Annotated in this window: 44 protein-coding genes and 1 pseudogene (1 of these 45 running past the window's edge); 18 read left to right on the top strand and 27 right to left on the bottom strand. The window is 74.7% G+C overall.

Annotated elements, in window-relative coordinates:
• The 3 genes from ACFXDE_RS06735 to ACFXDE_RS06725 all read left to right on the top strand — a co-directional run.
• Positions 1-2,051 carry part of the coding region annotated (locus ACFXDE_RS06735) for an SDR family NAD(P)-dependent oxidoreductase (RefSeq protein ID WP_380491533.1) on the top strand (this coding region is incomplete at its 5' end). Its footprint begins 14,053 nt before the window's first position, so 2,051 of the 16,104 annotated nt are shown.
• A 307-nt stretch (positions 2,052-2,358) separates the two neighbouring features.
• The gene (locus ACFXDE_RS06730) at positions 2,359-3,231 is read left to right on the top strand and encodes a N5-glutamine methyltransferase family protein (RefSeq protein WP_380491531.1); all 873 of its coding nucleotides are present in this window, start codon (positions 2,359-2,361) and stop codon (positions 3,229-3,231) included.
• Positions 3,232-3,430: 199 nt separating this feature from the next.
• The gene (locus tag ACFXDE_RS06725; protein ID WP_380491529.1) at positions 3,431-4,777 is read left to right on the top strand and encodes an MFS transporter; all 1,347 of its coding nucleotides are present in this window, start codon (positions 3,431-3,433) and stop codon (positions 4,775-4,777) included.
• Positions 4,778-4,903: 126 nt separating this feature from the next.
• On the opposite strand, the gene ACFXDE_RS06720 is transcribed toward ACFXDE_RS06725, so the two are convergent.
• From ACFXDE_RS06720 to ACFXDE_RS06660, 13 genes are all read right to left on the bottom strand, one after another.
• Complete coding sequence (locus ACFXDE_RS06720) at positions 4,904-6,391, bottom strand: SPFH domain-containing protein (RefSeq protein WP_380491527.1); 1,488 nt, start codon at positions 6,389-6,391, stop codon at positions 4,904-4,906.
• A 152-nt stretch (positions 6,392-6,543) separates the two neighbouring features.
• Entirely contained in the window at positions 6,544-7,032 is a 489-nt protein-coding gene (locus ACFXDE_RS06715) for an integrase (RefSeq protein ID WP_380491525.1), read from the bottom strand.
• Between the two features lie 109 nt (positions 7,033-7,141).
• Positions 7,142-7,687: a YciI family protein gene (locus tag ACFXDE_RS06710; RefSeq protein ID WP_380491523.1), complete on the bottom strand. Its 546-nt coding sequence runs from the start codon at positions 7,685-7,687 to the stop codon at positions 7,142-7,144.
• Positions 7,688-7,765: 78 nt separating this feature from the next.
• A complete protein-coding gene (locus ACFXDE_RS06705; protein WP_380491521.1) occupies positions 7,766-8,227 on the bottom strand; it encodes a MarR family winged helix-turn-helix transcriptional regulator in 462 nt (153 codons plus the stop codon).
• A 539-nt stretch (positions 8,228-8,766) separates the two neighbouring features.
• Positions 8,767-9,615 (bottom strand): ABC transporter permease, encoded by an 849-nt coding sequence (locus ACFXDE_RS06700; protein WP_380491519.1) that lies wholly within the window; start codon positions 9,613-9,615, stop codon positions 8,767-8,769.
• Entirely contained in the window at positions 9,612-10,670 is a 1,059-nt protein-coding gene (locus ACFXDE_RS06695) for an ATP-binding cassette domain-containing protein (RefSeq protein ID WP_380491517.1), read from the bottom strand. The genes ACFXDE_RS06700 and ACFXDE_RS06695 overlap by 4 nt, the downstream gene beginning before the upstream one ends.
• 60 nt (positions 10,671-10,730) lie before the next feature.
• Positions 10,731-16,148, bottom strand: a complete 5,418-nt coding sequence (locus ACFXDE_RS06690) for a beta-ketoacyl synthase N-terminal-like domain-containing protein (protein WP_380491515.1) — start codon at positions 16,146-16,148, stop codon at positions 10,731-10,733.
• Between the two features lie 68 nt (positions 16,149-16,216).
• Positions 16,217-18,379 carry an aminodeoxychorismate synthase component I gene (gene pabB / locus ACFXDE_RS06685; protein ID WP_380491513.1) on the bottom strand — a complete coding sequence of 721 codons (2,163 nt, stop codon included), beginning with the start codon at positions 18,377-18,379 and terminating at the stop codon, positions 16,217-16,219.
• Between the two features lie 29 nt (positions 18,380-18,408).
• Positions 18,409-19,167 carry a thioesterase II family protein gene (locus tag ACFXDE_RS06680; protein WP_380491511.1) on the bottom strand — a complete coding sequence of 253 codons (759 nt, stop codon included), beginning with the start codon at positions 19,165-19,167 and terminating at the stop codon, positions 18,409-18,411.
• Between the two features lie 51 nt (positions 19,168-19,218).
• Complete coding sequence (locus ACFXDE_RS06675) at positions 19,219-19,413, bottom strand: ferredoxin (RefSeq protein WP_380446397.1); 195 nt, start codon at positions 19,411-19,413, stop codon at positions 19,219-19,221.
• A 37-nt stretch (positions 19,414-19,450) separates the two neighbouring features.
• The gene (locus ACFXDE_RS06670) at positions 19,451-20,704 is read right to left on the bottom strand and encodes a cytochrome P450 (RefSeq protein ID WP_380491509.1); all 1,254 of its coding nucleotides are present in this window, start codon (positions 20,702-20,704) and stop codon (positions 19,451-19,453) included.
• A gap of 28 nt (positions 20,705-20,732) precedes the next feature.
• Positions 20,733-21,791, bottom strand: coding sequence for a DegT/DnrJ/EryC1/StrS family aminotransferase (locus tag ACFXDE_RS06665; protein ID WP_380491507.1), 1,059 nt, complete (start codon positions 21,789-21,791; stop codon positions 20,733-20,735).
• A 55-nt stretch (positions 21,792-21,846) separates the two neighbouring features.
• The gene (locus ACFXDE_RS06660; RefSeq protein ID WP_380446394.1) at positions 21,847-23,232 is read right to left on the bottom strand and encodes a glycosyltransferase; all 1,386 of its coding nucleotides are present in this window, start codon (positions 23,230-23,232) and stop codon (positions 21,847-21,849) included.
• 420 nt (positions 23,233-23,652) lie between these two features.
• Between ACFXDE_RS06660 and ACFXDE_RS06655 the strand changes: the two genes are divergently transcribed.
• From ACFXDE_RS06655 to ACFXDE_RS06630, 6 genes are all read left to right on the top strand, one after another.
• Complete coding sequence (locus ACFXDE_RS06655; protein ID WP_380491504.1) at positions 23,653-26,526, top strand: AAA family ATPase; 2,874 nt, start codon at positions 23,653-23,655, stop codon at positions 26,524-26,526.
• 332 nt (positions 26,527-26,858) lie between these two features.
• Positions 26,859-29,852 (top strand): LuxR C-terminal-related transcriptional regulator, encoded by a 2,994-nt coding sequence (locus ACFXDE_RS06650; RefSeq protein WP_380491502.1) that lies wholly within the window; start codon positions 26,859-26,861, stop codon positions 29,850-29,852.
• 3 nt (positions 29,853-29,855) lie between these two features.
• The gene (locus ACFXDE_RS06645; protein ID WP_380491500.1) at positions 29,856-32,795 is read left to right on the top strand and encodes an ATP-binding protein; all 2,940 of its coding nucleotides are present in this window, start codon (positions 29,856-29,858) and stop codon (positions 32,793-32,795) included.
• A 390-nt stretch (positions 32,796-33,185) separates the two neighbouring features.
• Complete coding sequence (locus ACFXDE_RS06640) at positions 33,186-33,839, top strand: LuxR C-terminal-related transcriptional regulator (protein ID WP_380491591.1); 654 nt, start codon at positions 33,186-33,188, stop codon at positions 33,837-33,839.
• Positions 33,840-34,162: 323 nt separating this feature from the next.
• A complete protein-coding gene (locus ACFXDE_RS06635; RefSeq protein WP_380491499.1) occupies positions 34,163-35,056 on the top strand; it encodes an NmrA family transcriptional regulator in 894 nt (297 codons plus the stop codon).
• Positions 35,057-35,193: 137 nt separating this feature from the next.
• Positions 35,194-35,769 (top strand): DUF1772 domain-containing protein, encoded by a 576-nt coding sequence (locus tag ACFXDE_RS06630; protein ID WP_380491497.1) that lies wholly within the window; start codon positions 35,194-35,196, stop codon positions 35,767-35,769.
• Between the two features lie 89 nt (positions 35,770-35,858).
• Here ACFXDE_RS06630 and ACFXDE_RS06625 read toward each other — a convergent pair whose 3' ends face one another.
• Positions 35,859-36,242 (bottom strand): hypothetical protein, encoded by a 384-nt coding sequence (locus ACFXDE_RS06625; RefSeq protein WP_380491495.1) that lies wholly within the window; start codon positions 36,240-36,242, stop codon positions 35,859-35,861.
• A complete protein-coding gene (locus ACFXDE_RS06620) occupies positions 36,230-36,457 on the bottom strand; it encodes a hypothetical protein (protein WP_380447170.1) in 228 nt (75 codons plus the stop codon). The genes ACFXDE_RS06625 and ACFXDE_RS06620 overlap by 13 nt, the downstream gene beginning before the upstream one ends.
• Positions 36,458-36,639: 182 nt before the next feature.
• Between ACFXDE_RS06620 and ACFXDE_RS06615 the strand changes: the two genes are divergently transcribed.
• Positions 36,640-39,075 (top strand): helix-turn-helix domain-containing protein, encoded by a 2,436-nt coding sequence (locus tag ACFXDE_RS06615; RefSeq protein ID WP_380491493.1) that lies wholly within the window; start codon positions 36,640-36,642, stop codon positions 39,073-39,075.
• A gap of 6 nt (positions 39,076-39,081) precedes the next feature.
• Here ACFXDE_RS06615 and ACFXDE_RS06610 read toward each other — a convergent pair whose 3' ends face one another.
• Positions 39,082-40,317 carry a pyridoxal-phosphate dependent enzyme gene (locus ACFXDE_RS06610; RefSeq protein WP_380491491.1) on the bottom strand — a complete coding sequence of 412 codons (1,236 nt, stop codon included), beginning with the start codon at positions 40,315-40,317 and terminating at the stop codon, positions 39,082-39,084.
• Positions 40,318-40,361: 44 nt separating this feature from the next.
• On the bottom strand, positions 40,362-41,273 hold the full coding sequence (locus ACFXDE_RS06605) for a glutaminase (RefSeq protein ID WP_380491589.1): 912 nt from the start codon (positions 41,271-41,273) through the stop codon (positions 40,362-40,364).
• Between the two features lie 260 nt (positions 41,274-41,533).
• On the opposite strand from ACFXDE_RS06605, the gene ACFXDE_RS06600 reads away from it, so the two are divergent.
• The 3 genes from ACFXDE_RS06600 to ACFXDE_RS06590 all read left to right on the top strand — a co-directional run bounded on the left by ACFXDE_RS06600 (position 41,534) and on the right by ACFXDE_RS06590 (position 44,906).
• Positions 41,534-42,973, top strand: coding sequence for a hypothetical protein (locus ACFXDE_RS06600; RefSeq protein WP_380491489.1), 1,440 nt, complete (start codon positions 41,534-41,536; stop codon positions 42,971-42,973).
• Positions 42,970-44,130, top strand: a complete 1,161-nt coding sequence (locus ACFXDE_RS06595; RefSeq protein ID WP_380491487.1) for a hypothetical protein — start codon at positions 42,970-42,972, stop codon at positions 44,128-44,130. The genes ACFXDE_RS06600 and ACFXDE_RS06595 overlap by 4 nt, the downstream gene beginning before the upstream one ends.
• An 86-nt stretch (positions 44,131-44,216) precedes the next feature.
• A complete protein-coding gene (locus tag ACFXDE_RS06590; RefSeq protein WP_380491485.1) occupies positions 44,217-44,906 on the top strand; it encodes a TetR-like C-terminal domain-containing protein in 690 nt (229 codons plus the stop codon).
• Positions 44,907-44,917: 11 nt separating this feature from the next.
• Here ACFXDE_RS06590 and tsaA read toward each other — a convergent pair whose 3' ends face one another.
• Both tsaA and ACFXDE_RS06580 read right to left on the bottom strand, forming a co-directional pair.
• Positions 44,918-45,334 carry a tRNA (N6-threonylcarbamoyladenosine(37)-N6)-methyltransferase TrmO gene (gene tsaA, locus ACFXDE_RS06585; RefSeq protein ID WP_380491483.1) on the bottom strand — a complete coding sequence of 139 codons (417 nt, stop codon included), beginning with the start codon at positions 45,332-45,334 and terminating at the stop codon, positions 44,918-44,920.
• Between the two features lie 70 nt (positions 45,335-45,404).
• Positions 45,405-46,160 (bottom strand): alpha/beta fold hydrolase, encoded by a 756-nt coding sequence (locus tag ACFXDE_RS06580; protein ID WP_380491481.1) that lies wholly within the window; start codon positions 46,158-46,160, stop codon positions 45,405-45,407.
• 315 nt (positions 46,161-46,475) lie between these two features.
• Between ACFXDE_RS06580 and ACFXDE_RS06575 the strand changes: the two genes are divergently transcribed.
• Entirely contained in the window at positions 46,476-46,802 is a 327-nt protein-coding gene (locus ACFXDE_RS06575; RefSeq protein WP_380447154.1) for a putative quinol monooxygenase, read from the top strand.
• A gap of 39 nt (positions 46,803-46,841) precedes the next feature.
• On the opposite strand, the gene ACFXDE_RS06570 is transcribed toward ACFXDE_RS06575, so the two are convergent.
• The 3 genes from ACFXDE_RS06570 to ACFXDE_RS06560 all read right to left on the bottom strand — a co-directional run bounded on the left by ACFXDE_RS06570 (position 46,842) and on the right by ACFXDE_RS06560 (position 49,439).
• Complete coding sequence (locus ACFXDE_RS06570; RefSeq protein WP_380491479.1) at positions 46,842-47,189, bottom strand: VOC family protein; 348 nt, start codon at positions 47,187-47,189, stop codon at positions 46,842-46,844.
• A 26-nt stretch (positions 47,190-47,215) separates the two neighbouring features.
• On the bottom strand, positions 47,216-48,835 hold the full coding sequence (locus ACFXDE_RS06565; RefSeq protein ID WP_380491477.1) for a serine/threonine-protein kinase: 1,620 nt from the start codon (positions 48,833-48,835) through the stop codon (positions 47,216-47,218).
• A gap of 109 nt (positions 48,836-48,944) precedes the next feature.
• Positions 48,945-49,439, bottom strand: coding sequence for a DUF1772 domain-containing protein (locus tag ACFXDE_RS06560; RefSeq protein WP_380447148.1), 495 nt, complete (start codon positions 49,437-49,439; stop codon positions 48,945-48,947).
• A gap of 187 nt (positions 49,440-49,626) precedes the next feature.
• Here ACFXDE_RS06560 and ACFXDE_RS06555 point away from each other — a divergent pair, with 187 nt between their 5' ends.
• The 4 genes from ACFXDE_RS06555 to ACFXDE_RS06540 all read left to right on the top strand — a co-directional run bounded on the left by ACFXDE_RS06555 (position 49,627) and on the right by ACFXDE_RS06540 (position 53,707).
• Complete coding sequence (locus tag ACFXDE_RS06555; protein WP_380447146.1) at positions 49,627-50,634, top strand: AraC family transcriptional regulator; 1,008 nt, start codon at positions 49,627-49,629, stop codon at positions 50,632-50,634.
• A gap of 154 nt (positions 50,635-50,788) precedes the next feature.
• Positions 50,789-51,196 carry a YciI family protein gene (locus tag ACFXDE_RS06550; RefSeq protein ID WP_359974921.1) on the top strand — a complete coding sequence of 136 codons (408 nt, stop codon included), beginning with the start codon at positions 50,789-50,791 and terminating at the stop codon, positions 51,194-51,196.
• Positions 51,197-51,219: 23 nt separating this feature from the next.
• Positions 51,220-52,365 (top strand): RNA polymerase sigma factor, encoded by a 1,146-nt coding sequence (locus ACFXDE_RS06545; protein WP_380491587.1) that lies wholly within the window; start codon positions 51,220-51,222, stop codon positions 52,363-52,365.
• 127 nt (positions 52,366-52,492) lie between these two features.
• A complete protein-coding gene (locus ACFXDE_RS06540) occupies positions 52,493-53,707 on the top strand; it encodes a GNAT family N-acetyltransferase (RefSeq protein ID WP_380491474.1) in 1,215 nt (404 codons plus the stop codon).
• A gap of 18 nt (positions 53,708-53,725) precedes the next feature.
• Here the strand turns inward: ACFXDE_RS06540 and ACFXDE_RS06535 are convergent, their stop codons facing one another.
• From ACFXDE_RS06535 to ACFXDE_RS06515, 5 genes and pseudogenes are all read right to left on the bottom strand, one after another.
• The gene (locus ACFXDE_RS06535; RefSeq protein WP_380447140.1) at positions 53,726-54,286 is read right to left on the bottom strand and encodes a histidine phosphatase family protein; all 561 of its coding nucleotides are present in this window, start codon (positions 54,284-54,286) and stop codon (positions 53,726-53,728) included.
• Positions 54,287-54,292: 6 nt separating this feature from the next.
• Entirely contained in the window at positions 54,293-54,742 is a 450-nt protein-coding gene (locus ACFXDE_RS06530; protein ID WP_380447138.1) for a helix-turn-helix transcriptional regulator, read from the bottom strand.
• Positions 54,743-54,772: 30 nt separating this feature from the next.
• Positions 54,773-55,639 carry an alpha/beta fold hydrolase gene (locus tag ACFXDE_RS06525; protein WP_380491471.1) on the bottom strand — a complete coding sequence of 289 codons (867 nt, stop codon included), beginning with the start codon at positions 55,637-55,639 and terminating at the stop codon, positions 54,773-54,775.
• A 175-nt stretch (positions 55,640-55,814) separates the two neighbouring features.
• Positions 55,815-57,305 (bottom strand): FAD-binding protein, encoded by a 1,491-nt coding sequence (locus ACFXDE_RS06520; RefSeq protein ID WP_380491469.1) that lies wholly within the window; start codon positions 57,303-57,305, stop codon positions 55,815-55,817.
• Between the two features lie 60 nt (positions 57,306-57,365).
• A pseudogene (locus ACFXDE_RS06515) lies at positions 57,366-57,671 on the bottom strand (4-hydroxyacetophenone monooxygenase); the annotation flags it as partial.

The following is a 57,671-nucleotide window of genomic DNA, read 5'->3' as shown; positions in this document are numbered from 1 at the left end:
TTGGGCAGAGTGGTGCCGGGCAAGGCGGCGCCGGGGTGCCGTTCGCGTGGGAGGAGGTCGCGCTGCACGCCTCCGGGGCGTCCGTGCTCCGGGTCCGGCTGACGCCGTCGGCGTCCGGCGGGCTGGCGCTCGCCGCGGCCGACACGGAAGGCCGGCCGGTGGCGTCGGTCGGCTCGCTCACCGTCCGGCCGATCGCCGCCGAACAGCTCGGCGCGGCAGCCCGCCCGGCGGGCCACGACGCGCTGTTCCGCCTCGACTGGGTGCCGGTGCAGATGCCCGCCGACGCGGACGTGGCGTTCGTAGCCGTCGAGCCGACCGCGCAGGCGCTGACCGAACTCGCCGCGACGTCCGACGTGCCGCCGGTGGTCCTGGCCGAACTCCCCTCCGGCGGCGCCGAGTCGGTGCACCTCACGGTGACCGCCGTCCTGGAGCTGGTCCAGACGTGGCTCGCGCAGGACGCGTTCGCCGCCTCGCGGCTGGTGTTCGTCACGCGGGGCGCGGTGTCCGGCACCGACCTCGCCGGTGCGGCGGCCTGGGGCCTCGTCCGCTCGGCGGCCTCGGAGGAGCCCGGCCGGTTCGGCCTGCTCGACCTGGCCACCGCCGAGACGCGGCTCCTGTCCGCCGCCCTCGCCGTCGACGAACCGCAACTCCTGCTGCGCGACCGAGAATTGTCCGCGGCCCGCCTCGCACCGGCGGAGCTCGCGGCCGAGGCCCCGAGCTGGCCCACCGAGGGCGCGGTGTTGATCACCGGTGGCACCGGCGGCCTGGGCCGCCTGGTGGCCCGGCACCTGGTCGCCGAGCACGGCGTGCGCAGCCTGCTCCTCGTCAGCCGCAGCGGCGCCGCGGCCGACGGCGTGGCCGAACTGGTCGCCGAACTGGCCGACCTCGGCGCCGAGACGGCCGTCGAGGCCTGCGACGTCGCCGACGGGCCCGCCGTCACCGGCCTGTTCGCCCGCCACGACGTCCGCGCGGTGGTGCACACCGCCGGCGTCCTGGACGACGGGACGATCGGCTCGCTCACGCCCGAGCGCATCGGCGCCGTCCTGCGCCCGAAGGCGGACGCCGCGTGGAACCTCCACCGGGCCGCCGAGGGCGTCGAGGCCTTCGTCCTGTTCTCCTCGGCGGCGGGAACGCTCGGCAACCCCGGCCAGGGCAACTACGCGGCCGCCAACGCGTTCCTGGACGCCCTCGCCCGCCACCGCCACTCCCTCGGCCTGCCCGCCGTCTCCCTGGCGTGGGGCCCGTGGACCGGAACCGGCGGCATGACCGGCACCCTCACCGAGGCCGAGGCCGAACGACTGGCCCGGGCCGGCATGCCGCCGCTCACGCCGGACCTCGGCCTCGCCCTGTTCGACGCGACCACGGCCGGCACGGCACCCGCCGTCCTGCCGCTGCGCCTCGACCCGGCCGCCCTGAGCCGGCGCGGCGAGGTTCCGCCGCTCCTGCGGGGCCTGGTACGGGTGCCGGTGCGGCGCGGCGCGGCCGCGGGCGCGGACGGCGGGACGGGCGGCGGCGCCGAGTTCGTGCGGCGGCTGTCCGAACTGCCGGGCGCCGAACGGCGCGAGGCGCTGCTGGAGGCGGTCCGCCGCCAGGTGGCCGCGGTCCTCGGCCACACCGACGCCTCCGGGGTGGACCCGCAGCGGGCCTTCCAGGACCTCGGCCTCGACTCCCTGACGGCGGTCGAACTGCGCAACCGCCTGGGCGCGTTGGTGGCCCTGCGGCTGCCTGCCACCCTGGTCTTCGACCACCCGACGGTGGCGGAACTGGCCGACCACCTCTTCGACCGCCTCGGCCTGCGGCCCGAACCCACCGAGGGCCCGGCCGCCCTGCTGGCCGAACTCGACCGCCTGGAGCAGGCGTTCGGCACGACGGAGGTCGACGTCTCCGACGACGAGCTGTTCGCCCAGGTCACCGCCCGCCTGGAGGTCCTGCGCACGAAGTGGCTCGCCTCCCGTACCGCCGCTTCCGAAGCCGACGCCTTCGACTTCGACTCGGCGTCGGACGACGAGATGTTCGACCTCCTGGACAACGAACTGGGCCTCTCCGACTGACCCCGGCCCGCCCGCACCCACCCCCGCGACGTCGCGGGTGGGTGCGGTCCGCGCGCTTCGCCGACCGCAAGCCGACCACTACGCGAGCCGTGAGGCTCTGATCGAGCTCATGCGAGTGAGCCCGAGGGCACGCAGATGATGTTTCGGAGGCAGGCGAACGGCCGGTACTCCAGACCGACCGTCGGTTCCCGAGCGTCCAACCACCGTGCCGGACAAGAGATTTGAACGCTCACCTAGCCACCGCGGCCCCACAGTTGGCGGTAGCGTGCGGCGGTGGGTGCCGTGCGGTGGGGCCGGGAGGCTACGGATGGGGACGACGATGCTCGGGGATCTGCTCGACGAGGCCGTGCTGATACTTGAGAAGGGCGCGGTGGGGCCGGACGCGCGGCGGGAGGCGGAGGAGCTGGCCGCGCGGGTGCTCGGGGTGGAGCCGGGCGGGCTGGATCCGCGGCGGGAGCTCGACGGGAGATCGGTGCGGCGGTTGCGGGATCTGGTCGGCCGGAGAGCCGACGGCGTGCCGCTCGGCCACCTGACCGGGCGGGCCGTGTTCGGGGGGCTGGAACTCCTCGTCGGGCCGGGGGTGTTCGTGCCGCGGGTGCACAGCGAGCTCGTGCTCGCGGCGGGCCTGGAGGCCGTCGCGGGGACGCAGGCGCCGACGGTGGTCGACCTGTGCGCCGGCTCCGGCGCGATCGGGCTGGCCCTCGCCCACGCGCGGCCGGACGCCCGGGTGCACGCGGTCGAGTTCGATCCGGTCGCCGCGGACTTCGCCCGCCGCAACGCGGCCCGTCGGGCCGCGCTCGGGGACACCGGGGTGACCGTCCACGAGGGCCCGGCGGACCGGGCGGGCGCGCTCACCGGCCTGGCGGCCGGGGCCGACCTGGTGCTCGCGAACCCGCCGTTCATGCCGGACACGGCCGACGTGCCGGACGAATTCGGCCGCTACCAGCCCCGCCAGGCCGTGTTCGGCGGCGCCGACGGCCTGCGGGTCGTGCGGCAGGTGGTGGAGGCGGCGGCCGGGATGCTGCGGCCGGGCGGCGCGCTGGTGGTCGAGCACGGGCACCTGCACGGCGCGACGGTGCCGGCGCTGCTGCGGGAGTCCGGCCGCTTCGCCGAGGTGACGTGCCGCCCGGACCAGGACGGCTGGCCGCTGTACTCCTCGGCCGTCCGCACCGAGGCCTGAGAACGCCAACGGCCGTTCCCCTCCCGCACTGTGCGCGCACAGTGCGGGAGGCGCCCCGGTCTCTTTCGGCTGCAAGATCTGATACGTTCGCAGGCATGTTCCTCCTCTGTGCGTAGAAGCCGCCGTCGCTGCGTCCCGTCCGGGCGCGGCCTTTTGCTGCCCACGCACACGTCTTCGCGCATTCCCGAGGAACACGTTCATGTCTTCGCCTCTCACGGCACGGTCGTACGCGGCCGTGCTGCGGATCCCCTACGCCCGCCGCACGTTCGGCGCGGCGCTGCTGGGCCGCCTTTCGTACGGAATGGTCTCTCTCGCACTGGTCCTGGCGGTCCGACGGGCCACCGACTCCTACGCCGCGGCCGGCGGCGTCATGGCCGTGTTCGGCCTCACCAGTGTCTTTCTCTCTCCAGCCCGCGCTGCCCTGGTGGACCGGTACGGACCGCGCCGCGTGCTGCCGGTCATGGCCGCCGGCTACGCGGCGCTGTTGACCGCGCTGGCGCTGGCGACCGCGTGCTCGGGCGCGTCGGCGGTCGTGCTGGGCGTCCTCGCCGGCGCCGCGGGCGCCGCCACACCGCCGCTCGGGCCGGTGATGCGGTCGCTGTGGAGCACCCTGCTTCCCGATCGGGGGTTGCTGCAGCGCGCGTACAGCCTGGACGGGGTGGCCGAGGAGCTCCTGTTCGTCACCGGACCCCTGCTGGTGGGTGTGCTGGTGAAGGTGGCCGTGCCGTCGGTGGGTCTCGCGGTGAGCGCCGCCCTCGCGTTGACGGGAGCACTCGCGCTGGCCACCTCCCCGGCGGCCGGCGGCTGGGCCGCTGCGGGGAAGACCGAGGACGGCGGAACGCCCGCCCGGTCGGCCGGCCGTCCCGGCCTGGGCCAGGCGATCGCCGTCGCGGCGGGTGTGGGGATGGCGCTGGGAGCCCTGGACCTCCTGGTGATCGCGGTCGCCGACGCACGGCACGTCCCGGACGCGGTGCCGTGGGTCCTGGCGGCGCTGTCGGCGGGCAGTGCCGTCGGCGGTCTCGTCTACGGCGCCGTCCCGTGGCGCAGCTCCAGCAGGCTCCGGCTGTCGGTGCTCGCGGTCGCGCTGGGGCTCGTCCTGGCGGCGACCGGTCTGTCGCCCCACCCCTACGTGCTCATCGTCGGTGCGGCACTGGGCGGGCTCTTCGTGGCCCCGGCCGTCACGACGGCGTATCTGATCGCCGACGAGTGCGCCCGCCCGGGCGCGCGCACCAAGGCGGGCGCATGGGTGAACACGGCCCTCAACGCCGGCTCGTCGTCGGCGACGGCCGGCGCCGGGCTGCTGGTGGGGCGCCTGCCCCTGCCCGTGTGCTTCGCCCTGGCCGCGGCCCCTGTCGTCCTGTCCGCCGCGACCGGGCTGCGCGGCCGCCGCCGCTCCGCGCTCCCGGCCCCGCTCGACGGGGAGCCGACGGAAGGCCCTGACGCCGAGCAGCAGCGCCACAGTTACGACGTGGGGCGCTTTTTTGCACTTCACTCAATGAAGCGATGCGGCGGGCCGGGCCGGCGGCGAATGTTCTCTCACCGGTGATCACCTGGGTTCCGATGCAACACGGTGTCCGTCAGGTGCACTCGCGCCGCGCAAGGCGGTCCACCGGATCAGAGCCCACTGGGAGGGCGAATCCGCAGATTGATCACCATCGAACGCGCGGGGGCTTCAAGGTGCTGCGATGGTAAGAGGGTTGTACAGGTCAACCATCGTGCGCACTGGGAGCGGCAACCAATCGCCTGTCGACTGGTCGCTTCGGGATAGCAGTTCGAGTACGTCGGTCGCAGTCGGACGGCGGCTGGGATCGTGGTCGAGGCACCGGGTGATGACACCGACAAACCGAGAGGGTAACAAGCTGAGAGCAGATTCCAGGGATTCGCCGTCCGGGAGCGGCGCGGCTCCTGCGGCATGGCACAACACCATGCCGAAGGCGTAGAGATCCGTGGCATGTGTGATCGGCGCGCCTGTGAGCTGTTCCGGAGCGAGGAACCCCTGCGTGCCGAGGACATAGTTGGTACTGGTGAGTCCGATGCTGTCGAGGGCGCGAGCGATGCCGAAGTCGATGATGCGGGGTCCTGAGCCGGAGATGATGACGTTGCTTGGCTTGAGGTCGCGGTGGACAATGCCGCGGGCGTGGATGCGCTCAAGCGCTTCGGCGACGCCGACAGCGAGGGTGTGCAGGGTCCTCGGGGGCAGGGCCCCTTGCTGGCTGAGGACCTCGTGCAGTGATGGGCCGGGGATGTACTCGGTGGCCAGCCAGGGCGGGTCGCCGTGGGGATCGGCGTCGACCACTGACGCGGTGTGGAACCCACCGACGAGGCCTGCGGCTTCGATCTCGCGGGCGAAGCGTTTCCGGAAGGTCGTATCCTCGGAGAGCTCCCGCCGGATGACCTTTACTGCGACCAGGCGCTGCCCCGGCGACTGGCCGAGGTAGACCGTGCCCATTCCGCCTTGCCCCAGTACCGCCGTCAGCCGGTAGCGGCCGATACGGCGAGGATCATCCTGCCGCAGCGGACGGTGCCCGGGGGCGATGCCCGACCGCACGAGCGATTGCGGCGTACCAGGCGCCACCCCATCACCATGTGTCGGGGCGACGGGACCCCTGTACCGGTCAGCGTGAGCCTGCTGCGGTGTCGGATCCTGGATGAGCGTAGGCAGTGCGCCCATCTTGCACTCGACTCGGTGGACCCGGATACCCCAGCGGGCGGTGTCCCGATCAAGCGCAGCGAGCAGGTCTATGGTGATCTCCTCTCGGGAGTTCAGGGCCCGTTCGAGGTCCATGCCGTCGATGGTGCGGCGCATCGTGGCGACCGTGAGCTGCTCGATTGCCTGGACGTAGCTGGTCACGCCGTAGGTGGCGGCCCTTGCATCGGACACCTGGTAGGAGACAAAGATGTCGATGTCGACGCGTCGATTGTCCTGCGTGACCACCTGCTGCTGCGGAACCGCCATGACCTGTTCACGCAGGTCGACCCGGAAGCGAACTTTGTCGATGATCGGGATGACGAAGTTCAGACCGGGGTCTAGCGTGCGGGTGTAGCGCCCAAAGCGCTCCACGATGGCGGCGCTGGCCTCCCGAACGATGTAAACCGTTTTGAACAACGTCCTGATGACGAGCGCCACCAAGATGATCAGAACGATGAGGACCGGCTCCACAGCGGCTCTCCCCCTCCTCCAGGTTCCCTGCCCTGACGCCAGCTCGCGCCGGGCAGCAGTCTTCCAGATCTACCCCATGATGTGATTGTCTTCACGAACATGAACTGGCCAGTGGGCAAAGCGCTTTGCGGCGAACGTGGCTATGCCGGCATTCAAACTGTCTTCGGTGGGGATGGGGTTGTTCGTGGCGCGGGAATGCCCAGGTCGATGACGGGCCTGCGAGTGAATCGCTCCGTTTCGTCCCTAATCGAGCGGAGGAGCGCAAGGGTGAGGTCCAGACCTTCGATCTCGCCGAACCAGCCTTCGGCCTCCGCGCGTTCGCGGCGGGTGAGGAGGTCGGTTTCGAGCTCGTTCAGCCGGCCGAGCATCTTGGGGTTGACGTTGAGCATCGGGCAGCGGATGCAGGCGTGTTCGTGCTGGCAGGGGGTGCCATAGGGACGGGCGCAGGAGCCGAGCTCGACCTTGCGCTTGTCGAAGTGCTCCTCGAACTCCTCCCACTCGGCGGTCGTGGCCTCGCGGTACTCCTCGGCGGGCCTGACCTCGCGCCGCTCGGCGAGGTAGGCCATGTAGTGGCGCACGACGTCCTCGTCGAACACGGCGACGTAGCCGCGGGTGGTCTGGAGATTCAGGTGGCTGATCAAGGCGGGCCGTGCAGGCGGGTCGCCGCGCGAAAGCGTTCCAGAACCACCGGGGACCCACCCACGGAAGCGGCTCCCCGTGCAGCTCGTAGTCGGCGGGCACCCGGGGTCGTCAGCGCCGCCCGCCGAACTGCCAGGCGTGCACCTCGATGTGGGCGTACCGGTCCGGGGTCAGGACGGCGCGTGCCGTCTCCCGGTCCGGCGCGCGGAGCAGCGCCGCCGTGCCGAGCCAGGTGGCTCCGTCGTCGGACAGCAGCGGCCCGTAGGCGATCAGTTCGTCCCGGTCGGCCGGGACGGCGAGGTCGGCCGCCTCGCCCGTGCCGAGGCCGAGCACCAGGTACCGGTTGCCGCCGGTCCGGCCGCCCGGGAAGTCCCACATGGTGCGGCCGAGCAGGTTGCGCCACCGCCGCAGCAGCACGTCCCGGTAGACGCCGGCCTGGTAGCCCGGCTCCTCGAAGGCGAACGCACGGGCGGCGGCGGGGCCGGGCAGGTCGACGATGTGCAGGCTGCCGGTCGGCGCGCCGTCGTCGTCGAGGGTCGGGCCGCGGGCGATCATCTCCTCCGCGAACCGGTCCATGTAGGACCAGTGGTCTTCCAGCAGTTCGTGGCGCAGCGGCAGGGAACCGGTCCGGTCGCGGTGGTAGCAGAGGAATTCCATGACCGTATGGTCCCGCATGCGGGTGCGCAGGAAGTCGGCCCGGTGGACTTCCTGCGCACGGCGCTGGGCTCAGTACTGCTACAACGGCTCCTGGGCCAGGTTGTCGGTGATGCGCTGGAGCACGGCGACCGCAGCCGCGTACTCCTCCTCCGTGATGTCGCCGAGGAACTCCGCCCGCACCCGGTCCATGTGTTCCTTTGCCGTCGTCAGGCCCTCACGGCCCTGTTCCGTGAGGGTCAGCCGGTCGTCCGTGCCGATGCCGAGCCAGCCCCGGTGCACGAGGGCGTCCACGGCGTGGACGATCACCTCGGGGCCCATGCCGTAGGGCACGGCCACGGCGCGGATCTCCTCCCTGGCGAGGCCCTGCTCGGCCCGGACGATGTTGTTGAGCGCCCACCACTGGGGCTGGGTCACGTCGATGCGTGCGAGGGCCGCCTGCGAGTGTCGCAGGATCGCCTCGGTGGCGCCCCGGGCGACCAGGGCGATGGGCCGTTGGCCGAGGGCGGTGGTGCCGTTCTTCGGGGTGTTTGCGGTCGTCATGATCGCCAAGCTAGGACCTCAAGCGCGGTTGAGGTCAAGGGCGTGGCACGGCCGCCACGAGGTACCCGGCACCGACGGGCTGTGCGGCGCGGATCGAGGAGGTGCTGGTGGACGGCGACCGCGGCGAATCGTGCTGACGCACTGGCACGGGGCCCACACCGGCTCGGGCGTCGGCCGGACCATGCCGGGCGTCTTCGACACCGACCGCGTCCGAGCGATCCGGTCACTGCGTCGGCTTGCTGAGCGGGAGGTCGAAACGGCGGCCTTCGAGTTTGGCGACCCGATCGCCCAAGGCGCGGTTTTCGCTCTGCGGGAAGCGGCAGCCGCAACCGCGCTTTGACGTTCGTGTCCTGCTCTGCCCAAGCCCGCCGGCTGTCGCCGGATCACGAGGTGCCGGTGCGTGGGAAGTCGGGCGGGTCGACTTCCTGTGAGTGTGCTCGGGTCGGGGCGCGGAGTGGCGGGGTTGGTGCCGCCGGATCACGGAATGCCGGTGCGCAGGAAGTCGGCCATTCCGACTTCCTGCGCACCGGCTGCGCTGCTCAGCGTGGGGTGAGAGGCCTGCGGAAGCCCGTCACCGCCAGCCAGGCGCCGAGCGCCGCCACGGCGGTGCCGAGCAGCAGGGCCGGCACCGCCGTGCCCGTCCCCGGGAGGCCGAGGGCGAGGGCGCGCGTCGAATCGATGGCGTACGTCAGGGGGTTGACGTGGGCGACGGCGGCGAGCCAGTCCGGGAGGTCGGCGGTCGGGACGTAGGCGCTGGAGGCGAACATCAGGGGGAGAACGGCGATGATCGCGAGGTTCTGGATCGGCTCGGCGCGGCGCAGCCAGGCCGCCGCCGCGATGAACAGCCAGCCGAGCGCCCAGCTCATGAACAGCGTCAGCCCGATCGAGGCGGCGACCGCGCCGGCCCCGCCGCGCGGGTGGTAGCCGAGGACGAGGGTGCCGAGCGCCAGGATGATCACGGCCTGGACGGCGGCGCGCACGAGCGTGGTGAGGCTGCGCGCGACGAGCAGCGAGCTCGGGGCGACGGGCAGGCAGCGCAGGCGGGCGACGATGCCGTTCTGGAGGTCCTCGACGAGGCCGACCCCGGACTGGACGGCGGACTGCACCGCGTTGTCGACGAGGACGGCGGGCAGGACGAAGTCCAGGTAGGTGACGTCCGGCGGGAAGTGCGGGGGGAGCCCCATGCGGCTGAACACCTGGGAGAGCACCACGAGCGTGATGACGGGCTGGAGCAGGCCGAAGAGCAGGACCGCCGGGTCGGTCACGAGCGCGCGCAGCGACCGGCCGGTGAGGATGCGGACCTGGGTGAGCCGCGAACTGCCGCGCCAGGCGGGCGCGGTGGCCGTCGGGGTGCGGGGCGGTCGGCCGGTTTCGAGGGTGGTGGTCACCGCTTGGGTCCTTCCGGGCTGACGAGCCGGTCGAGGTGGTCGCGGCCGTCGAGGCTGTCGGGGTGGTGGGCCAGGGCGAGGTAGACGTCGTCGAGGCCGGGTTCGCCGAACGTGAGCTCGGCGGCCTCGACCCCGACCCCGTCGAGCGCCCGGACGACGGCGGCGATGTCGCGGGTGGCCTCGATGGGGACGACGAGGGCGGCGCCCTCGCGCCCGGTGACCGGGGCGAGCCCGGCCCGGCGCAGCGCGTCGGCGGCCCGCTCGAAGTCGCGGCCGGCGTCGCTCCCGGGGTCGTTTCCGGAGTTGCCCCCGGCAGGCCCGTCGAGGACGACGGTGACGGTCCGCCGGCCGACCCGGGCCTTGAGTTCCGCCGGGGTGCCGTGGGCGACGACGCTCCCGCCGGAGAGCACGGTGATGGCGTCGGCGAGCCGGTCGGCCTCGTCCAGGTACTGGGTGGTGAGCAGGACGGTGGTGCCCTCGGCGACGAGGCCTTCGACGATCTCCCAGAGGCCGAGCCGGCTCACCGGGTCGAGCCCGGTGGTGGGTTCGTCGAGGAACACCACCTCGGGCCGGCCGACCAGGCTCGCGGCGAGGTCGAGGCGCCGGCGCAGGCCGCCGGAGTAGCCGCGGGCGGGCCGGTCGGCGACGTGGCCGAGGTCGAACAGGTCGAGGAGCTCGTCGGCGCGGGCGCGTCCGGCGCGGCGTCCGGCGCCGAGCAGCCCGGCGAGCAGGAGGAGGTTGTCGCGCCCGCTGAGCCGCCCGTCGACGGTCGCGTACTGGCCGGTGAGGCCGATCCGGCGGCGGACCTCGGCGGGGCGGCGCCGGACGTCGAACCCGGCGACGCTGGCCCGGCCGGTGGTGGGCGCGAGGGCGGTGGTGAGGACGCCGACGAGGGTGGTCTTGCCGGCGCCGTTGTGGCCGAGCAGGGCGAGCACGCTGCCGCGGGGGACGGCGAGGCTGACCGAGTCGAGCGCGCGGACGGTACCGAAGGTCATGCCGACGTCGACCGCCTCGATCACGAGGTCGTCGTCGGCCGTGGTGGGCGGGGAAGTCATGGCCGGTTCTCCGTTGGGCGGTGGTGGGACGGGCGGTCGGGGCTCGTCGGTCGGGGCACGTCAGTCGACGGCGTCCATCAGGCGGAAGAGCTCCTCGTCGGTGGCCGCGTCGAGGTCGGGCCCGGGGCCGGGGCGGGCCGGCCCGGCGGGCGCGGCGCAGCGCCGGGCGAGGTCGCGCAGGCGGGTGGCGGTGGCCGGGTCGGGGGTGGTGCCGGCGGCGAACAGCGCGGCGAGCCGGTCGACCAGGTCGGCCGCGCTGGGCTCCGGTTCGGCGCCCCGGTCGGGCCGGGCGCGGGCGGCGCGGAGGGCGCCGAGGGCACGGACGACGGCGGCCGGGGAGGGGTGGTCGAAGACGAGGGTCGCGGGGAGGGTGGTGCCGGTGGCGGCGGCGATGCGTTCGCGCAGCTCGATCGCGTTGACGGAGTTGACTCCGAGGTCGGAGAACGCGTGGGTGGCGTCGAGGTCGTCGGCGCCGCGCCCGAGCACGGCGGCGGTCTCGGCGAGGACGAGCTTGAGGAGGAGGGCGTCGCGCTCCTCGGGGCTCGCTGTCGCGAGTCGGTCGTCGGACAGCGGCGCGTCGAGCAGCGGTGCGTCGGACAGCGGTGCGTCGGCAAGGGCCACCGCACGGGACACCGGAGCGGCGGCCGCGAGCCAGTACGTCTGCCGCTGGAACGGGTACGTGGGCAGCGGCACCGGCCGGGCGCCGGGCAGGACGGCGTCCCAGTCCACCGGCACGCCGTGCAGGTGGAGGCGGCCGGCGGCGGCGAGCAGGGCGCGCGTCTCCTCCCCCTGGTCGGCCGAGCCGGTGGCGATGACGGCGGCCGACGCTCCGGCCTCCGCGGCGGCCAGGCACTCGCCGAGCATGGGGGCGAGTGCGGCGGCGGGCCCGAGTTCGAGGTAGGCGTCGACGCGCTCCGCGCCCAGCCGGGCGACGGCGTCCCGGAAGCGGACCGGCTCCCTGGCCTGCCGCACCCAGTGGCCGGGGTCGCGGGCCTCGTCGGCGGTCAGCGGGCGGCCGGTCACGCCGGAGACGAGCGGTACGGCGGGTGCGGCGAAGGACAACCCCTCCAGCACACCGCGGAATTCGGCCAGCATCGGCTCCAGCAGCGGGGAGTGGAAGGCGTGCGAGACGCGCAGGCGCGTCGTCCGCCGGTCGGCGAAGTGCGCCTCGATCGCCGCGACCGCGTCCTCGGTGCCCGAGACGACGACGGACGACGGCCCGTTGACGGCCGCGAGCGACACGAACTCGCCCAGCAGCGGCAGGACTTCGCCCTCCGCCGCCCGGACGGCGAGCATCGCGCCACCGGCCGGGAGGGCCTGCATGAGCCGCCCCCGGGCGGCGACCAGCGTGCACGCGTCCGCCAGCGACAGCACTCCGGCGACGTGCGCGGCGGCGATCTCGCCGACCGAGTGCCCGGCCAGCAGGTCGGGCCGCACGCCCCAGGACTCCAGCAGGCGGTGGAGCGCGACCTCGTGGGCGAACAGTGCGGGCTGCGCGAACTCCGTCCGGTCGAGGAGCTCGTCGGAACGGTCCCACAGGACGGAGCGCAGCGGCCGTTCCAGCAGCGGATCCAGGACGCCGCACACCTCGTCCAGGGCGGCCGCGAACTCCGGGAAAGCGGCGGCGAGTTCGCGCCCCATCCCGGGCCGCTGGCTGCCCTGCCCGGCGAAGACGAAGGCGAGCCGCCCGCCGCCGTCGCGCCGACCGGTGGCGGGGGCGACCGGCGAGGGCTCCCCGGAGGCGAACCGCCGCAGCGCGTCGACGAGTCCGGTACGGTCGGCGGCGGCCAGCAGCGCCCGGTGACCGTGGACGGCCCGGGTGGTGGCCAGCGCGTGGGCGAGGTCCGGCAGAGCGTACGAGGGGTGGGCGCCGACGTGCTCGGCCAGCCGCCCGGCCTGGGCCCGCAGGGCGGGCTCGCTGCGGGCGGAGAGCACCAGCGGCACCGGACGGTCGTCGGCGTGCCGGGAAACCCCGGGCAGCACGGTCCCGGCCTCGGCCCGCCCGGCGTCGGTGTGCCTCGTGGCTGCGTCCGCGTGGTCGGTGGGCCGCGCCGGCTCGTCGCCGGGGGCCGCCGCGGGCGCGTCTTGCAGCGCCGTGCGCTCGGCGTCCGTGCGCCGCGCGGTCGCCTCTCCGTGGTCGGTGGGCCGCGTCGGCCCGTCTCCAGAGGCCGCCGCGGGCGCGTCTTGCAGCGCCGTGTGCCCGGCGTCGGTGTGCCGCGTGGCCGCCTCCCCGTGGTCGGAGGACCCCGTCGCCCCGTCTCCGGAGCCCGCCGCTGGTGCCTCCTCCAGCACCACGTGCGCGTTCGTTCCGCTGATCCCGAACGACGACACCCCCGCCCGCCGCGCCCGCCCGTCCTTCCGGGGCCACGGCTGCGCCTCGGTCAGCAGCCGGACGGCGCCGGAGGACCAGTCCACGCGGGTGGTCGGCTCGGTGACGTGCAGGGTCCGCGGAAGCAGGCCGTGCCGCAGCGCCTGCACCGTCTTGATCACGCCGGCCACCCCGGCCGCCGCCTGGGCGTGCCCGATGTTCGACTTGACGGACCCGAGCCACAGCGGCCGGTCCGCCGGGCGCGTGCCGCCGTGGACGGCGAGCAGCGCCTGCGCCTCGATCGGGTCGCCGAGCGAGGTCCCGGTGCCGTGGGCCTCGACGGCGTCGACGTCGCCGGGGGCGAGCCCCGCGTCGGCGAGCGCGCGGCGGATCACACGCTGCTGGGCGGGGCCGTTGGGCGCGGTGATGCCGTTCGAGGCGCCGTCCTGGTTGACGGCCGAGCCGCGGACGACGGCGAGCACCGGGTGCCCGTTGCGCCGCGCGTCGCTCAGCCGCTCCAGTACCAGCAGGCCCGCGCCCTCGGCCCACGCTGCGCCGTCGGCGTCGTCGGAGAAGGACTTGCAGCGGCCGTCCGCGGCGAGGCCGCGCAATCGCGAGAACTCGACGAACGACGTCGGCGTGGCCATCACCGCCACGCCGCCGGCCAGCGCGAGCGAGGACTCGCCCGACCGCAGCGAACGGCAGGCGAGGTGGAGGGCGACGAGCGACGAGGAGCAGGCGGTGTCGACGGCGAGCGCCGGGCCCTCCAGGCCGAAGCAGTACGAGATCCGCCCGGCCAGCGCGCTGCCGGCGGTGCCGATCCCGAGCAGGCCCTCCAACTCCGCCGGAGCGCCCGCACCGTAGTCGTGGTACATCGCCCCGGTGAAGACGCCGGTGCGGCTGCCGCGCAGCCCGGTCGGGTCGATCCCGGCGTGCTCCAACGCCTCCCAGGCCGTCTCCAGGAGCAGCCGCTGCTGCGGGTCGGCGGCCAGGGCCTCGCGCGGGGAGAAGCCGAAGAAGGCGGCGTCGAACCGGCCTGCGCCGTCCAGGAACCCGCCCCGGCGGACGTAGGACGTCCCGGGGTGCTCGGGGTCGTCGTGGAAGAGGCCGTCGAGGTCCCAGCCGCGGTCGGCGGGGAACGGGGAGTCGGTGTGGGTGCCGTCGGAGACGAGCGCCCAGAGGTCGTCGGGGGAGGAGACGCCGCCCGGCAGGCGGCAGGCCATGCCGACGATGGCGATGGGTTCATCGGAGGAGGCGTCGTCCGGACCTTCCTCCGACCGGTCCGGCACCGCGCCCGACAGCAGTGCGGCGACGGCCGCCGGAGTCGGGTGGTCGAAGCCGAGGCTCACCGGCAGCGGACGGCCGGTCGCCTCCGCCAGCAGGTTGCGCAGCCGGATGGTGCGCACCGAGTCCAGTCCGTAGGCGCGGAACGCCGTGTCGGCGCCGATCGGTTCGTCGTCCGGGCCGCGCTCCATGACCTCGGCCGCGCACGAGCGCACGAGGTCCAGCGCGTCGCGGTAGTCCATCGACAGTGGTGGAACGACCGTCTCCCCGGCCGCCAGCTCCTCCAGCGACCGCCGGTGCAGCTTCCCGGCCGGGGTGCGCGGGAGGTCGTCGACGGTCACCAGTTCCAGCGGCATCTTGTACTCGGCGACCTCGCGCTCCCGCAGGAAGCCGGTCACGGCCCGCAGCCCGATCGCCGGGTCCGCCGCGCGGGTGAGCACCAGGCACGGGATCTCGCCGAGCCGCGCGTCCGCCCGTCCGACGACGGCGAGCGGGCCGATGCCCGGCATCGCCGCCAGCAGTTCCTGGACCTCGGTCGCGTCGAACTTCCGCCCGCCGACGTTGATCAGCTCGGCCGCGCGCCCGTGGAAGCGCAGCAGTCCGTCCGCCCCGAGGCTCGCCCGGTCGCCCGTGCGCAGCCAGCCGTCCGGCGTGACGGCCGCGGCGGTCAGTTCGGGCTCGCGGTAGTAGCCGCGGAACATGCTCGGGCTGCGGTACTGGAGGTCGCCCGGCTCGCCCGGGGGCAGTTCGCACCCGTCCTCGCCGACGATCCGTACGCGCGCCCCGCTGGTGGGTCGGCCGACGCTGCGCACGGCGGCGCCGACCGGGTCGGTGGCGGAGGTCCGGGTACCGGTGCCGAGTTCGGACATGCCCCAGACGACGACCAGCTCGCCGCCGAGCACCGCCCGGACGTCGGCGGCCAGCGCGGCGGGGATCGCCGCTCCGGCGGTGCGCACCTCGTGCGGCAGGAAGCCGGCCGGCTGCCCGCTGCGGGCGAGGGAGGCGACGACGTCGTGGAGTTGCGCGGGGACGGCGAAGACGGCGCTCGGCGCGGTGGCGCGGGCGAGGGCGAGGAAGCGCTCAGGGTCCCAGCCGCGCAGGAGCACCTGCCGGCAGGCGCGGAACAGCGCGGTGTGCAGCGACTGCAGGCCGAAGAGGTGGGTGAGAGGGCAGGCCGTCAGGATCGCGTCGGCGAAGGCCGGGCCGCCCTCCCCGGCGACGGACGCGGTGTTGGAGAGCAGTCCGTCGTGGCTGTGCACGCAGATCTTGGGCCGGGCCGAGGTGGTGCCGGAGGACGGGATGAGGACCAGCGGGTCCTCGGGCCGCACCTCCACGGGGTGCGGCGGGTGGCCCGCCCACGCGGCGGTGAGCCGGTCCAGCGCGTGGACGCCGGCCGCGGCCGGGGCCTCGCCGCCCCCCACCGCAACTTCGCCCCCGGCGACCAGCACCGCCCGCAGGGAGGGCACGTCCGTCAGGAGGCCGGGCGCCGCAGCCGCCGCCTCCGCCGGGAGCAGCACGGCCACCGGGTCCACCCGGGCCAGCAGCGCCCGCACGTCGGCGGCGCCGTGCCCGGCGTGCACGGGCAGCAGGACGGCGCCCGCGGTGGCGACGGCGACGTGCGCCGTCTGGTACTCCCGGCAGTTGGGCAGCTGGACGGCGACGACGTCGCCCGGCGCGACGCCCAGCTCCTGGAGCGCCCGGGCCAGCGCGGCGGCCTCGTCGGCCCACTGGCGCCAGGTCAGCTCCCGCTCGCCGTCGACCAGGGCGACGGCGTCCGGCGCCCGGCGCACCGCCGCCGCGAACACGGCGGGCAGGGTGTGGCCGCCCAGCGCCCCGGGGGAGCCGGCGGCCGGATCGATCGCGTAGTCATCGCTGTGGACGGACACCTTCGCTCCTGACGGGGTCGCTGGGCGGCTGCGGCGGCCGTCCCCAGCCTGAATTGCGGAGGGGGCTCTCAGCCCGAGACGGCCGGGAAGGCCCTGGACGGCCGGCGCCGGCGGGCGGAGGCCGGCGGGTTCTGCAGCGGGAGCGCGGTGTCCAGCAGCGCGAGCAGCGGCCGGGCCTTGACCACCGTCTCGTCGAACTCGCCCTCGGCGTCGGACAGCGCGATGATCGCCCCGCCGACCCCGTAGCGCAGCCGCCCGCCGCTGAGCACGGCGGTGCGGATCACGATGCTCAGGTCGGCGGCGCCGCTGAGCGAGAAGTAGCCGATCGCGCCCGAGTAGATGCCGCGCGGCCCGTTCTCCAGCCGGTCGATGATCTGCATCGTGCGCAGCTTGGGCGTGCCCGTCATCGAGCCGCCGGGGAACGCCGACCGGACGCCGTCGACGGCGCTGCACTCGGGGCGCAGCCGGGCCCGCACGGTGCTGACGAGCTGGTGCACGGTGGCGTACGTCTCGACGTTGAACAGCGGGTCGGCGACGACGGAGCCGGTCCGGGCGCAGCGTCCGAGGTCGTGCCGCACGAGGTCGACGACCATGAGGTTCTCGGCCCGGTCCTTCTCGCTGGTGGCGAGGTCGGCGACGAGCAGGGCGTCCTCCTCGCGGGTGGCGCCGCGCGGCCGGGTGCCCTTGATGGGCTTGGACTCCATGAGGCCGTCCGGGCCGATCCGCAGGAAGCGCTCGGGGGAGGAGCTGAGCACGGCGAGGTCGCCGAAGGAGAGGAAGGCGGCGAACGGGGCCGGGCTGATCCGCCGCAGGGCGCGGTAGGCCTGCCAGGGGTCGAGGTCGGTGGGGGCGTCGATCATGTTGGTGAGGCAGACCTCGTAGGTCTCGCCGGCCGCGATCTCGTCCTGGCACGCGTCGATGAGCTTGAGGTAGGCGTCGCGGGGGTGGCGCAGCCGCAGCCGGGAGTCCTCGCCGGGCGGGGTGTGCGCGGGCGGGTCGGTGTGCGGGGCGGGCCCGGTGAGCAGGGCGGCGGTCTCGTCCAGCCAGGCGAGGGCGGCGTCGTCCCGGCCGTCCTCGGCGAGGGCGAGCAGGTGGGCGGCGCCGGTGTGGTGGTCGACGACGACGGCGCGGTCGGTGAAGACCATGACGGCGTCCGGGTCGGGCGAGCGGTGGGCGCGGTCGCCGCCGCACTCGGCCTTGAGCTCGTAGCCGAGGCAGCCGACCCAGCCGAGCGCGAAGTCGAACGGCAGCTCGGGCACGTCGACGTCCAGCGTGCGCAGGTCCTCGTCGAGCCAGGCCAGGAACTCGCCCTCGATCACCTGTACGGTGTCGCCGGCGGTGACCGTGACGGTGCCGCGCTGGACCTCGGCGGTGGCGACGCGGGCGAGCGGCCCGGCGGCGTTGCCCATCGCGGAGACGTGCCCGAGGCGGCCGCCGGGCAGGCTGCTGTCGAGCCAGAACGGGTGGCTGCCGCCGCGGAACACGCGGTCGAAGACGGTCTCGGCGTCCCAGCCGGTCCCGACCTGCCGGGTCAGGACCGCGAGCCGGCGCGCGGGCGGCCGGGGCGCGGCGCTCACGGTGGCGGAGGCTTGCGGCACGGAGGATTGCGGCGCGGAGGATCGCGGTGCGGTGGCGGTGCGGCGGCGGCGTCCGTGCTGCTCGGTGAGGTCGCGGAAGTTGGACAGCAGCCGCTTGCCCGCCTCGGTGCCGATCGACTCGGGGTGGAACTGCACGCCCCACATGGGGAGTTCGCGGTGGCGCAGCGCCATCACCACGCCGTCGTCGGTGGCCCACGCGATCGGTTCGAGGGCGGGGGCCAGGGAGGTGACCGCGAGCGAGTGGTAGCGGACGACCTCCAGCGGGTTCGGCAGGTGGTGGAAGAGCCCGGTGCCGGTGTGCCGCACGGCCGACGTACGGCCGTGCCGGGGCGTGGGCGCCCGGCCCACGGTGGCGCCGTGCGCGAGGGCGAGGCCCTGGTGGCCGAGGCAGACGCCGAGGACGGGCAGCCGGCCCTCGCGGGCTATGCCCGCGCAGTGGCCGAAGTCCGCGGGGTTGTGCGGGGTGCCGGGCCCCGGGGAGAGCACGACGTTGTCGAACGCGTCGAGCAGTTCGGGCCGGAACGCCGGGTCGTCGTTGCTGATGACCTCAGGATCGCGGCCGTTGGCCTCGGCGAGGTAGTGGAAGAGGTTGTAGGTGAAGGAGTCGTAGTTGTCGACCAGGAGTGTGCGCATCAGGGGTCCTTGTCCGGGCCGGCGGTCCGTCAGCGGAGCGCGGCGAGTTCGGCGGAGATCTCCCGGAGCACCGCCGCCTGCTGGTCGGCGAGGAAGAAGTGACCGCCGGGCAGGACCTGGAGGCGGAAGTCACCGGCGGTGTGGGCCTGCCAGGCGCGGGCCTCGGCGATGGTGGTGCGCGGGTCGGCGTCGCCGGTGAGGGCGACGACCGGGCAGCCGAGCACGCGGTCGGTCCCGCACGTGTAGCGCTCGATGGCGCGGTAGTCGGCGCGGATCGCCGGCATCGCCATCCGCAGGATCTCCTCGTCCCCGAGCAGTTGGGCGTTGGTGCCGTTGAGCAGTTTGAGCTCGGCGATGACGCCGTCGTCGTCCCGCCGGTGCACCGTCTCGGTGCGGGTGGTGGACGGCGCGCGGCGGCCGGAGGCGATGACCGCCCCGGGCGCGTGGGTGCCCTTGTGCTCCAGCCGCCACGCGGTCTCGAACGCGAGGACGGCGCCCATGCTGTGGCCGAAGTACACGGTGGGCCGGTCGTCCAGGGTGAGCAGTTCCTCGGTGATCCGGTCGGCGAGGGTTGCGATGTCCTCGACGCAGGGCTCCAGGCGGCGGTCCTGCCGGCCGGGGTACTGCAGGGCGATCACCTCGGCCTCGGCGGACAGGGCCGCGGAGACGGGGTGGAAGAAGCTCGCGGAGCCGCCGGCGTGCGGGAAGCACACCAGGCGCACGGCGCGGCCCTCGCCCGGGTGGAAGCGGCGCAGCCACAGCGTGCTCGCGGTGCCGGGACTGGTCATGGGGGTCGGTCCTCTCTTTTCGGGCCCTGGACGGGCCCGGCCTCGCGGGGATCAGCCCCGGTGGACGGTGATGGCGCCGGACGGGCAGAGCGTGGCGGCGGTGTCGACCGCGTCGCGGTCCTCGGGGGCCACGGCGGGGTCGTGGAGCTCGACCACGCCGTCGTCGTCCTGGTCGAACACGGCCGGGGCGTTGAGCACGCACTGGCCCGCGCCGACGCAGCGGTCGGTGTCGACGGTGATGCGCATGAACGTCTTCTCCTGAAACGGTCGGGCGGGACGGGTGCTACCAGCGGACGGGCAGTGCGTGCAGGCCGCACAGCACGCCGTCGTACTTGAGCGGCAGGTCCTCGACGGGCACCGCGAGGCGCAGGCCGGGGATGCGCTCGAAGAGCCGGCGGTAGGCGATCTCCATCTCGATCCGGACCAGGTTCTGGCCCAGGCACTGGTGGACGCCGTAGCCGAACGCGACGTGGTGGCGCTCGGTGCGGGCCGGGTCGAACGCGTGCGGGCAGGAGAAGGCCTTCTCGTCGTGGTTGGCGGCGGCCACCAGCGGCACGATGCCCTCGCCGGCCCGCACCAGCTGCCCGGAGATCTCGACGTCCTCGACCGCGACCCGCAGCGAGACCAGGTCGGCCACCGAGTGGAAGCGCAGCGTCTCCTCCACCACCCGGTCGTCGCCGATCCACTCGGGATGCTGGAGGAGCGTCACCACGCCGAGCGCGATGTTGTTGGCCGTCGTCTCGTGCCCGGCGATGAGCAGGAGCATCAGCACGCCGGACATCTCGTGGGGCTCGATCGCGCCGGTGGCCAGCAGCCGGCTGATCAGGTCGTCGCCGGGCCACTTCTGCTTGATCGCCACCAACCGGTTGATGTAGCGCAGCAGTTCGCGCGAGGCGGTGTCGCGCTGCTGGTCGGTGGAGGCCTGGATCGCGACCAGGGTGCGGGTGCGGGACTCGAAGAAGTCCCGGTCCACCGGCGGCACGCCGAGCAGCGAGGAGATGACGAGCGAGGGGACGGGCAGCGCGAAGTCGGCCACCAGGTCGGCCTCGTCGCCGGCCGCGAGCATCGCGTCGATGCACCGGTCGACGGTCTGCTCGACCGCCGGCCGCAGCTCCCGGACCCGCCGGACGGTGAACTCCGGGATGAGCGCCTTGCGGAAGCGGTCGTGCTCGGGCGAGTCGAGGCCGACGAACCAGCCGGGGATCTGCTCCTGGCGGGGCACGCCCATCGTCTCGCTGACGTTGGGGAAGCCGGGGTGGTCCGGGTTGGAGCTGATCTTCTTGTTGGTGAGGACGGAGCGCACGTCCTCGTGCCGGGTGACCAGCCAGACCTTGCGGCCGTTCGGCAGGTAGGAGACCACCAGGCCCTGCCGGTCCCGGTAGTCCTGGTAGCGCGGCGGGGGGAAGGACTCGCCGGGCACGCGCAGCGGGAAGTCGACCACCGGCGGTTCGGCGCCCGTCGTGCCGCCGGACGTCACGTCGTCGGTGGGCACGGTGTCGGGAGGCACGGTGCCGGGTGTCGCAGTGTCGGGCGTCATGGGTTCGGGTCTCCTCCGGCGGGCCGGTTCAGGACGCGCCGTAGAACGCGCGGACCGCGCCGATCACGCGGTCCTGGTCGGCGGGGGTCAGGTCGGTGTAGGTGGGCAGGTAGAGGCCGTCGGCGGCGAAGCGGGCCGCGTTGAGGCCGGGCCAGGCCGGGTCGAGGTAGCCGGGCTGACGGCTCATCGGCTGGAAGAACAGCCGGGTCTCGATCCCCTCGGCGGCGAGGAAGTCGCGCAGCTCGGCGCGGCGTTCGGCCCGCACGTCGTACATCCACAGCACGTCGCGGGGCGGCATGAGGGTGATCCCGGGGACGTCCTTGAGGCCCTGGTCGTAGCGCTGCTCGATCTCGCGGCGGGTGGCGAGGATCGCGTCGAGGCGCTCGGTCTGGGCGAGGGCGACGGCGGCCTGCATGGCCGTCATGCGGAAGTTGTAGGCGAGCTTCTTGTGGACGAAGCTGTGGTCGGTGGTGAAGGCCATGGCGCGCAGGTGGTCCAGCTGGGCGGCCAGGCGGGGGTCGTCGGTGAGGCAGATGCCGCCCTCGCCGGCCGTGATGATCTTGTTGGCGAACAGCGAGAAGCACGCGATGTCGCCGGTGGGGCGGATGCCGTGGGCCTCGGCCGAGTCCTCGACGACGCGCAGGTTGTACTGGTGCGCGATGTCCATGACGGCCGCCATGTCGCAGCGCCGGCCGTAGATGTGCACCGGCATGATCGCCTTGGTGCGCGGGGTGATCTTCTCCTCGATCCGCGCGACGTCGATGTTCAGGTCGTCCGCACAGTCGACGAACACCGGGGTCGCGCCGGTGTAGGTGACGGCCCAGGCGGTGGCGATCATCGTGAACTCGGGGACGATCACCTCGTCGCCGGGGCCCACGCCGAGGGCGCGCAGCGCCAGGGTGAGCGCCGCGGTGCCGGAGGAACAGGCCACGCCGTGGGCGGAGCCGTTGTAGTCGGCGAAGGCCCGCTCGAAGCGCCGGACGTACGGGCCCTGGGAGGAGATCCAGCCGTCGCCGATCGTGCTCGTGACGTACTCCAGCTCGCGCCCGTCCAGACTGGGCCGGGACACGGGGATGGTGAAGGGCATGAAAGGGTCCTCGCTCGGTGCGTTGGTCGAAGGGGGTGTCGCCGGGGGGGAAGGGTCAGGCGAGGGCGGGCAGGGCGAGCAGCAGGTCGGCCGCGGTGGTGCGGCCGCCGGCGGCGCGCTGCAGGGCGCCGATGCGCTCGGCGCGCTCGCGGAAGGAGCCGTCGCCGAGGACGCGGGTGAGCTTGTCGACGACGTCGGCCGGGTCGATGTCCTGCGGCCGGTCCAGGGTCAGGCTGATCCCGAAGTCCCGGCCGCGCACGGCCTGGTCGTAGCAGTCCACCCACAGCGGGCGCACCACCAGCGGCTTGCCGAAGTACACGCCCTCGTGGAAGCCGTTGCCGCCGCCGTGGGTGAAGAACACCCCGACCTTGGGGTGGGCCAGCACGTCCAGCTGCGACGGCAGCCAGCTCTCGATCCGCAGGTTGTCCGGGAGTTGCTCCTTCGGCGGCAGCAGGTGCTGCTGCTCGGCGGGCAGCCGCCACAGCACCTGGTGGCGCCCGTCCAGGCGGCGCGCCACCTCGACGAGCGCGGCCACCTGGGGCCGGGTCAGCCGGGTGATGGTGCCGAAGCCCATGTAGACCACCGAGGACTGCGCGTCGAGCCAGTCCATGACTCCGGTGTCGTCCGCGGCCCGCGTGGACTCCGGCAGCGGCGGCACCATCGCCCCGACCAGCTTGACCTTCCCCGGCATCTCGAACGGGTAGTCGAGCTCCCGCACGGAATTGCACAGCACCATTTCGGCCCGGTCGATCCGGGTCATCGGGCTGGGCTTGGGAAGCCCGAGTTCCTTGCGCAGCCGGGCGTCCTCGGAAAGCACCTTCCCCATGGCCGGGTTGAAGAAGAGCGCGAGCGTGCGCAGCTTGAACAGCCGGTTGGCCAGGCGCTGGCCGAAACCCATCGGGTACGGCAGGCCGGAATGCGGGACGGGGAAATCCTTGGGCGTGTACGAGCTGCCGAATGGGCTGTGCGAGGTGAGTACATTGCTCGGCAGGAACGGTACGCTGAGCACGAACGGAATGCCCCGGGTCAGGGCGAGGTCGACGGCGAAGGAGCTGACGCAGTCGATGACCATCAGGGCCGGATTGCACTTGTCCACCACGGCCGCGAGCCGGCGGTATTTCTCGGCCTGCAGATCGGGCCGGTAGGACTGGTGGATGACGGCCCGGTGGGCGCGGAAGCGGTCCGGCTGGGTCACCTCGCGGTAGACCTCGTCGCTCCAGCTGACGGCCGACAGCTCGGAGAACACCTCGCCGAGCGAGGCGAACTCCACCGCCGACCCGTCGGCGAGGGCCAGCACGTCGGCGCGCCGGGGCTCGTCGGTGGCGAACCAGAGGTCCGGCACGCCCCGGCGGGCCAGCTCACCGGCCAGCACCAGCAGCGGGTTGAGCAGTCCGCTCTCCGGCAGGCTGACGAACAGGATCGGACGCTGCGGGGCGGTCATCGGACTCCCTCGGGGCGGGACGGCTGGGGTGTACCCCACCTTGGTCTCACGCCCCGCGCCGGGAATTCCTTAGTCCTGGACGAGGCCGGCCCGGGGCCGGGGCCGATCGTCCTGGTGTGCGCGGGTTTGGACCGCGGCCCGGCGGTAAAGACAAACCAACGGGAGGTTCAACATTCCTTGGGGGATCCGGCCGCGCGCCGCGACGGGGAGGGCGGCCACCGGCCCGGACGGCGCGACGGCCTCGCGGCGGGGTCGCGACGGCCGGAAATCGTTCGGGCACCCGTGCTGTTCTTGACGGGTCCCATACATATTTGATCGTATGACCCGGGGTACTGTTGCACCTGTCAACCGCAATTGTCCTGCGGTCCGGGCGTGGTGTCGGAATAGCGGAATCGTCCGCGCTTGGGGGGTGAAGGTTCCGTGCTGCCTACGGCAGGAATTCCCGACCAGGGGAACATTCTCGGTCGCGCAGGTGAACTGGCGACGCTTTCCGGACACGCAGGGGCCGGCCGCCGTGGGAACGCCGGCTGCGTCGTCCTCACCGGCCCGGCCGGAATCGGGAAAACCCGGCTGCTCGCGGAGCTGCGGGCGGAATCCACCCGGCACGGCGCGCTCGTCCTGCACGGCGAACGGCCGGACGGCACGGGCTACTCGGGCCTGCGGGCCCTCTTCGCCGAGAGCGGCGTGACACCGGACGCGACCTCACCGGACGCGACCTCAGGTGACGAGGCATCGGGCGGCGCGGCACTGGCCGCACACCTGCCCCGGCCGCGGCACACGCGCTCCTTCGACCCCGCGGAGGCCTGCCCCGTCTTCCACGCCCTCTACCGCGCCGCGGCCCGCCTCATGACGGACCGTCCGCTCGTCCTCGCCCTCGACGACGCCGAGGCCTGCGACGAACACACCCTGCGCTGGCTGGACTTCCTGCTCCGGCGCTCGGCAGGACTCCCGCTGCTCGTCGCCCTCTCCCGCCGCGACGGCGCCCGCCCGGCCGCCCCCGCGGCCTGGCTCGACCTCACCGCTGACCCGTTCGTCAGCCCACTGCCGCTCGCCCCGCTCGACCGCGCCGCCGTCGCCGGGCTCGTCGGCCGGTGGTCGCCCGCCCCGGTCGAACCCGCCTTCGTCGACCGCCTCGCCGAGGTGTGCGGCGGCAACCCGCGCACCACGCTCCACGTCCTCGACGAACTGGGCGCCCTCGGCCACGGACCGGACGGCGCCGGCGCCGACCGCGTCGCCGAACTCGGCGCCCGCACCCTCGCCCGCGCCGTGCGCGCCGCACTCGACGCCGCACCCGCGACCGTCCGCGCCGCCGCGGCCGCCGTCGCGGTGCTCGGCACCGCCCGCACCGACCTCGTCGCCGCCCTCGCCGGCGTCCCGGGCCCCCGCGCCGACGAGACCGTCGCGATGCTCGGGGAATGCGGCGCGCTCACCGCCGGCGGCGACGTCCATCCGGCCGCGCGCACCGCGCTCCTCGCCCCCGGCGACGGCCGCCGGACCGCCGAACTGCACGCCAGGGCCGCCCTGTTGCTCAGCGACGCGGGCCGCCCGGCCGAACAGGTCGCCCGGCACCTGATGGAGGTCCCCGGCATCCCGCAGCCGTGGATGGCCGCCGTCCTGTGCGACGCCGCCACCGCCGCCGAGCAGCGCGGCGCCTTCGCCCTCGCCGCCGGCTACCTGCACCGCGCCCTGGACACCACCCCCGAGGACGACCGGCTGCGCCTGCGCCTGGCCGTCGCCCTCGCCCAGACCGACCCGCTCGCCGCCGTCCCGATGTTCCGCGCCGCCCTCGCCCTCGCCGCCGACCCCGCCGACCGGGCCCGGATCGCCGTCGAGTGCGCCATGGCCTGCCTCGCCGTGCCGCTCGCGCCGACCCACCGCGCCGAACTCGCCGAGGCCCTCGAACGGGCCCTCGACGGACCGGACGGCGACTGGGGCCCCCGCCTGCGCTGGCAGGTCCGCACCGCCCTGCTCGTCACCGGCCGCGGCCGGGCATCGGCCGTCGCCACCGTCCCCGTGCCCCGCGCCACCGCGTTCACCGTGGCCCGCGACGACACCGCCAACGTCCAGGAGCAGGCCCTCGCCGCCCTGCGCGCCGCCCTCGCCGGGCACTCGCGCGAACTCGCCGTCGCGGCCGCCCGCCGGGCCGTCGCCGCCGCCGGCCCGTCCTGCCCCGGCTGGCCGCTGATCACCGCCGCGGCCGCCCTCGCCCTCGCCGACGAGACGGACGCCGCGACCGCCGCCCTCGACCGCGCCGTGCGCGGCGCCGGCCCGTGGTCCCGCACCCTCGCCCGCACCGGCCGCGCCCTCGTCCTGCACCGCGCCGGCGCCGTCGCCGAAGCCGAGGCGACCGTCCGCGCCGCCATCGAGGACTTCGGCGCGGCCGGCTCCGACGCCTGTCTGACGGCCCCCCGGGCCGTCCTCGCCGCCGTCCTCGTCGACCGCGGCGAAGCCCACCGCGCGGAAGCGCTCCTCGCCGACGCCGACCGCTCCGAAGCCGGCGGCACCGGCCTGGAGGAACAGCTCTTCCTGCTCGCCCGCGGCCGCGCCCGCTGGGCCCACGGCGACGCCGACGCGGCCCTCCACCTGCTGCGCGCCTGCGGCCGCGTCCAGTACGACGCGGGCGTCGCGAACCCCGTCTTCGCCCCCTGGTGGGCGGACTCCTGCCTGGTCCTCGCCGCCGTCCGGCGCCCGACCGAGGGCCGGGTCCTCGCCGAGTACGGCGCCGACCTGGCCGCCCGCTGGGGCACCGCCCGCGCCCTCGGCCTCGCCGCCCTCGCCTCCGGCGCCGTGACCCCCGGCCGGGCCGGCCTCGACCGCCTCGCCGAGGCCGTCCACCTGCTCGCCGCCTCACCGGCCCGGGCCGAACACGCCCGCGCCGAGTTCGGCCTCGGCCGCGCCCTCCTCCTCGCCGGCGACCCGGCCGGCGCCCGCGAACACCTGCGGACCGCCACCGCCCTCGCCGGCGGCTGCGGCGCCCTCGCCCTCGCCAGGGCCGCCCGCCGCCTGCTGATCACCGCCGGCGGCCGGATGCCCGAGGTCGCCACCTCCGCCGCCGACCTGCTCACCGGCGCCGAACTCAGGGTCGCCGGCCTCGCCGTCGACGGCGCGAGCAACCGGCAGATCGCGCGCACCCTCTTCGTCACCGTGCGCACCGTCGAGTCCCACCTGACCAGCGTCTACCGCAAACTCGGCGTCACCCGCCGGGACGGCCTCGCACCCGCCCTCGACGGTGCCCGCCGCGGCGCCGTCCGGGCCGCCGAGGAACCGCCACCGGCCGGCGGGCCGACCGGCTGACGACCACCACCACCTCCACCTCGCGCCGATCCGGCGCACCTCACACGGCAAGGGAGCCCGAGACCCGGGTGAACTGGATGAACGACGTTCCTGTGAGCCCGTGGGGCGAGACTCGCGACCCCACGGAGACCCCGTCGACGGCCCGGCCGACCAGGCCCGAGGCCCCGGACGGTCCCGGGCTGCCGCCCACCCACGGCGCGCCCCCGATCGAGACCGATGCCACTGAAGGCATGCACGTCGACGAGGGGACGGCGAGAACCGGGGCCGCGGTTCCGGCGCCGGGAGGGCAGCGCTCGCTCGACCCGGCGCACCCCGGTGCCCGATCGGCGCCCATGGTTCCGTCGGACGCGAGTCCGCCTCGGGCGCGGCAGCGCGAGCGTGCCGCCCTCGCCTCCGTCCTCGACGCTGCCTTTGCCCCGGCCACTGCCGCCGCCCCGGCCACTGCCGGCGCCCGCCCGCTCGTCGTGGCCGTCACCGGTGCGCTCGGCCACGGACAGAACGCGCTGGTCCGGTGGGGCGCCACCCGAGCCGAGCGGGCCGGGCTGCGGGTCCTGCGGGCCCGCGCCGCCCACGCCGAGTCGGGGAGGGCCCTCGGGGCCGTCGCCCAGTGGCTCGGCTCCCTCGACGGGCCGCTCGACCTCCGCCTCGACGGCCCCCTCTCCGGCCTCGCCGAGTTACTGCGCGCCGCCAGGAGCCGGCCGACCGTCCTCGCACTGGAAGACGCCCAGTGGCTCGACGCGCGGTCCCTGCACTGGCTGGGTGCGCTCTCCCGGCGCTGGGCCGGCGTCCCGCTCGTGCTGCTGTGCGGCGGCAGCCGCCTCGGAACGCCCGACCCCGACTGGTACGACCTGCTGGCCGGGACCTCCGGCGCGGCCGCCGTCCACCGGATCGCCCTCGGGCCCCTGGACGGCACCGACGTCGCGGGCGCCGTGCTGCGGGCCTGCGGCGGCCCGGGGGAGGAGGGGTTCGCGACGGCGGCGGGCCGGATCTCCGCCGGACACCCCGAGGTCCTCGACGACATCCTGCGGCGGTTCGCCGGCGACGGCCACCACCCCGTCCTCGCCCGCGTGCCCGAACTCGCCGCCCTCGGCGGGACCGTGACCGGCGACCACCTGATGCGCGCCCTGCGCGGGCACAGCGACGAGGTGGTGGCCGTGGTGCGGGCGCTGGCCGTCTGCGGCGACCTGCTCGACTTCCCGCTCACCTGCCTCCTCGCGGGCCTCGACACCCTGAACGAGGCCCGGCTGCGCACCGTCCTCGCCGAACTGCCCGGCGTCATCGCCGGGCCCGGCGTCGAACCGCTGCTCGTCCCGGCGCTGCGCTCCCGCGTCCTGGCCGCCGCCACCGCGGCCGAGCGCGCCGACCTGCACACCCGGGCCGCGGAACTGGCCCACCGGGCCGCCGCCGACGACCTCGCGGTGGCCGCCCTGCTGCTCGGCGCGGCCCCCGCCGGCCGCCCCTGGGCCGTCCGGGCCCTGCAGACCGCCGCCGAGGCCGCCGCCCAGCGGCAGAACCAGCGGCACGCCGCCGCCCTGCTCGGCCGCGCCCTCGCCGAACGCCCCGCACCCGCCGAACACGCCCGCCTCACCCTCGAACTCGCCGCCACCCACCTGATCGCCGAACCCGAAGCCGGCGACCACACCCTCGACGCGATCCTCCGCCGCCCCGCCACCGCCGGCCCCGCCGCGGGTTCGTACCTCGCTGCCGCCGAGGCCGCCGCGGGTTCGGACGCGGCTGCCGGCGAGGCCGGCCCGCGTTCGGAGTTCGCCGCTCTGCCGTCGCGCGCTGCGTACCCGGGCTCGCCCGCCTGCCCTGGTTCTGCCGCGGGTTCGTACGCGGCTGCCGTCGAGGTGGGCCCGTATTCGGCGCTCACCGCCCCGACCACCTCCGCCTCCGCCCTGCGCGTCCGCGCCGCCGACCTCGGTCTCACCGGGGGTGCGGTCACCGTCGTGCGGCGGGCCGTCGCCGAGACGCTGCCGCGGCCGGAGGAGCCGTACCACGACGAGCTGCTCGCGCTCTTCTGGTGCGCCGACCCGGCCGATGACGGCGAGTCCGCCCTGCCGCTGCCCGAGTTGCCGCAGCTGCCGCCGTGTCCGACGGTCCCCGCGCAGGCGGCGGTCCGGGCCTGGCAGCTCGCCGTCGGCGGCCGTCGGCTCGACCTGGCCGGTGCGCTGGCCCGGACGGCCCTCGCCGCGGCCGGCTCCCCGGGGGACGACGCCTTCGACGGTCCGCTCGTCCAGCCGTGGCTCGCCGCCTGCCGGACGCTGTGCCTCGCCGATGCCAACGACGAGGCGCAGGCGGGCCTGGACCGTCTGCTGCGCGGCCTGTCCGGGAACCGGCTGCGGCTGGCCGCCCCGCACGTGCTCGCGCTGCGCGCCGAACTCAACCTGCGGCGTGGCCGGTTGGAGCCCGCGGACCGTGACGTCGCCGAGGGCGAGCGGGCGCTGCGCCTGCTCGGCCGGCCCGACGCCGTGGCGCCGTACCTGCGTGCCGTCGGGATCCTCGTCGACCTCGAGAGCGGTCGTTGCGAGCGTGCCCGCGAACGGGCCGTGGCCCCGCTGCCCGCGGGCGCCGAGGCGGGCGAGCACTGGGCGCACCTGCTGTTCGCACGGGCCACCGTCGCGCTCGGTTCGGGCCGCCCGGCGGAGGCCGCCGAGCTCCTGCGGGAGTGCGGCCGGCGTCTGCTCAGCCGGCACCGGCTCAACCCGGCGCTGCTCCCGTGGCGTTCGGTCGCGGCGCTGGCCCACCACGCCCTGGGCGATCCGGACGAGGCCGTCCGCCTGAGCGAGCAGGAGCTGCGGCTCGCCCGCCGCTGGGGCGCGCCGATCGCGATCGGCTGGGCCGAGCTCAGCGCCCAGCGGGTGGCGGACCGGCCCGGCCGGCTCGCCGGGATCCGCTCGGCCGCCACGGACGCGCTGCGCAGCGGCCCGGCCGGCCCCGGCTACGTGCGGGCGCTCGCCGAACTCGCCGCCGTCGAGCTCGCCGAGGGCGGCGACCGGCACGCCGCCGAGCGCTCCCTCGCCGAGCTGTGCGTGCTGACGGCCCGGCACCCGGCCGGCCCGATGGCCGCTCGCGCCCGCGACCTGGCCGGGACCCTGGACCACCGCGTCGTCCACCCCGCGGACCCGCGCTGGGAGAGCCTCACGCCCACCGAGCGGCACACCGCCGAACTGGCGGGCCGGGGCCGCAGCAACCGGGACATCGCCGCGCTGCTGGCCGTCTCCAGCCGCGCCGTCGAACTCCGGCTCAAACGGGCCTACCTCAAGCTCGGCATCCACGGCCGCCCCGAACTGCGGGCGCTGGTCCGTGCCATGGAAGGACACTGAACGATGCTCCACGACCGGGACACCGAACTCGCCGCAGTACGCCGGGCCCTGTGCAACGCCGACGGGGGCCGCTCGTCGCACCTGCTGCTCACCGGTCCGTTCGGCATCGGACGCTCGGCCTTACTGCGCGCCCTGCCCGGTCTGGCCGACGGTCTGCGCGTGCGGGTCCTGCGGGCCGACGCCGCCCCGATGGAGCAGGGCTTCGCGTTCGGTGTCGTGCGCCAGTTGTTCGACAGCCTCCTCACCGTCCTGCCCGCCGACGCCCGGGAGCGGTGGCTCGCGCGCGCCGGAGCGGCGCGTGCCGTCCTCGGCGACTTCGTCCCGGACGCCCTGGACACCCTGGACACCCCGGATGCGACGGACACCCCGGACGCGACGGACACCGCGACGGATCCCGCCGGTGCCGAGCCGACCGGTGCCGTCCTCGCCGACCTGCGCCGCCTGCTCGCCGAACTGAGCGCCGACGCACCCCTGTTGCTGCTCGTCGACGACCTCCAGTGGGCCGACGGCCCGTCGCTGCGCTGGCTCGCCCACCTCACCACCCGCCTCGACGGCCTGCGCGTCGTCGTGGTGTGCACGCTGCGCGACGGCGACCAGGGCTCGTGGCACCCGCTGGTCCGCGAGGTCGCCGACACCGCCCGCGAGCTGCGACTGACGGCGCTGTCGCCCACCGCCACCCGGGCCCTGATCCGCGACCGCTTCACCGACCCGGGCCACCCGCAGACGGCCCGTCCGCAGACCGCCGATCCGGAGACCGCGGACCCCGGCAGAACGGAACCCGCCGGCATCGACACCGAGTTCGCCGACGCCTGCCACCGGTCCGCCGCCGGCAACCCGCTCTTCCTGGTCTCCCTGCTCGACGTCATCGCCGCCACCACGGCCCGCCCGACCGCCGCCCACGCCGAGACCGCCCGCACCCTGCGCCCCGGGCGCCTGCGCGACCGGATCGTGACGTGCCTGCGCACCCAGAGCGCGCCCGTGCGCGACCTCGCCGCCGCGATCGCCACCCTCGGCGAGCCCGGCGACACCGCGCCCGCCGGGCGCCTCGCCGGTCTGGACCCCGTCGGCTGCGCCGCCGCCCTGCACGCCCTGCACCACCTCGGCCTGCTGCCCGACCCGCACCGTGCCGCCTTCGTCCACCCCGTCGTCCGGGACGCCGTCGAGGCCTCGATGAGTGCCGGCGAGCGCCAGCGCCGCCACGAGGGCGCCGCCGCCGTGCTGTACGACGCGGGGCGCCCGGCCGAGGAGGTCGCGGCCCAGCTGATGGCCGTCGCGGCCTCCCGGCACCCGTGGTCGGGCGCCGTCCTGCGCGGCGCCGCCGACACCGCGCTGCGCCGCGGCGAACCCGCGCCGGCCGCCCGCTACCTGCGCCGCGCCCTGCTGGACGTCCCCGACGGCGATCCCGAGCGCGCCCGCCTGCTGGTCGAACTGGCCGTCGCCGAGCGGTCGTTCGACCGGGCGGCGTGCGAGCGGCACATCGCCCAGGCGATCCCGCTGCTCGCCACCGCCCGCGAGCGTGCCGCCGCCGCGCTCCAGCTGCCGGCCAACTTCCTGCGCGCCGCGAGCCCGACCTCCGCCGCCCTGCTGCGCCGGGTCGCGTGCGAACTCGGCGACCCGGACACCCTCGACGGCGCCGCCCGCGAGGCCGCGCTGCGCCTGGAGGCCCGGCTGCGCCACGCGGACTGCCGCGACCCCGCCCGGCTCGCCGACTCCATCGGCCGGCTCGGCGTCATGGAACCGGCGGTGTGCTCGCGCGGCGAGCGCGAGCTGCTGGCCGTCCTGCTGCACGCGGCCACGCTCGGCGCTGGCCGCCCGGCCGCCGAACTGGCCGGGCTGGCCGAGCGGATCCTCGAACGGGAGCCGGCCACCGTCCGCAGCCCGCACTCCGTCGTGCCGCTGCTGGTGACCACGCTGGTCGGCGCGGACGCCCCGGGTGCGCTGGAGTCCTGGCTCTCGGCGGGCGAACGGGGGCGGCACCCGGGCGGCCCGGCCGATGACTCCGCGCCGGGCCACGCCGAGCAGGCCCTCGTCCACCTGGCCCGCGGTCGGCTCGGTCTCGCGCGGGAGCAGGCCGAACGCGCCCGCCTGCGCGCCGAGGCCGGCGGGCCCGAGGGCGACGGCCTCGCCACGGCGGCCCTCGCCGCGGTCGCGCTCGCGGCCCGTGACCTGCCGCTCGGCGCCAAGGTCCTGGCCGACGCGGACCGGCGTTGGCCCACGGGCGCGGCCCCCGCGGCGATGCTCGGACTGCTGCGCGCCCGTCAGCAGGCGCACCGCGGCGACCCTTCCGCCGCCCTGGACACCGTCCTCGCCTGCGGCCGCGAACTGGAGTCTGCCGGCTGGCGCAACCCGGTGCTCTTCCCGTGGCGCCCGTGGGCGGTGGGCCTGGCCCGCCAGCTCGGCGACGCCTTCGCCGCCCGCGCGCTGATCACCGAGGAGCTGGCCCGCGCGGAGGCGTGGGGAGCCCCGGCGGCGCTGGGTCGCGCGCTGCGGCTCCAGGCCGCCCTGGCCGGCGGCGCGCGGGCCGTCGACCTGTTGCGGGAGTCGGTCGAGGTGCTGCGGCGCTCGGCCGACGAGCTCGAACGCGCCCGCGCGCTGCGCGATCTGGGCCGGCGGCTCGGCGGCGGGGCCGAGGCGGCGGCGGTGCGCAGGGAGGCCGCCCGGCTGGCCGCCGCGTGCGGCGCCGGCTGGTCCGAGGAGTGGGCCGGAACCGCGCCGGGCCGGGAGGCCGGGGTGCCGGTGGACGTCGTGCTGACGCCGTCCGAGCGCCGGGTCGCGGACCTCGTCGGGCACGGTCTGACGAACCAGGAGATCGCGGCCGAATTGCGGGTGAGCGCGCGGGCCGTGGAGAAACATTTGACGAATTCCTATCGCAAGCTCGGTATTTCCGGCCGCCGGGAACTTGTGACGGTTCTGTGCGAGGCCGAACCCGTTGTTCGTGTTTGATCCCGGCGACCGCGCCGGAAAACCCGTTCGACCTGCCGCCACGGAATCGAACTCATGCTCGCCGAACCGTGACCGAACCCTACCGAACCTGCCCTGACCTGCAAGGATGTGCACCGTACCGAACGACCGGCCGAACCCCCCGACCCCACACCGAACCACCGGCCGTACGCCCACAGAATTGGACCGGACCAGCCCGGGCGCCGTTGACCTGCCGGATCGGCGGTCCCTAGAGTCGAAGCAGAGTTCACCGCGAATCAGGCCGTTCGAGCCGACCCGGCCCGAAAGAAATGGCCGGGATTTCCCGCGGAAATCAGCACCGCACACGCGCCCCGAAGGGATCCGACTGCCGTGGTCATCTCCTCTTCCGCCCTGGCCGATACCGCTCGGACCATTGTGTGCGATCGAGAGCCAGGTCACGACGCGGCGCCGCAAACCCGCACCGTCACCGATCAGGCCGGCCTCAACATGGCCCAGCTCGACCGCACCCTCACCATCCGGCAGGCCAACGAGGCCTTCTTCTGGCAGTTCGGACGCTCCTCGTCCGAGCTCTGCGGCCGGACGTTCAGCGAGCTCGTCCACCCGAGCGTCCAGCAGCCGCTGCTGCGCCAGTTCTCCGGACTCATCGAGGGCCGCCGGGACCGCTTCGCCACCGACGTCATAGCGATAGGCCCGGACGAGGAGACGTTCACCGTCCCGCTCACCGCCGTCATGGTCCGCGGCGGCCTGCCCGACGAGTCGTCGATCATGGTGATGATGCCCAACCGCGACGGCGAGGCGGCCGAGTCCGAGGTCGTCGCCGGCCGCAAGAAGCTGCTCAGCGAGATCGACGCCCGGATCCTGGAGGGCATCGCGGCCGGCGTCTCCACCGTCCCGCTCGCCGCCCGGCTCTACCTCAGCCGCCAGGGCGTCGAGTACCACGTCACCTGCCTGCTGCGGAAGTTGCGCGTTCCGAACCGCGCGGCGCTCGTCTCGCGCGCCTACTCGATGGGCGCCCTCAAGGTCGGCGTCTGGCCGCCGAAGGTCGTGGAGAGCTTCGTGAAGTAGCGGCACCGCAGGAGCACCCCCCGTCAACGGCGGGGCGCAGCCGGGCAGCACCGGCCGCGCCCCGCCGTTCGCGTGTCCTCCCGTCCTCCCGTCTTCCTGTCCTGGCGTCCTGCCGTCCTGTCACCGCGCGCCTCGACGGCCGCTCAAGGCCCGCTCGAAGCCGGGTGGAGAGTAGTAGTCGCGCCGCTACGCACCGTGTTCTGATCGAGTGCGGGCCCCGGGAGCCCGGAGTGCGGGCCCCGGAGACGGGTCTAGACGCGTGGACATGCACCTGAGCCTGGTGGCCATGGTTCGTCGTCCCGGAGTGGATTTGACTGGGTGCCATGACGACGAACTCGCAGAACGCAGGCAACCGCAACAGCATCCAGACCGCCGAGGGCGCGCAGACCGCCCGGGCCGCCCAGGACGACCGCTCGATGGTCCTGGTGGTCGGCGGCACCGGGAAGACCGGCCGGCGCGTCGCGGACCGGCTGGCCGCCCGCGGCCGGACCGTCCGGATCGGCTCGCGCGCCGCCGACGTGCCGTTCGACTGGAACGACGAGACGACGTGGGAAGCGGCGCTGGAGGGCGTCGGCGCGGCCTACCTCACCTACTACCCGGACCTCGCCTTCCCGGGCGCGGTCGAGTCGGTGGGCGCCTTCGCCCGGCTCGCGGCCCGCCGGGGCGTGGCGAAGCTGGTGCTCCTGTCGGGCCGCGGCGAGGAGGCGGCCGAGGCGGGGGAGAAGGTCGTGATGGAGGCCGGCGCCCGCTGGACGGTGGTGCGCTGCGCGTGGTTCGACCAGAACTTCAGCGAGAGCTTCTTCCTCGACCCGGTGCGCGCCGGTGAGCTGGCGCTGCCGGTGGGCGACGCGGTCGAGCCGTTCGTGGACGCGGACGACATCGCGGACGTGGTGGTCGCGGCGCTCACCGAGGACGGGCACGACGGCGAGGTGTACGAGCTGACGGGCCCCCGGCTGCTCTCGTACGCGGACGTGGCGGCGGAGTTGTCGCGGGCGACGGGCCGGGAGGTGCGGTTCGTGCCGGTGTCGGTCGAGGAGTACCGGGCGGTCCTGGCGCGGGAGGGCCTGCCGGGGGACTTCGCGGAGCTGTTCTCGATGATCCTGGACGGCCGCAACGCCCACACCGCGGACGGGGTGCGCCGGGCGCTGGGCCGGGAGCCGAGGGACTTTGCCGACTTCGCCCGCGAGGCGGCGGCGGCCGGCGTGTGGGAGGTCTGAATGGGAGCCCCGAGCCCGCGCACCGGAGTGCCGGCGGCCCGCCGCCCCTCCCGCCGCCCCTCGAACTGCTTTCCGTAGCACCGCCCGTGAGAGTCCCCGCGCCCGCGGGGACCGGGTGAACCCGAAGGAAGCCCCTGATGCGCTCCGACCAGACCGCACCACCCTCCACCTTCCACGCCGCCTACGGCGCCCCCGCCGCCCCCGCCGCCGCCCGGGGCAAGGCCGCCGGGCCCGTGCTGGTGGCGGCGACCATCGCGATGGGCCTGATGGCGGGCCTGTTCTTCGCCTTCGACGTCTCGGTGATGCCGGGCCTCGCGAAGGGCGACGACCGTACCTACGTGACGGCGATGCAGAACATCAACAAGGCGATCGAGAACGGGCTGTTCGGCCTGGTCTTCGTCGGGGCCTTCGTGGCGACGGGCGTCGCCGCCTACCTCCAGCACCGGGCCGGCCGGCGCAGCGCCGCGTTCTGGGCGGCCGCCGCGACCGTCCTGTACGTGGTCGCGCTGATGGTCACGATGGGTGTCAACATCCCGCTCAACAACCAGCTGGCGGCCGCCGGCGACCCGTCCGCGATCACCGACTTCCACGGCGTGCGGGAGAAGTTCGAGGGTACCTGGGTGGCCACGAACATGCTCCGCACCCTGCTGTGCACGGCGGGCCTGGCCGCCCTCACCCGGGCGCTCGTCCTCCACGGGCGCGGCTCCCGCTGAGCGGCCCCCACCGGCTCCCCACCGTCTGACGTCACCGCCTGACGCCACTGCCCGCCCGGGTCGCACGCACCGGGCGGGCACTGCCGCGTTCACGCCCGCGCGTCCCTCAGGGCGCGCAGGGCGGCGGCCAGTTCCGTGACGGTGGGCCCGGCGGTGGTGGGGCCGTCGGCGGTGGGGTCGTCGGGGTGCAGGGTGACCGTCCAGTCCCGGGCCCGGACGGTGACGGTGACGGCGCCGCGGCGGGTGCGGAGGAAGGCGGGCAGCGTCCGCACCGCCCGTCCGAGGGCGCCGCGGCCGACGGCCAGCACCCGGAGCGCGTCGGCGGGCCGGTCCGCGCCGGCGCCGGTCTCCCCGGCCGTGCCGGTCTCCTCGACCTCCAGCCCCGGGACCCTGCGCAGGTGCTTGCGCAACGGGCGCAGCTCGCCCGGATCCGAGACCGACACCTCGGCGCGGCCCGCGCTCAGCGGCGGCACGACGCGGCCAGCACGAGAAGCAGGACCAGGACGCCGAGGACGGCCGCGCAGCCCGACGCGCCCTGCGGGTTCTTGCGGTCGGCCTCCACGGTGCCGCCGGGCGGCACGCCCGGGTGCCGTCTCGCGTAGTGGTCGATCTGCAGCTCCTCGGCCCGTGACTCCGGGAGCCAGGGCGTGCGGTAGCCGCACTCGCCGCACCAGTAGCGGTACGCCATGTCGTTTCCTCCGAGGTGCCGTTCGCCGTGTCCGTCGTCCGTCGCCGTTCTGTGCGCGGACCCTTCGAGCGTGGCGTCCGCGCAGGTCGCGGGACAGGACAAGGCACCGGCCATATGTGACCGGCCGTCACGGTAGGCTCACGGATGGACATGAGCATGCAAGACCATGGGGGTTTGCCGGAGTGACGGACGAACTCGGCACGCTGTTGCGGCGACTGCGGAAGGAGGCGGGGCTGACGCAGGAGCAGCTCGCGGAGAAGGCCGAGGTGAGCGTACGGACGATCCGTCGGCTGGAGCGCGGCGGCTCCACCGACCACCGGCTCGGGACGGTCCTCCTGATCGCGGACGCGCTGGACGCCTCGCCCGGGGACCGGCAGCGGCTGGCGGCGATCATCACCGAGGGCCCCGGTCCCGAGACACCGCCGGAAGCCCCGCCACCGCCCGCACCCCCGCCATCGCCCGCACCCCCGGCACCCCCGGCGCCCCCCGCACGCCCGGTCCCCGCCGCCCTCGCCGACGCCGTCGACGAGCTCGCCCGCGAGGTCCGCCGCCGCTGGCGCCGCGAGGAGGAGCAGCGCCGTGTCCACGACCCGTTCCCGTTGCCGGTGCGCTGGCGGCCCGCGCCCGAGGACCTGATGGACAGCCCGGAGAACGTCCAGCGCCTCGCGCCCGGCGAGCGGGCGGCCCGCCTGGACCTCGACGGCGACCTCCGCTCGGTGGCCGAGGTCTACGGGCAGATCCCCTCGGGCCGGCTCGTGGTCCTCGGCCGGGCCGGCTCCGGCAAGTCGATCCTGACGATCCGCTTCGTCCTGGACCGGCTGCGGGACCGGGCCGTCCCGTCCCGCGTGCCGGTGGTCTTCAGCCTCGGCTCCTGGGACCCGACCACCACCACGCTGCGCGACTGGCAGATCGACCTGCTCCTGCGCGACCACCCGCACCTCGTCGGCCGGGGCCCCGGCGGCGGCACGCTCGCCGCGGCGCTGATCGACGCCGACCTCGTCCTGCCCGTCCTCGACGGCTTCGACGAGATCGCCGAGGGCCTGCGCCGCGACGCCCTCGACGCGCTCAACGACACCTCCCAGCCGCTCGTCCTCACCAGCCGCCGCGCCGAGTTCGCGGAGGCGGTCGAGGCGGCGAGCACGCCCCTCGTGTGGGCCGCCGGGATCGAGCTCACCGACCTCACCCCCGCGGACCTCACCGACTACCTGCCCCGCACGGCCCGCCCGGTGACCGCGGGCCCCGGCGGGCCCGAGCCCCTCTGGGACGCCGTCCTCGCGGAGCTGCGCACCGGCCGCACGGACGGCGGCGTGCGCCTCGCCCGCGTCCTGAGCACCCCGCTGATGGTCATCCTGGCCCGGACGATGTACAGCGACGCCCCCGACCGCAGACCCGCCGAACTCCTCGACGGCGAGCGCTTCCCCACCGAGCACGCCCTGGAGGAGCACCTCCTCGCCGGCTTCGTCCCCGCCCTGTACCGCCGCCGAGCCCCCGAACGCGATCCCGTCGCCGGGCGCCCGCCGCGCACGTGGGACGCCCAGCGCGCCGAGCGCTGGCTCGGCTACCTCGCCGACCACCTCGTCCGCCACGACCGGCCCGACCTGGCGTGGTGGCAGATCGGCGGCTCGGTGCGCCGCCCGACCCGGATCCTGGCGACCGCCCTGGCCGCCGCGCTGTGCGTCACCGTGGCGGAGTGGCTGGTCGGCGTGGTCCTCGTCGTGTTCTACCGGAGCAACCCGATGGTCAAGTGGGAGCGGTTCCTCCTGGAGAGCGTCCTCGTCGGGCCCATCGCCGGCCTCGCCGTCGGCGCGGTCTACGCGGTCATGACGGTCTTCGGCGGCCTCGCCCTGGAGCCCACCTACGTCCGGCTGCGGCTGTTCGCCCGCCACCACGGCGGCGGGCCGCGCACGGTCCGGGTGTTCACCGGCCGGTTCGCCGCCATCATGCTCGGCGGTACGGTGCTCGGCGTCGGCGCCGCGCCCGCCCAGACGCTCCAGCACGCGCTGTACTTCGGCGTCCCGCTGACCGAGCGCGACGTCATCGTGGGCATGCTCATCAACATGCTCGTCTACGGGCTGATCTTCGGCTCGGCGGCCGGCTCGGTCTTCGGCCTCACGAGCATGCTCGAAGCGCCGCTGGACACCGCCTCGGCGGCCACCCCGGTCGCCCTGCTGTCCTCGAACCGGACCACCGTCAGCCGGCAGGTGCTGGTCCTCGTCCCGGCGTTCACGCTCGCGATCGCGCTCGGCGGGCGGGTGATCGTGGCCGCGCTGAGCGGCCCGCTCGGCGTGCTGAACTGGCCGCTCGCGGACGGGCTCTACATCGGGGCGATCGGCGGCATCGGCGGCACCCTCGCCTACGCGCTCGGCTTCACCGCCTGGGGGCAGTGGATCATCCTGACCCGCGTCTGGCTCCCGCTGACCGGACGCCTGCCGTGGAACGTCGCGGCCTTCCTGGACGATGCCTACCGGCGCGGCGTGCTGCGCCAGAGCGGCGCCGTCTACCAGTTCCGCCACCTGCGGCTGCAGTACCACCTCGGCCACACGTTCCGCCGGGAGCACGCCCACTACCGGCAGGCCACCTTCCCCGAGGCGGCCCGCCTGCCGTCCACCACCTCATAGCGCCGTTCAGCCACGGATCCCGGCCGCCGCGAGCCTGCGCTCCACCTCGTCCCACTCGGGCGCGACGAGCGCGGTCGGCCGGGACCCGACGCCGAGGTCCTTGAAGCCGCTGGACGTCGACACGCAGACCACCGGGCCCTCGACGTCCCCCACGGCGCGCAGCCCGGCCAGACCGGCCGCCGAGGACAGTTCCGTCCACAGCCCGGCGCGGGCCAGCTCCCGCTGGGCGGCGGCCAGTTGGGCGTCCTCCAGGGCGAGTGCCCGCCCGCCGCTGCCGCGCACCGCGAGCACCCCGCGGTAGCCGCTGACCGTGCTGACGATCGAGTACGCGTCCGTCGGCCTCCGCTCGGCGTGCGCCACCGGCAGGCCCTCCCGCACGGCCTGCGCGAGCGGCGCGGCGGCGGCCGGCTCGCAGGCGAAGATCCGCGGCACCCGGTCCGTCACACCGAGCCGCTCCAGCTCGACGAAGCCCTTCCACACGCCGTACAGCAGCTCGGCGTACCCCGTCGGCACGAAGACCGCGCCCGGCACGCCGAGGTCCCGGTGGATCTCGTACGCGATGGTCTTGTACCCCTCGGGCCCGTACGCGTGCCCGGTGTGCGTCGTGGTGAGGTTGCTGACGGGGTGCAGGCCCAGCCGCTCGACGACCTGCCGCATCAGCGGCCACCGCGCCTCCCACGGCACCGGCAGCACCACCGCGCCGTACGCGTTGAGGAACGAGTCGACGGCGGGCGGCAGGCTCGGGCCCGTGAACACCACGCACGGCAGCCCCGCCCGCGCGGCGTACGCGGCGGCGGAGGCGCCGTGGTTGCCGGAGGACGCGACGACGATCCCGGGCGCTCCGGCGGCCACCGCGGCGCTCGTCGTGCAGCGGTTCAGCCGGTCCTTGTGGCTCCAGGTGGGGTTGCGCGACTCGTCCTTGACGTACACCCCCGGCTCCAGCTCCACCAGCGGCGTGCCGCCCTCGCCGAGGCCCGGCGCGAGCAGCGGCGGCAGCAGCGGCGCCCAGCGGTCCAGCCCCGCCCGCCCGGCCGGCCCCCCGTACCGCGCCGAGGGGCCGAACAGCGCCTCGACGTCCACCTTGTCGTAGGCGTAGTCGACCTCGGCCGGGTACGACACCTCCGGCGTGCTCGTCTCCGGACAGCCCTCCGTGAGCGGCGGCAGCAGCGGATAGCCGACCGCCGGATCGCCAAGGGAGCGCTGACCGGTGGCGAGGGAGGCAGGGTAAGCGTCAAGGACCATGGGCCGACCTTACGACGGCCGTCGGCGCGCTGTCCGAAGAACCGTCAGAAGATCGAGCAGCCCGACAGCGTCGTCATCGCGTCCAGCGCGGCCACCGCCGCCACCGAGTTGCCCGCCTGGTCCAGCCGGGGGCCCCACGCGCAGACCGCCGCCCGCCCGGGCAGTATCGCCAGGATGCCCCCGCCCACGCCGCTCTTGCCCGGCAGGCCGACCCGGAACGCGAACTCGCCCGCCGCGTCGTACGTCCCGCACGTCACCAGCACCGCGTTGACGCGCTTCGCCTCGCTGCGCGACATCATCCGCGAGCCGTCCGCCCGCACGCCGTACCGGGCCAGGACGGACCCCGCGAGCACGAGGTCCCGGCAGCTGGCCGCGATCGCGCAGTGCGCGTAGTAGTGGCGCAGGACGTCCTCGACCGGGTTCTCCAGGTTGCCGTGGCTCGCGATGAAGTGCGCCAGCGCGGCGTTGCGGTGGCCGTGCTCGGCCTCCGACTCCGCCACCACCGGGTCGGTGTCCAGCAGCGGGTTGCCCGCCTCGCGGCGCAGGAACTCCCGCACCGCCCCGGACGCGTCGCCGGTCAGGCTCTGCAGCCGGTCGGTGACCACGAGCGCGCCCGCGTTGATGAACGGGTTGCGCGGGATCCCGTGCTCCGTCTCCAGCTGCACCAGCGAGTTGAACGGGTTGCCGGACGGCTCGCGCCCCACCCCGCGCCACAGCCCGTCCCCGCCGTACGACAGGGCCAGCAGCAGGCTGAACAGCTTCGAGACGCTCTGGATCGAGAACGGGCTCTCCCAGTCCCCGACGCCGAACAGCTCCCCGTCCACCGTCGCGACCGCCATCCCGAACGCCTCCGGATCGGCCGCCGCCAGCGCCGGGATGTAGTCCGCGACCTGCCCCTGACCCGTCGTCGCCCGCGCGGCGATCTCCGCCGCCTCCAGCAGCCCCCGATAGTCCAGGCTCTCCCCGACGGGCACACCGTTCACCGCTGTTCCTCCACATACACGCGTTTCGGCCCCGATTATCCCTGCCCGCCGTCCCCGCCGGGGGACCCGCCCCGGCACCGGGGCCCCCGGCGCGCCCTGGTAGCGTCGACGGGCCGGCCGCGGGACTCCGGTGCGACTTCCGGAACGTGCCTTTACCGCAATGATTCGCAGTTCGCGCCCCCATTCCCCGGCCGGCACCTGCCCGCCCCCATCGCCGGAAGGCCCGGAAGGCCATGGACGCGTACGCCGACCTGATCGCCGCAGACGACGTGCTGCTGTTCGTCAACGCCGCCATCACCGCCACCGGCCAGCGCGAGTTCCACGCCACCGCCGACCAGCAGCAGCTCTCGCTCGGCTTCCTCCACGCGTACGTGCGCGTCAACTACCGCGAGCCCTACGCGGCCGCGCTCGCCCTCGACATCAACGACCACAACGCCGCGCTCATCATCCGCCACCTGCTGGAGACCACCCGCGACGCCACCCCCGAGCAGCGCCGCGCCGAAGGCCGGCTCATCGCCCGCCGCCTCGCCCTCCTGCCCCCGCAGCGCGTCTACCGGCTCATCGCCGAACTGCGCCGCCGCAAGGTCAACAACCGCCGCACCCGCGCCATCCTCCGCGACTGGCTCGCCGCCCGCCCCGACCAGGCCCTCGACGCCGTCAAGTACCGCGCCGGCCTCAAGCGCGCCCTGCGCCACACCCACCTGCGCCCCGGCCACGACGAGGTCGGCGCCTTCCTCTTCGCCCCCGCCGCCGCCCGGGCCCCCTACCGCACGCCGCTCCTCGACGCCTGGCGCCGCGCCCACTACGAGCAGGGCGCCCTCTACGAACTGCCCTACACCGTCGCCGAGGGCTTCGCCCACCGCCACGGCATCCCGCGCGGCGCGTTCCTCGACCGCATCGCCCCCCGGATGACCGCCCTCGAACGGCTGCGCCTCCAGGAGTCCGCCCGCGGCCGGGGCGCCACCGTCGGCACCGACCTCGCCCGCATGCCGCTCACCCGTCTCGCGACCTACGTCCTCGCCCTGCCGGCCGAGGACCGCACGGCCCGCCGCGCCGAACTCACCGCCGCCCTGCGGACCGCCGCCCGCCGCGCCGCCGGAGCGCAGGCCGGCACGTGGGGGCGGGTCGCGGCCGTCCTGGACGACTCCTTCTCGGCGTACGGCTCGGGCGTCAAGCGCCGCCGCCCGCTGGCCGTCGCCCTCGCCTGCCACTTCCTCCTGGACGCCCTCGCCGCCGACTACACCGCCCACTGGACCAGCGGCCGCACCGACGCCCTCCTCGCCCACCCGCACGGACCCACCCCGCTCGGCCGCCGCATCCTCGACGCCCTCGACGCCGCCCCCGAACCCCCGCAGCGCCTCGTGATCGTCTCCGACGGCTGGGACAACGCCCCGCCCGGCCTCGCCGCCGAGGTCCTGCGCGTCTGGCGCACCCGCCTCGACCCCGAGCGGCGCACCGGCATCGTCCACCTCAACCCCGTCTTCGACGCCGACGGCTTCGACGTGCGCCGCCTGGCCCCGACCGTCCCCACCGCCGGACTGCGCGACGCCGAGGACCTGCCCGCCCTCGTCGAGTTCGCGCGCTTCGCCGAGGGCCGCACCGACCTCGCCGAACTCACCGCCCACCTCGCGGCGTGCACCGCCCGCTTCCTCGCGGCCGGGGAGGCCCGATGACGACCACCGCCTTCCGGATCGACCCGGCCGGCCTCGACACCCGGCCCGCCCAGGTGTGGGGCGGCGTGCGGCTCGTCCCGCTCGTGCGCGACGAGCCGATCGCCGACCTGCGCCTGCACCAGGAGCTGTACGACCGCGAGTACGCCTCCATCGCCGTCGGCCGGCGCACCGCCTACACCTCCTACATCCCCCACGGCTTCGTCGCCGACTGGACCCGCGACGGCACGCCCGCCGCCGCGTACGGCACCCAGCTCACCGGCCCCGGCGGCGACACCGCCCCCGAACGTCTCCGGCTGCAGCCGCCCCGCCGCATGGCCAAGCGCGAGAGCCGCACCCGGCTGCGCTTCCTGCCCCTGCACCTCGCCCTGGAGGGCTACCTGGCCCTGCACTTCGGCGGGCCCACCATCGCGTGGGAGCAGTGGTCCCAGCAGGCCCTGCGGCGCGGCCTGTCACCGCGTGCCGAGGAGGCCTACAGCGGCGACCAGGTGCGCGGACTCGCCGACGCCCTGCGGGTGTTCGAGATCCACCCCGGCCAGTGCGGCGTCGCCGTGTACGTCGCCGACGCCCTCGCCGCCGCGTTCGTGCTGCCGCACCCGGACGACTACCGCGCCCTGCACCGCAGCCTCCTCCTCGACCTGTACGGCGAACTCGTCCACCACTACGCCACCTACGCCGCCCCCGTCCCGGACTTCCGGGCCGACCTGAGCACGACCTCCGTCCGCTCCCTCGCCGACCTGCGCACCGCCGTCGACGAGCAGGAGCGCGCCTGGTCCCGCTTCCACACCACGACCATGGCCGACGGCCTCCTGGACGCCGACTACCGGGCGCAGACCGTCTACCGGATGTCCCGCTTCACCCTCTCCCGCTTCCTCCCCGACTTCCGCCCCAAGCAGGAGAACCACATCGGCGAGGCCGTCACCGACGACACCGGCCGCCTCGCCTACCTCAAGACCTTCCGCCTCTCCGAGGCCCAGGTCCGCCGGGGCCACCTCCTGACCCGTCTGGCCGCCCACGACTGGCACCTCGCGGACACCGCCGCCGCCCTGGGCCTCACCACGCCCCAACTCGCCCTGCGCCTCGAAGGCGCGGGCTTCGGCCACCTGCTCCGGCAGGACATCCTCGACCACTACCGCAAGCAGGCCCGGCAGGCCGGTTAGTGGCTGGAGGGCGCTCCTCCCGGCCTCCTCGCCCCGTCCGTGACCCGACCGCCGTTCCCCGGACGACCGCCGGATAGGGTGCGGCCATGGTTGATTCCGCATCACACGCCGTCACTGCCAAGGCCGTCGCGCGCCGCCTCCTCGGGGAACTCGGCGCCGCAGGGCTGACCCTGGAGGCCGTCGCCGCCGCAGCCGGGCCGGCCCTCGCGGACGTCCAGGCGGTGTACCCGCACCGGGACGACCTGCTCACCGCGCTGATCCTCGACGCCTACAACGCCTCCGGCGCCGCGATGGAGGACGCCGACCGCGCCGCCCGGGACGCCGGGGAATCCGCGGGCGCGAGGCTCCTCGCCGTGACGCGCGCACTGCGCGGCTGGTCCTTCGCCCACCCCGAGGAGTTCACCCTCGTCTACGGCTCGCCCGTCCCCGGCTACCACGCCCCGCAGGAGACCGTCCCGGCCGCGTCGCGCACCCCCGCCGTGCTGGCGGCGATCGTGCGCGAGGCCCTGGAGGCCGGCGAACTGACCCCGCCCGCACGGAAGGTCCCCGGCCCGCCGCTGCTGCGCCCGGAGGCGGTGGAGCTCTTCGGCGGCGCGCCGGGGGAGCCGTTCTCCGACGTCGTCGAGCGCGGCATCGTCCTGTGGAGCGGCCTGATCGGCCTGCTGGTGTTCCAGGTGTTCAGCCGCACCCACGACAGCGTCCGGGACGAGGCCGCGTTCTTCGACTACGCCGTCGCCGTCGCGGCCGAGGGCGTCGGCCTCGTGGTGCCGCTCTGACCAAGCCCTGCCTAGCGTTCGTCCCGCCGGGCCAGGACGGGCTTGACGTCCAGGAGCGGCGTGCCGTCGACGGCTTCGAGACCGCTCACGCGGATCCGCAGGCCGTCGACGGCGAGGATGGTGACGCGGTGCAGGCCGATCGGGTTGGGCCGGTCGGGGGAGCGGGTGGCGAAGACGCCGGTCTCCGGCCGGGAGCGCTCCCCGCGCGGGCGGACGGCGAGCACCTCGCGGTCCGCCCGGTCGAGCCAGGTGAGCAGCAGGACCTCCTGCCCGACCGCCAGGTCGGCGAGGGCGCGTTCCACCGCGGGGTCGAACGCCGGCCAGGCCTCCGGCCCGCCCTCGTCGCCCTGCCGGGGCGCGTCGGAGCGGTCCAGCAGCGGTGATTCCACCCGGCCGATCGCCCGTACCTCGAAGTGCCCGTCCGCCATCGCTCGCTCCCCGCTCGGTGGTTGTCGCTCCCGGTCCGTCCGATCCCTCCGATGATGCCGTGCGCGGCGCTCAGGCGCGCAGGAACGCCTCCAGGGCGCTCGCGAAGGCCACCGGGATCTCGTACATCGGGTAGTGGCCGGAGTTGGGCAGGGCCTCCAGCTCGGCCTGCGGGTAGTGGGTGAGCCAGGTGCCGCGCATCGCCTCGGCGGTGAGGGCGAGGTCGTGCTCGCCGACGAACACCTTGACCGGCAGCGGGCTGCCCGCGACCTTGGCCGCGAAGTCCTGGGTGGTCCAGTCGGCGAGGTAGGCGGCGAAGGCCTCCGGCCGGGAGCCGGCCACCGAGCGGGCCGTCATCGCGTCGAGCCAGCGGGGGTTGGCCCGCTGCCCGGTGACGAGGTCGAGGATCGCCCGCCGGTTGGCCGGGTTCTGCGCGGCGCCGTGGAAGAGGTCGTACGCGTCGCCCTCCAGCGGGTAGGCGCTCGCGGGCACGGGCGTCACGCCGACCAGCTTGCGCACCCGGCCGGGCGCCTCGGCGAGGATGCGCTGCGCGGCCTTGCCGCCCATCGAGTGGCCGACGACGGAGAAGGTGTCCCACCCGAGCCGGTCGGCCAGCGCGAACGCGTCCGAGGCGATCTCGGCGAGCGTGAACTCGCCCTCCACGTCCAGCCGTTCGCCGTAGCCCCGGTAGTCGAGGAAGGCGTAGCCGAAGGCCTCCGGGTCGAGGTAGTCGAGGAACGGGCCCCAGGCGGCGCTGGTGCCGAACCAGTCGTGCAGGACCAGGACCTTGTGCTCGCCGGTGCCGAGGGCGCGGTGGGCGATCGTCATGCGGACTCCTGTCGGGTGGGGTGGCGCGTGATGGCGGGCCGTTACCTTCCCAGCCCGGGCCGAAGTACTCCTGGGCTCCGCCGGGCCCTCCGGAGCGCCCTTCGCCGTGGGCCGTGCCGGTGCCCCGGCGGCGGCTTCGGCCTCGGGCTCCGGGCCGGACTCGACGGCTGCGGGGCCGGCCTCGCCCGGGGCCGACGGGGCCGCGCGGCTTCGCGTGGAGGCACTCGTTCGGTGGTCACGGCTTTTGCCCTCCCGGTGGGCGCCCGCAAGGTGGAGGCAGGAAGACCGTCCCCGAGGAGCGACAGGCGGAGAGCCATGCCGATCTACCAGACCGCGCGCTACCGAGTGAACGCCGAGGCCGTCGACCGGGTCCTGGCGGCGATCGAGGAGTTCGTCGGCTACGTCGCGGCGCACGAGCCCGACACGTGGATGTACACGGCCTGGCAGCAGAAGGACGACCCGACGCGCTTCGTCCACCTCTTCACCTTCGCCGACGAGGCCGCCCACCGGGCGCACGGCGAATCGGAGGCGGTGCGCCGGTTCCAGGCGGCCTACGCGCCGGAACTCTCCGAGGGGCCCGTGGTGTTCACCGACTACCGGCTGGTCGCCACCAACGCGGGCCGACGGGCGAGCGCGCCCTGACCTTCGGCGCCCTGACCTTCAGCGCCCGACCGGCCGGGGTCAGAGCGAGTGGGCCACCGGGTGGCGGGGCTGGTAGAGGCCGACCTCCCCGCCGCCGGGCAGGCGCAGGGCGGTCTTCAGCCCCCAGCCGACGGAGGTGACCGGCTCGGTGAACTCCACCCCGCGCGCGGTGAGTTCGCGGACGGTGGCGTCGATGTCGTCGCACATCAGGAACAGCTCGTGCGAGGGCGAGCCGCCCGGGTGGACGGCGATCTCGGCCGGGGGCAGCTTGAAGACCAGCCACCCGCCGCCCGCGTCGACGTGCGGCCAGCCCAGCACGTCGCGCAGGAAGACGCGGTCGGCCTCCGCGTCACGGCTGTGGATGATCAGGTGGGCACCGTTGATCATGTACTCACGGTAACCGGTGTCGGCCCTCACTGCCTCCGCAGGTCGCCGGAGAAGCCCGCGACGACCAGGTGCAGGCTGCCGTCCGCGTTGCGGGTGTACACCTGGTCGTAGGGCCAGGCGACGCACCCGCTGCCCGGGCTTATCGGCGCCGTGCGCAGGACGACGCGGTCGGCGGCGGCCGACGTGAGGCTCGCGGTGGCGTCGCAGGACGGTGTGCCGGCGCCGGTGTTGTTGGTGATCTCGGCGACGGGCTCGCCCTTCTGGCCCTGCCGGATGGTGATCTTGAAGTCCGCCTCCGCGCGGATCGCGGGGCTGCCGAGCCGGCCCGCCCAGGTGCCCAGGAAGTCCGCGGGTATCGCGCCCGCAGGCGTCGGGGCCGGTGTCGGCGTCGGGCTCGGTGCCGGGGCTGTGGTGGTCACCGCGACGGCCGTCGTGGGCCGACCGGCCGAGGAGGTGCTGCTGCCGCTCGCCGTGGTGCCGTCGGGTCGGTTCCAGAGGTACACGCCGGTGCCCAGCAGCGCGGTCGTCAGGACGGCGGCGACGGCCACGCCGATGCGCCCGAGGCCCCGGCCGGGGGGTTGCCGGTACGGCGGCGGGTAGGGCGAGGGAGGGGTGGCGGCCAGGGGCTGGGGCGGGGCCTGGGGCGGAGGCGGGCCGAACCGCCCGGTCGGGGGTGCGAAGGCCGGCGGTGTGGGCGCCACGGTCGGGGGCGGCGGAGCAGGGGCCGCGGCGGCTCCGTCCAGGTCCAGCAGCTCGACCGCCAGCCCCGCGAGCGACCCGGCGACCGCCGGCGGCAGCCACGTTCTCCGGTTCAGGCGCTCGGCCGCCCCGGGGTCGTCGGCGGCCAGCCACGCCCCCAGCCGCTCCGGGGACGGCCGGTCCGCGGGGTCCTTCGCGAGGCAGGCCGCCACGATCGCGCACAGCCGCGGGTCCACCGCGTCCAGCGGCCCGAGGTCGGGGTCCTCGTGCAGCACCCGGTAGATCATGACGTGCGCGCTCACCCCCGAGCCGAACGGCGCCTCGCCCGTCGCCGCGTACGCGAGCACCGCGCCGAGCGAGAACACGTCCGACGCGGGCCCGGCCTTGGCGCCCCCGGCCTGCTCGGGCGAGAGGAAGCCGGGGGAGCCGACGACGAACCCGGACTGCGTGAGCGCCGTCGCGTCCAGGGCCCGGGCGATCCCGAAGTCGATCAGCCGCGGCCCGTCCAGCGCCAGCAGCACGTTCGACGGCTTGACGTCCCGGTGCACGAGCCCGCGCCCGTGCACGGCCGCCAGCGCCTCGGCCAGCCCGGCCCCGAGCGAGCGGACGGCCGGGGCGGGCAGCGGCCCGAAGTCCCGCACCGCCGCGCTCAGCGCGGGCCCGGCCACGTACCCGGTGGCCACCCACGGCCGCTCGCCCTCGGTGTCCGCGTCCAGCACCGGCGCCGTCCACCTCCCGCCCACCAGGCGGGCCGCGGCCACCTCCTGCCGGAACCGCACCCGGAACTCCGGGTCCGCCGCGAACTGCGCGTGCACCGTCTTGACGGCCACCGTCCGCCCGCCGGCCGTCCGGCCCAGGTAGACCAGGCCCATCCCACCCGCACCCAGGCGGCGCAACAGCCGGTACTCGCCCACCTGCCGCGGATCCCCGGGCCCCAGTGCCTCCACGCCGCCGCTCCCCTCGCCGCCCCCGCCCACCGTCACGTCACGCCAGACGGTACCGGTGCACCACCCGGTTGCGGGCCGGAGCTCCGAACATCCGCTCCAGTGAGCGGACTTACGCGTTCCCGTCCAGCACGAGCGCCCACGCCAGGCAGCCCAGCGACGCCGTGCACAGCACCGCCCGCAGCACGTTGAACCGGGCCCAGCGCTCCTCGAACACGCGTCGCACGGCCGCCGGGTCAGCGATCCGCGCCGGCGAACCGGCCTTCTCCAGCTGGTCGTTGAGAGGGATGTTCACCGCCCGGGTCACACCGATGTTCCCCACGTACAGCACCAGCGCCGCGATTGTGGCGGGCAGCGCGTCGTGCCCCTCCTCGGGCAGGTGCAGTGCGACGGCCGCGGCGCCGAACAGCAGCGCGCCGACGTAGCCGAGCACGAACCAGCCGTTCAGGATCGCGACGTTGACCTTCTGCATCACGTCGATGAACGTGCGGTCGTCGACCCGCCGCAGCGCGGGCATCACGGAGCACGCGTAGGCGTAGAACAGGCCCGCGGTCAGCCCGCAGGTGATCGTCGCCGCCACGAGCACGAGTGTGCGCGACAGTTCCATCTCGAAGGGCCCCTCACTGTGTGTCTCGGAGTCCCGGCGTCCCGATCCCTCGGTGCCCGCTGACTCGGTCCGTCCCCGTGCGCGTCGATCATCGGGCACGAACGGGTGCCGGGGCCACCCCGGCCGCTCAAGACGCCCTCAAATGACAATCCGTCAAATCATGCTCCCGCATCTACACTTGGCGGCCATGGACACGCTGACCGGACTCCTGGACGGCCCCAAGGCGCGCGGGGCGTTCCTGCTGCGCTCGATCCTCACCCCGCCGTGGTCGCTGCGCATCGAGGACCGCGCGCCGCTCTCCGTGGTCACCATGGTCCGCGGCGACGCGTGGATCCTGCCCGAACGCGGCACCCCGCTGCTCCTGCACCCCGGCGACGTCGCCATCGTGCGCGGCCCCGAGCCCTACACCGTCGCCGACGACCCCGACACGCCCGTCGACGTGATCGTCGGCCCCGGCCAGCAGTGCTCGCGCGGCGGCGTCGACGTCTCGGAGACCATGGCCCTCGGCGTCCGCACCTGGGGCCACGGCAACGAGCGCGACGACGCGTCCTCCGTCGTCCTCTCCGGCACCTACCAGGCCGAGCACGAGATCGGCCAGCGCCTCCTCGCCTGCCTGCCCGCCCTGCTCGTCCGCCCGGCCGGCACCGCCGCCGACGACACGCTGATCCACCTCCTCGCCGCCGAGATAGGGCGCAACGAGCCCGGCCAGGAACTCGTCCTGGACCGCATCCTCGACCTCCTCGTCGTCTCCGTCCTGCGCGCCTGGCTCGCCGCGCCCGACTCCGGCGCCCCCGCCTGGTACCGCGCCCAGCACGACCCCGTCGTCGGGCCCGTGCTGCGCCTCATGCACGACGACCCGGCCACCCCCTGGACCGTCGCCGACCTCGCCCAGCAGGTCGGCGTCTCCCGGGCCGGCCTCGCCCGCCGCTTCACCGCCCTGGTCGGCGAGCCCCCGATGGCCTACCTGGCCGGCTGGCGCCTCGCCGTCGCCGCCGACCTCCTGCGCGAGCCCGAGTGCACTGTCGCCTTCGCGGCCCGCAAGGTCGGCTACAGCAACGCCTTCGCCCTCTCCGCGGCCTTCAAGCGCGTGCGCGGCGTCAGCCCCCAGGAACACCGGCGCCTCGCCTCCACGGGCACCCCGAACCCCACGCCGGGCTTCTCCGGCCCCGCCGAGACGGTCGTCCTGGCCGGCTGACGGCATCTTCACTCCTGGTGACCGTACGGTCGCCGAAAGAGATCTTCGCGCATCCTCGAAAAATCCTGGCGAGGGATGTCGAGAACGCGCGCCCGGCTCCGTCCCCGGGGTGGAAGCGACCACAATGGGTCGCACCGCACCGAGGAGAGACACCATGGCCAAGTACCTGCTGCTGAAGCACTACCGAGGCGCCCCGGCTCCGGTCAACTGCGTCCCGATGGACCAGTGGACGCCGGAGGAGATCTCGGACCACATCCGCTTCATGCACGACTTCGCCGCCCGGCTGGAGAAGACCGGCGAGTTCGTCGACGCCCAGGGCCTCGCCCCCGAGGGCATGTGGGTCCGCTACGACGGCGAGGGGCGCCCGGCGGTCACCGACGGCCCGTTCCCCGAGACCAAGGACCTCATCGCCGGCTGGATGATCATCGACGTGGACAGCCGCGAGCGCGCCGTCGAACTCGCCGGCGAGCTGTCCGCCGCCCCCGGCGCCGGCGGCAGGCCGATCCACGAGTGGCTGGAGGTCCGCGAGGTCATGGCCGCGCCGCCCACCATCACCGAGTAGCCTGCCGGGACGTGACCACCCCCATGGACGAAGCACTGCTCAGGAGCCTCACCCCGGGCGTGCTCGGCGCCCTCGTCCGCCGCGGAGCCGACTTCGCGGCGGCCGAGGACGCCGTCCAGGACGCCCTCGTCGAGGCCCTCCGGGTCTGGCCGGCCGACCCCCCGCGCGACCCGAAGGGCTGGCTGGTCACCGCCGCCTGGCGCAAGTTCCTCGACGCGACCCGGGCGGACGCCGCCCGCCGCCGCCGTGAGGACCGCGTCGACGAGGAGCCGCCGCCCGGGCCCGCGCCCGCGGCGGACGACACGCTCCAGCTCTACTTCCTGTGCGCCCACCCGTCGTTGACGCCCGCCTCCGCGGCCGCCCTCACCCTGCGCGCCGTCGGCGGCCTGACCACCCGCCAGATCGCCCGGGCCTACCTCGTCCCCGAGGCGACCATGGCCCAGCGGATCAGCCGCGCCAAGCGCACCGTCGCCGGCGTGCGCCTCGACCGGCCCGGCGACGTCGCCACCGTGCTGCGCGTCCTCTACCTGGTCTTCAACGAGGGCTACTCCGGCGACGTCGACCTCGCCGCCGAGGCCGTCCGGCTCACCCGGCAGCTCGCCGCCGTGATCGACCACCCCGAGGTGGCCGGACTGCTCGCCCTCATGCTGCTCCACCACGCCCGCCGCGCCTCCCGGACGGCGCCCGACGGCGGCCTCGTACCGCTCGCCGAGCAGGACCGCGCCCGGTGGGACACCGGCCTGATCGCCGAGGGCGTCGGGATCCTCCAGGCGGCGCTCGCCCGGGACCGGCTGGGCGAGTTCCAGGCCCAGGCCGCCATCGCGGCGCTCCACGCGGACGCGCGGACCGTCGAGGAGACCGACTGGGTGCAGATCGTCGAGTGGTACGACGAGTTGGCGCGCCTGACCGACAGCCCGGTCGTCCGCCTCAACCGCGCGGTCGCCGTGGGCGAGGCCGACGGCGCCCGCGCCGGGCTGGCGGCCCTCGCGGCGCTGGACGACTCCCTGCCCCGGCACACGGCGGCGTCCGCGTACCTCCACGAGCGCGACGGCGACCTGGCGACGGCGGCCCGGCTGTACGCCGAGGCCGCGCACAAGGCGCCCAACCTGGCGGAGCGCGACTACCTGACGCGGCAGGCGGCGCGGCTCAACGCCCGCCTGCGGGGGTGAGCCGCCCCCGGCCGCAGGATCGAGCCTTCGTCGGTAATTCGGTTGACCTCGTGGTACGGGAACGATCCACTGTGGCACGGGACATCACGCGTCGTGAGTCCGGCAGCCAGGGGAGGCAGCAGCACCGATGGAGATCCGTTCCACGAGCCAGGACGACCACGGCGTCTTCCTCGACACGCTCTTCGCCGCGTTCGGACGCTTCCCGGAGACCCCGGCCGAGGACGGCAGCGGGGTCTGGTGGTCGGCCCTGGAGCTGGACCGCGGCGTGCTCGCCGAGACCTCGGACGGCCGTCCCGTCGGCACCGCCATCGCGTACTCCTTCGAACTCACCCTGCCCGGTGGGATCGTCGTCCCGGCCCCCGGGGTGTCGGGCGTCGGCGTCCTGCCCTCGCACCGCCGCCAGGGCGTGCTCACCGCGATGATGCGGCACCAACTCGACGACTTCCGGGCCCGGGGCGAGTTCCTCTCCGTCCTGCTGGCCTCCGAGGCGGGCATCTACGGCCGGTTCGGCTACGGCCCGGCGACGTACACGGGCCGCCTGACGGTGCCGCGTCACCGGGGCGCGTTCGCCGCGCCCCGGGCCGGCGCCGCCGCGCCGGCGGGCTCGGTCGAACTGCTGCGGCGCGCCGAGTGCGGCGCCATCCTGGAGGACGTCTACGACCGGTACCGCCGCGCCCAGCCCGGCGCCGTGTCCCGGCCGCCCCACTGGTGGGCCCGGGGCGCCGGTCACGCGCCGACCGCCCGGACGCCGCGCTACGTCGCCGTCCACCGCGGCGCCGACGGCGTGCCGGACGGGTACGCCAGCTACTCGATGGGCGACCCCGACATCCTCACGGTCGACGAGATCATCGCCACCGACGACGCGGCCTTCACCGCCCTCGCCCGCTACCTGCTCGGCCACGACCTCGTCAGCCAGGTCGTGTTCAAGCACGTCCCGCCGGACCACCCGCTGCGCTGGCAGCTCGCGGACTTCAACGCCGGCCAGGTGGCCAACCACTCCGAGTGGCTGTGGGTGCGGCTGCTCGACGTCCCGCGCGCGCTCACCTCGCGCGGCTGGTTCGCCGACGGCGAGCTCGTCCTCGACGTCGACGACCCGTTCCTCGGCGAGCGCGCCCGCCACCTGCTCACCGTCCGCGACGGCAAGGCCGACTGCGTCCCGACGGACCGCGAACCCGACCTGTCCCTGGACATCCGCGACCTGGGCGCCGTCTACCTCGGCGGCACCGCCCCGAGCACGCTCGTCCGCGCCGGACACGTCCGGGCGCACCACCCGGGCGCGGCCGCCCTCGCCGACGCCCTCTTCCGCGCCGAGCGCCAGCCACACTGCCTGCACTGGTTCTGACCTGCGGGCGGGGCGCGATCAGTGGGCCGGTGCGGGCCAGTTCGCCGGCAGTGAGTAGTGCCAACCCGCCCGCCAGGCGGGCGGGTTGGCGAGGACCTCCACCAGCGGCACTCCGGTCAGGAGGTGGTCCAGGGCCCACCGGTTCGCCGAGTGCGCGATGAGCAGCACCCGGCGGCCGTCCCAGCGGGCGGCGAGGTCGTGGAGCAGGGCGTCGGTGGCCGCGACGACCTGCCGGTAGCTCTGCCCGCCGGGGAACGGCTCGTCGACGTGCCGGAGCCGCCGGGCGGCGACGAGGGAGGCCGGCGCGCCGTTGAGCTCGCCGTAGTCGCACTCGCGGAGCCGCACGTCCTGGTGCAGCGGCGGCACGCCGTCCGGGAACGCGATCCGGCCGGTCTCGACGGCCCGGTGCAGGTCGGAGGTGAACACGGCCGCGAACCCGCCGTCGCGCCGCCGCGCGCCCAGCTCCGCCGCCTGCCGCCGGCCTGCTTCCGACAGGCGGCCCGGGAGGTGGCCGGTGGCGATCCCGGCCTCGTTGTCCGTGGTGGTGGAATGGGTCTCGTAGACGAGCTCGACCGCCATCGAGGACTACCCGTTGCCGGCCGGCTTCGCCCCGCCGCCCTTGACCGGCCGGGTGTGGATCTTCGAGATGCAGGCCGGCAGCGCGGCACCGTCCTCGTGCTCGCGCGCCCGGTACGCGCTCGGGGTCTCGCCGACCAGCTCGGTGAACCGCGAACTGAACGACCCCAGGGACGTACAGCCCACCTCCATGCAGACCTCCGTCACCGTGAGGTCGCCACGCCGCAGCAGGGCCTTCGCCCGCTCGATCCGCCGGGTCATGAGGTAGCTGTACGGCGTCTCCCCGTACGCTGTACGGAAGCTTCGTGAGAAGTGGCCCGCAGACATGAGGGCGGTGCGCGCCAGCGCCGTGACGTCCAGCGGCTGCGCGTAGTCGCGGTCCATCATGTCCCGGGCCCTGCGGAGCCGGACGAGGTCGTCGAGCGGCACACGGGACGCGTTACCGGCGGCTCTGCTCATCGATGACGTCTCCCCGCTCGGGCCACTGCGTTACGACCGAGGGTACCCGCCGACGCGGGCGATGAGGGCGGAGATGTGGTGAGTGAGCCGCTCCGGGCTCTCCAGCGGCAGGTTGTGGCCGCTGCCCGGGATCGTGTCCAGCTGCGTGTCCGGCAGCGCGCGGGCGAGGTGATGGCTGTGGTTCGGGTTGACGATCTTGTCCTGAGTGCCGGTGAGGACCGTGGTGGGCGCGGTGATGGCGGCCAGCTGCGGTCGCAGGTCCATGTCGTGCGTGGCACCGAAGTAGGCGGCCCGGACGGCGGGCGGGGTGTTCGCGAACAGCTGCCGGTTCTGCTCGCGCGTCGCGAGGGTCGCGGTCGGCGCGAGCGTCTTGCCGAGCAACTGCCGCCCGAGCCACGGCACTCGCAGCGCCCGCGTGAACAGCTGACTGCCCATCATCCGGATCTCCCCGGCCGGGGTCACCTGATCGTGCGAGGCCGTCGACGCGAGGAGCAGGGCCGCCAGCCGCCGCGGAGCCGCGTCCGGCGTCGCGGCGTGGAGGTGCGCCGCGTAGGCGAGGGCCGCGTAACCGCCGCCGGAGTGGCCGGCCACGACGACGGGCCGGTCGGGGGACAGCGTGTCGACGACCGTCGCGAGGTCCTGCCCGAGCCGGGCGATGCTCAGCGGCTGCTCCCCGGCGGTGGACGCCGCGTGCCCCCGCTGGTCGTAGGCGGCCACGGTGTGCCCGGCGGCGGCGAGCTGCCGGGCGACGGCGTGCCAGACCGTCCGGGAGGCGGCCCACCCGTGCACCAGCACCACCAACGGGCTGTCCGGGACGGGGGTTTCGGGCCGGTGGAGCGTGACGGCGAGCCGGGCGCCGTCGTCGGTGGTGATGGTGCGGTCGGTGGTGGTGATCATGCCTTCGTCCCCTTGCCCTTGGTGGTGTCTTGGTGGGTGCCTCGGTGGATGTCGCGGTGGGTGTCGCGGTGGGTGTCTCACCCAGTGCCTCGCCCGGTGTTTCGCCCGGTGTCTCGCCCGGTGTCGATGGTGGGTACGGGCATCGGCCTTCCGGGGGTAGGCCGTTCCGGTGCCGTCAGAGGATGTGCTGGCCGGGGGTGAGGGTGTGTCGGGGGTCGTGGCGCTGCTTGGCGGTGGTGAGGGTGGTCCAGCGGGCGCCGTAGTGGCGCTGCCAGTCGGTGGTGGTCATGTTGGGGATGGCGCCGACGAGGTAGCGCTTGGCGCCCAGGCGCACGGCGGCGTCGTAGAGGTCGCGGTTGCGCCGGAGCGCGGCGGTGGGGTCCGTGCCCGGGGCGGGGAAGGTGAGGAAGTCGAAGAGATACGTGGTGGGGTGATCGGGGGTCATGGCGAGGGGCCGGGTGATCTTGCCGGTGGGGAAGGGGTAGAAGAGGAGGAGCCCGGCGCCGAGGTCGGCGGGGGTGACCTTGGTGAGGGCGTAGCGGGCGAACTCCTGGGCCCGGTCGGCGGGGAGGAACATGCTCAGCCAGGGCTTGGGGGCGTTCCAGTAGCCGAGGCTCTTGAGGTTGGCGGCGAAGGCGTCGACGCGGAACGTGTAATCGCGGTAGGTGGTATCGGTGATCTGGGTGTCGCCGGGCACGGGTGTGAGGCCGGCGAGCAGGGGTGCGGCGTCGGGGGGTGTGGTGCCGTTGTAGTGGGCGACGGCCTCGATCTTGTAACGGGCGTTGGGCGTGGGGTTGGCGGGGGATCGGGGCAGGAGGATCTCGCCGACCTGGCCGTCGAATCGCCCGTCGGCCATGATGCGCTCCTGGTCGGCGCAGTAGGCGGCGATGTCGTCGTAGAAGAGCAGGAACACGCGCGCGTTCTCCGGTGCCTTGGTGAGGGCGACGGTGGCCCGGGTGATGATGCCGACCTGGCCGGCACCGGCGAGGGCGGCCGCGAACAGACCGCGGTTGCGGGTGGCCGAGGCGGTGAGGGTGCGGCCGGTGCCCGTGACGATCTCGATCTCGCTGACCGTGTCGGCCTGCAGGCCGTGCTTCTGGACGGCGTTGCCGATGCCGCCGACGCTGATCGTGCCGCCGATGGAGAGGTGGAGGTAGTCGGTGAGGCACGGCGGGGTGAGGCCCTGCGCGAGGGCGGCGTTGGTGAGCTGGGCCCAGGTGACGCCGGGGTCGACAACGGCGTGGGTGGGGGTGATCGCGTGGATGGTGTCCAGTGAGCGGGCGTCGATCGCGATGCCGCCGGGGACGGCCGCCTGGCCGTAGTTGGAGTGGGACTCGTACTCGCCGTCGGTGCCGCCCTGCCCGTTCATGGCGACGGTGAGGCCGGTCTTGTTGGCGTAGTCGATGATGGCCGCGATGTCGCGGGTGGATCGGGGCCGCAGCACGGCGCGGGGGGTGTTGTGCGTCAGACGCCCGAAGTCGTCCGAGAAGGCGGCGAGCGTGGCGGCATCGGTGGTGAGCGTGCCGTCGAGCGCCGGCACGGGGACGACGTCGGCGACCGCGTCCGTGGAAGTGGTGGCCCAGGCGCGCGTTGCGGTGTTCCAGCCGATGACGGCGGAGGCCGCGCCGGCGATCAGCGTCCGTCGGGACAGGCCGGGTGTGTGCATGTCGGTGGTCTCATTCCGGTGATGGTTTGTGGGTGTGCTCTTCGGTTGTTTGTGTGTGGGTTAGTTGTGGGTGGTGTGGGTGGTGGTTTGGTAGTTGGTGTGGTCGAAGTGGTTGGTTTGTTTGTGGTAGGTGTGGGTGTAGGTGGGCCAGATGGTGGGGTTGTTGCCGTGGGTGTCGTGGTACCAGCTGTGGCAGTTGCCGGTGTTCCAGACGGTGTTTTTGAGTTTGTTTTGGAGTTGGGTGTTGTAGTGGGTTTGGGCTTGGTGGCGAGGGTGGAGGCTGGTGATGTTGTGGGTGGTGGTGGTTTTGAGGGCTTGGATGATGTAGGTGATTTGGGCTTCGATGATGACGGTTTGGGAGGAGTG

Origin of the sequence: Kitasatospora sp. NPDC059408, assembly GCF_042751525.1 — a bacterium.
Lineage (GTDB): Bacteria > Actinomycetota > Actinomycetes > Streptomycetales > Streptomycetaceae > Kitasatospora.
This window is presented reverse-complemented; position numbering and strand designations above follow the sequence as displayed.

Coding starts and splice junctions, on each gene's coding strand:
- ACFXDE_RS06730 (WP_380491531.1), top strand. CDS start 2,359: ATGGGGACGACGATGCTCGGGGATCTGCTCGACGAGGCCGTGCTGATA.
- ACFXDE_RS06675 (WP_380446397.1), bottom strand. CDS start 19,413: ATGCGCATCACCGTCGACACCGACCGCTGCGTCGGCGCGGGCCAGTGC.
- ACFXDE_RS06680 (WP_380491511.1), bottom strand. CDS start 19,167: ATGACCAGTCCCGGCACCGCGAGCACGCTGTGGCTGCGCCGCTTCCAC.
- ACFXDE_RS06530 (WP_380447138.1), bottom strand. CDS start 54,742: ATGAGCAGAGCCGCCGGTAACGCGTCCCGTGTGCCGCTCGACGACCTC.
- ACFXDE_RS06535 (WP_380447140.1), bottom strand. CDS start 54,286: ATGGCGGTCGAGCTCGTCTACGAGACCCATTCCACCACCACGGACAAC.
- ACFXDE_RS06550 (WP_359974921.1), top strand. CDS start 50,789: ATGGCCAAGTACCTGCTGCTGAAGCACTACCGAGGCGCCCCGGCTCCG.
- ACFXDE_RS06725 (WP_380491529.1), top strand. CDS start 3,431: ATGTCTTCGCCTCTCACGGCACGGTCGTACGCGGCCGTGCTGCGGATC.
- ACFXDE_RS06705 (WP_380491521.1), bottom strand. CDS start 8,227: ATGACGACCGCAAACACCCCGAAGAACGGCACCACCGCCCTCGGCCAA.
- ACFXDE_RS06560 (WP_380447148.1), bottom strand. CDS start 49,439: ATGGAACTGTCGCGCACACTCGTGCTCGTGGCGGCGACGATCACCTGC.
- ACFXDE_RS06525 (WP_380491471.1), bottom strand. CDS start 55,639: ATGATCACCACCACCGACCGCACCATCACCACCGACGACGGCGCCCGG.
- ACFXDE_RS06660 (WP_380446394.1), bottom strand. CDS start 23,232: ATGACCGCCCCGCAGCGTCCGATCCTGTTCGTCAGCCTGCCGGAGAGC.
- ACFXDE_RS06665 (WP_380491507.1), bottom strand. CDS start 21,791: ATGCCCTTCACCATCCCCGTGTCCCGGCCCAGTCTGGACGGGCGCGAG.
- ACFXDE_RS06545 (WP_380491587.1), top strand. CDS start 51,220: ATGGACGAAGCACTGCTCAGGAGCCTCACCCCGGGCGTGCTCGGCGCC.
- ACFXDE_RS06650 (WP_380491502.1), top strand. CDS start 26,859: ATGGTTCCGTCGGACGCGAGTCCGCCTCGGGCGCGGCAGCGCGAGCGT.
- ACFXDE_RS06670 (WP_380491509.1), bottom strand. CDS start 20,704: ATGACGCCCGACACTGCGACACCCGGCACCGTGCCTCCCGACACCGTG.
- ACFXDE_RS06575 (WP_380447154.1), top strand. CDS start 46,476: ATGCCGATCTACCAGACCGCGCGCTACCGAGTGAACGCCGAGGCCGTC.
- ACFXDE_RS06520 (WP_380491469.1), bottom strand. CDS start 57,305: ATGCACACACCCGGCCTGTCCCGACGGACGCTGATCGCCGGCGCGGCC.
- ACFXDE_RS06595 (WP_380491487.1), top strand. CDS start 42,970: ATGACGACCACCGCCTTCCGGATCGACCCGGCCGGCCTCGACACCCGG.
- ACFXDE_RS06555 (WP_380447146.1), top strand. CDS start 49,627: ATGGACACGCTGACCGGACTCCTGGACGGCCCCAAGGCGCGCGGGGCG.
- pabB (WP_380491513.1), bottom strand. CDS start 18,379: ATGCGCACACTCCTGGTCGACAACTACGACTCCTTCACCTACAACCTC.
- ACFXDE_RS06570 (WP_380491479.1), bottom strand. CDS start 47,189: ATGATCAACGGTGCCCACCTGATCATCCACAGCCGTGACGCGGAGGCC.
- ACFXDE_RS06610 (WP_380491491.1), bottom strand. CDS start 40,317: ATGGTCCTTGACGCTTACCCTGCCTCCCTCGCCACCGGTCAGCGCTCC.
- ACFXDE_RS06600 (WP_380491489.1), top strand. CDS start 41,534: ATGGACGCGTACGCCGACCTGATCGCCGCAGACGACGTGCTGCTGTTC.
- ACFXDE_RS06620 (WP_380447170.1), bottom strand. CDS start 36,457: ATGGCGTACCGCTACTGGTGCGGCGAGTGCGGCTACCGCACGCCCTGG.
- ACFXDE_RS06590 (WP_380491485.1), top strand. CDS start 44,217: ATGGTTGATTCCGCATCACACGCCGTCACTGCCAAGGCCGTCGCGCGC.
- ACFXDE_RS06580 (WP_380491481.1), bottom strand. CDS start 46,160: ATGACGATCGCCCACCGCGCCCTCGGCACCGGCGAGCACAAGGTCCTG.
- ACFXDE_RS06645 (WP_380491500.1), top strand. CDS start 29,856: ATGCTCCACGACCGGGACACCGAACTCGCCGCAGTACGCCGGGCCCTG.
- ACFXDE_RS06710 (WP_380491523.1), bottom strand. CDS start 7,687: ATGGAATTCCTCTGCTACCACCGCGACCGGACCGGTTCCCTGCCGCTG.
- tsaA (WP_380491483.1), bottom strand. CDS start 45,334: ATGGCGGACGGGCACTTCGAGGTACGGGCGATCGGCCGGGTGGAATCA.
- ACFXDE_RS06540 (WP_380491474.1), top strand. CDS start 52,493: ATGGAGATCCGTTCCACGAGCCAGGACGACCACGGCGTCTTCCTCGAC.
- ACFXDE_RS06635 (WP_380491499.1), top strand. CDS start 34,163: ATGACGACGAACTCGCAGAACGCAGGCAACCGCAACAGCATCCAGACC.
- ACFXDE_RS06695 (WP_380491517.1), bottom strand. CDS start 10,670: ATGACTTCCCCGCCCACCACGGCCGACGACGACCTCGTGATCGAGGCG.
- ACFXDE_RS06630 (WP_380491497.1), top strand. CDS start 35,194: ATGCGCTCCGACCAGACCGCACCACCCTCCACCTTCCACGCCGCCTAC.